The 55,068-nt window shown below is 70.0% G+C and carries 56 protein-coding genes (2 of these 56 only partly in view); 37 read left to right on the top strand and 19 right to left on the bottom strand.

The window, feature by feature from the left end; genetic code table 11:
- Positions 1-150: the 3' portion of a hypothetical protein gene (locus BrevBR_RS07785; protein WP_340000511.1), read on the top strand. Its footprint begins 354 nt before the window's first position; the window shows 150 of its 504 coding nt (coding positions 355-504); the start codon falls outside the window, past its left edge; the stop codon is at positions 148-150.
- A 10-nt stretch (positions 151-160) separates the two neighbouring features.
- Complete coding sequence (locus tag BrevBR_RS07780) at positions 161-916, top strand: dienelactone hydrolase family protein (RefSeq protein WP_340000510.1); 756 nt, start codon at positions 161-163, stop codon at positions 914-916.
- Here the strand turns inward: BrevBR_RS07780 and BrevBR_RS07775 are convergent.
- Positions 913-1,374, bottom strand: coding sequence for an OsmC family protein (locus tag BrevBR_RS07775; protein ID WP_340000509.1), 462 nt, complete (start codon positions 1,372-1,374; stop codon positions 913-915). The genes BrevBR_RS07780 and BrevBR_RS07775 overlap by 4 nt on opposite strands.
- A gap of 104 nt (positions 1,375-1,478) precedes the next feature.
- Here BrevBR_RS07775 and rpe point away from each other — a divergent pair, with 104 nt between their 5' ends.
- The 5 genes from rpe to BrevBR_RS07750 all read left to right on the top strand — a co-directional run bounded on the left by rpe (position 1,479) and on the right by BrevBR_RS07750 (position 5,829).
- A complete protein-coding gene (gene rpe / locus BrevBR_RS07770; protein WP_340000508.1) occupies positions 1,479-2,138 on the top strand; it encodes a ribulose-phosphate 3-epimerase in 660 nt (219 codons plus the stop codon).
- Entirely contained in the window at positions 2,135-3,943 is a 1,809-nt protein-coding gene (locus BrevBR_RS07765; RefSeq protein ID WP_340000507.1) for a heparinase II/III family protein, read from the top strand. The genes rpe and BrevBR_RS07765 overlap by 4 nt, the downstream gene beginning before the upstream one ends.
- Before the next feature lie 75 nt (positions 3,944-4,018).
- On the top strand, positions 4,019-4,915 hold the full coding sequence (gene trxA / locus BrevBR_RS07760; protein ID WP_340000506.1) for a thioredoxin: 897 nt from the start codon (positions 4,019-4,021) through the stop codon (positions 4,913-4,915).
- A gap of 10 nt (positions 4,916-4,925) precedes the next feature.
- The gene (locus tag BrevBR_RS07755) at positions 4,926-5,585 is read left to right on the top strand and encodes an LON peptidase substrate-binding domain-containing protein (protein ID WP_332640264.1); all 660 of its coding nucleotides are present in this window, start codon (positions 4,926-4,928) and stop codon (positions 5,583-5,585) included.
- 49 nt (positions 5,586-5,634) lie between these two features.
- Complete coding sequence (locus tag BrevBR_RS07750; RefSeq protein ID WP_332640263.1) at positions 5,635-5,829, top strand: Trm112 family protein; 195 nt, start codon at positions 5,635-5,637, stop codon at positions 5,827-5,829.
- On the opposite strand, the gene BrevBR_RS07745 is transcribed toward BrevBR_RS07750, so the two are convergent.
- Positions 5,826-7,079 carry a UbiH/UbiF/VisC/COQ6 family ubiquinone biosynthesis hydroxylase gene (locus BrevBR_RS07745; protein ID WP_340000505.1) on the bottom strand — a complete coding sequence of 418 codons (1,254 nt, stop codon included), beginning with the start codon at positions 7,077-7,079 and terminating at the stop codon, positions 5,826-5,828. The genes BrevBR_RS07750 and BrevBR_RS07745 overlap by 4 nt on opposite strands.
- Before the next feature lie 80 nt (positions 7,080-7,159).
- On the opposite strand from BrevBR_RS07745, the gene BrevBR_RS07740 reads away from it, so the two are divergent.
- The 4 genes from BrevBR_RS07740 (at position 7,160) to BrevBR_RS07725 (ending at position 12,686) form a co-directional block, all read left to right on the top strand.
- Positions 7,160-8,245, top strand: a complete 1,086-nt coding sequence (locus BrevBR_RS07740; protein WP_340000504.1) for an Acg family FMN-binding oxidoreductase — start codon at positions 7,160-7,162, stop codon at positions 8,243-8,245.
- Between the two features lie 92 nt (positions 8,246-8,337).
- Complete coding sequence (locus BrevBR_RS07735; protein ID WP_340000503.1) at positions 8,338-10,704, top strand: FtsK/SpoIIIE family DNA translocase; 2,367 nt, start codon at positions 8,338-8,340, stop codon at positions 10,702-10,704.
- A gap of 300 nt (positions 10,705-11,004) precedes the next feature.
- Positions 11,005-11,637, top strand: a complete 633-nt coding sequence (locus BrevBR_RS07730; protein ID WP_332640259.1) for a LolA family protein — start codon at positions 11,005-11,007, stop codon at positions 11,635-11,637.
- A 254-nt stretch (positions 11,638-11,891) separates the two neighbouring features.
- A complete protein-coding gene (locus BrevBR_RS07725) occupies positions 11,892-12,686 on the top strand; it encodes an exodeoxyribonuclease III (protein ID WP_340000502.1) in 795 nt (264 codons plus the stop codon).
- Here the strand turns inward: BrevBR_RS07725 and BrevBR_RS07720 are convergent.
- Complete coding sequence (locus tag BrevBR_RS07720; protein ID WP_340000500.1) at positions 12,683-14,092, bottom strand: SLC13 family permease; 1,410 nt, start codon at positions 14,090-14,092, stop codon at positions 12,683-12,685. The two genes, BrevBR_RS07725 and BrevBR_RS07720, sit on opposite strands and share 4 nt — an antisense overlap.
- Before the next feature lie 83 nt (positions 14,093-14,175).
- On the opposite strand from BrevBR_RS07720, the gene BrevBR_RS07715 reads away from it, so the two are divergent.
- Positions 14,176-15,003, top strand: coding sequence for a hypothetical protein (locus tag BrevBR_RS07715; protein ID WP_340000499.1), 828 nt, complete (start codon positions 14,176-14,178; stop codon positions 15,001-15,003).
- Here the strand turns inward: BrevBR_RS07715 and BrevBR_RS07710 are convergent.
- Complete coding sequence (locus BrevBR_RS07710) at positions 15,000-15,686, bottom strand: response regulator transcription factor (RefSeq protein ID WP_332640255.1); 687 nt, start codon at positions 15,684-15,686, stop codon at positions 15,000-15,002. The genes BrevBR_RS07715 and BrevBR_RS07710 overlap by 4 nt on opposite strands.
- Positions 15,687-15,748: 62 nt before the next feature.
- Positions 15,749-16,462 carry a YggS family pyridoxal phosphate-dependent enzyme gene (locus BrevBR_RS07705; protein WP_340000498.1) on the bottom strand — a complete coding sequence of 238 codons (714 nt, stop codon included), beginning with the start codon at positions 16,460-16,462 and terminating at the stop codon, positions 15,749-15,751.
- Here BrevBR_RS07705 and BrevBR_RS07700 point away from each other — a divergent pair.
- Positions 16,461-17,105, top strand: coding sequence for a thiamine phosphate synthase (locus BrevBR_RS07700; protein WP_332640253.1), 645 nt, complete (start codon positions 16,461-16,463; stop codon positions 17,103-17,105). The genes BrevBR_RS07705 and BrevBR_RS07700 overlap by 2 nt on opposite strands.
- A gap of 6 nt (positions 17,106-17,111) precedes the next feature.
- Here BrevBR_RS07700 and BrevBR_RS07695 read toward each other — a convergent pair whose 3' ends face one another.
- On the bottom strand, positions 17,112-17,504 hold the full coding sequence (locus BrevBR_RS07695) for an NtrZ family periplasmic regulatory protein (RefSeq protein ID WP_332640252.1): 393 nt from the start codon (positions 17,502-17,504) through the stop codon (positions 17,112-17,114).
- Positions 17,505-17,840: 336 nt separating this feature from the next.
- Here BrevBR_RS07695 and BrevBR_RS07690 point away from each other — a divergent pair, with 336 nt between their 5' ends.
- The 4 genes from BrevBR_RS07690 (at position 17,841) to holA (ending at position 22,488) form a co-directional block, all read left to right on the top strand.
- Positions 17,841-18,311: a DUF3576 domain-containing protein gene (locus tag BrevBR_RS07690; protein WP_332640251.1), complete on the top strand. Its 471-nt coding sequence runs from the start codon at positions 17,841-17,843 to the stop codon at positions 18,309-18,311.
- A 64-nt stretch (positions 18,312-18,375) separates the two neighbouring features.
- Entirely contained in the window at positions 18,376-20,934 is a 2,559-nt protein-coding gene (gene leuS, locus BrevBR_RS07685) for a leucine--tRNA ligase (RefSeq protein WP_340000497.1), read from the top strand.
- Entirely contained in the window at positions 20,934-21,425 is a 492-nt protein-coding gene (gene lptE, locus BrevBR_RS07680; RefSeq protein WP_332640249.1) for an LPS assembly lipoprotein LptE, read from the top strand. The genes leuS and lptE overlap by 1 nt, the downstream gene beginning before the upstream one ends.
- A gap of 10 nt (positions 21,426-21,435) precedes the next feature.
- On the top strand, positions 21,436-22,488 hold the full coding sequence (gene holA, locus BrevBR_RS07675) for a DNA polymerase III subunit delta (protein ID WP_340000496.1): 1,053 nt from the start codon (positions 21,436-21,438) through the stop codon (positions 22,486-22,488).
- A 99-nt stretch (positions 22,489-22,587) separates the two neighbouring features.
- On the opposite strand, the gene BrevBR_RS07670 is transcribed toward holA, so the two are convergent.
- The 11 genes from BrevBR_RS07670 to hemE form a co-directional block, all read right to left on the bottom strand.
- A complete protein-coding gene (locus BrevBR_RS07670; RefSeq protein ID WP_340000495.1) occupies positions 22,588-22,773 on the bottom strand; it encodes a hypothetical protein in 186 nt (61 codons plus the stop codon).
- Between the two features lie 25 nt (positions 22,774-22,798).
- Entirely contained in the window at positions 22,799-23,689 is an 891-nt protein-coding gene (locus BrevBR_RS07665; protein WP_340000494.1) for a ParB/RepB/Spo0J family partition protein, read from the bottom strand.
- A 28-nt stretch (positions 23,690-23,717) separates the two neighbouring features.
- A complete protein-coding gene (locus tag BrevBR_RS07660) occupies positions 23,718-24,530 on the bottom strand; it encodes a ParA family protein (RefSeq protein ID WP_340000493.1) in 813 nt (270 codons plus the stop codon).
- The gene (gene rsmG, locus BrevBR_RS07655) at positions 24,514-25,086 is read right to left on the bottom strand and encodes a 16S rRNA (guanine(527)-N(7))-methyltransferase RsmG (protein WP_340000774.1); all 573 of its coding nucleotides are present in this window, start codon (positions 25,084-25,086) and stop codon (positions 24,514-24,516) included. The genes BrevBR_RS07660 and rsmG overlap by 17 nt, the downstream gene beginning before the upstream one ends.
- Positions 25,087-25,139: 53 nt before the next feature.
- On the bottom strand, positions 25,140-26,996 hold the full coding sequence (gene mnmG, locus BrevBR_RS07650; RefSeq protein WP_340000492.1) for a tRNA uridine-5-carboxymethylaminomethyl(34) synthesis enzyme MnmG: 1,857 nt from the start codon (positions 26,994-26,996) through the stop codon (positions 25,140-25,142).
- Between the two features lie 69 nt (positions 26,997-27,065).
- Positions 27,066-28,376: a tRNA uridine-5-carboxymethylaminomethyl(34) synthesis GTPase MnmE gene (mnmE, locus tag BrevBR_RS07645; RefSeq protein ID WP_340000491.1), complete on the bottom strand. Its 1,311-nt coding sequence runs from the start codon at positions 28,374-28,376 to the stop codon at positions 27,066-27,068.
- Positions 28,377-28,509: 133 nt separating this feature from the next.
- The gene (locus BrevBR_RS07640) at positions 28,510-28,737 is read right to left on the bottom strand and encodes a DUF6489 family protein (protein ID WP_340000490.1); all 228 of its coding nucleotides are present in this window, start codon (positions 28,735-28,737) and stop codon (positions 28,510-28,512) included.
- Between the two features lie 40 nt (positions 28,738-28,777).
- On the bottom strand, positions 28,778-30,193 hold the full coding sequence (rho, locus tag BrevBR_RS07635) for a transcription termination factor Rho (RefSeq protein ID WP_332640241.1): 1,416 nt from the start codon (positions 30,191-30,193) through the stop codon (positions 28,778-28,780).
- A gap of 212 nt (positions 30,194-30,405) precedes the next feature.
- Positions 30,406-30,909, bottom strand: a complete 504-nt coding sequence (locus BrevBR_RS07630; protein ID WP_332640240.1) for a CopD family protein — start codon at positions 30,907-30,909, stop codon at positions 30,406-30,408.
- Complete coding sequence (gene hemH / locus BrevBR_RS07625) at positions 30,888-31,949, bottom strand: ferrochelatase (RefSeq protein ID WP_340000489.1); 1,062 nt, start codon at positions 31,947-31,949, stop codon at positions 30,888-30,890. Before hemH ends, BrevBR_RS07630 begins: the two co-directional genes overlap by 22 nt.
- Positions 31,946-32,992 carry a uroporphyrinogen decarboxylase gene (gene hemE, locus BrevBR_RS07620; RefSeq protein WP_340000488.1) on the bottom strand — a complete coding sequence of 349 codons (1,047 nt, stop codon included), beginning with the start codon at positions 32,990-32,992 and terminating at the stop codon, positions 31,946-31,948. Before hemE ends, hemH begins: the two co-directional genes overlap by 4 nt.
- 485 nt (positions 32,993-33,477) lie before the next feature.
- Between hemE and BrevBR_RS07615 the strand changes: the two genes are divergently transcribed.
- From BrevBR_RS07615 to dnaQ, 5 genes are read left to right on the top strand one after another with little or no spacing between them, the layout of a single operon-like run.
- Positions 33,478-34,362: a pyruvate, water dikinase regulatory protein gene (locus tag BrevBR_RS07615; protein ID WP_340000487.1), complete on the top strand. Its 885-nt coding sequence runs from the start codon at positions 33,478-33,480 to the stop codon at positions 34,360-34,362.
- A 2-nt stretch (positions 34,363-34,364) separates the two neighbouring features.
- Entirely contained in the window at positions 34,365-34,994 is a 630-nt protein-coding gene (locus BrevBR_RS07610; protein ID WP_340000773.1) for a Maf family protein, read from the top strand.
- Positions 34,991-35,788, top strand: a complete 798-nt coding sequence (locus tag BrevBR_RS07605) for a shikimate dehydrogenase family protein (protein WP_340000486.1) — start codon at positions 34,991-34,993, stop codon at positions 35,786-35,788. Before BrevBR_RS07610 ends, BrevBR_RS07605 begins: the two co-directional genes overlap by 4 nt.
- Positions 35,785-36,426, top strand: a complete 642-nt coding sequence (gene coaE, locus BrevBR_RS07600) for a dephospho-CoA kinase (RefSeq protein WP_340000485.1) — start codon at positions 35,785-35,787, stop codon at positions 36,424-36,426. Before BrevBR_RS07605 ends, coaE begins: the two co-directional genes overlap by 4 nt.
- 6 nt (positions 36,427-36,432) lie before the next feature.
- Entirely contained in the window at positions 36,433-37,158 is a 726-nt protein-coding gene (dnaQ, locus tag BrevBR_RS07595; protein WP_340000484.1) for a DNA polymerase III subunit epsilon, read from the top strand.
- A gap of 60 nt (positions 37,159-37,218) precedes the next feature.
- Here dnaQ and secB read toward each other — a convergent pair whose 3' ends face one another.
- A complete protein-coding gene (secB, locus tag BrevBR_RS07590; protein WP_340000483.1) occupies positions 37,219-37,740 on the bottom strand; it encodes a protein-export chaperone SecB in 522 nt (173 codons plus the stop codon).
- Between the two features lie 190 nt (positions 37,741-37,930).
- Between secB and timA the strand changes: the two genes are divergently transcribed.
- Positions 37,931-38,575 (top strand): TIM44-related membrane protein TimA, encoded by a 645-nt coding sequence (gene timA / locus BrevBR_RS07585; protein WP_332640231.1) that lies wholly within the window; start codon positions 37,931-37,933, stop codon positions 38,573-38,575.
- The gene (locus tag BrevBR_RS07580; protein ID WP_340000482.1) at positions 38,575-39,702 is read left to right on the top strand and encodes an MltA domain-containing protein; all 1,128 of its coding nucleotides are present in this window, start codon (positions 38,575-38,577) and stop codon (positions 39,700-39,702) included. Before timA ends, BrevBR_RS07580 begins: the two co-directional genes overlap by 1 nt.
- A 4-nt stretch (positions 39,703-39,706) precedes the next feature.
- On the opposite strand, the gene BrevBR_RS07575 is transcribed toward BrevBR_RS07580, so the two are convergent.
- Positions 39,707-41,284, bottom strand: coding sequence for a helicase HerA-like domain-containing protein (locus BrevBR_RS07575; RefSeq protein ID WP_340000481.1), 1,578 nt, complete (start codon positions 41,282-41,284; stop codon positions 39,707-39,709).
- Between the two features lie 101 nt (positions 41,285-41,385).
- On the opposite strand from BrevBR_RS07575, the gene BrevBR_RS07570 reads away from it, so the two are divergent.
- The 13 genes from BrevBR_RS07570 to lnt form a co-directional block, all read left to right on the top strand.
- Positions 41,386-42,516, top strand: coding sequence for an AI-2E family transporter (locus tag BrevBR_RS07570; RefSeq protein ID WP_332640228.1), 1,131 nt, complete (start codon positions 41,386-41,388; stop codon positions 42,514-42,516).
- A gap of 363 nt (positions 42,517-42,879) precedes the next feature.
- The gene (locus BrevBR_RS07565) at positions 42,880-47,745 is read left to right on the top strand and encodes an NAD-glutamate dehydrogenase (RefSeq protein WP_340000480.1); all 4,866 of its coding nucleotides are present in this window, start codon (positions 42,880-42,882) and stop codon (positions 47,743-47,745) included.
- 127 nt (positions 47,746-47,872) lie between these two features.
- On the top strand, positions 47,873-48,343 hold the full coding sequence (locus BrevBR_RS07560; RefSeq protein WP_332640226.1) for a universal stress protein: 471 nt from the start codon (positions 47,873-47,875) through the stop codon (positions 48,341-48,343).
- 152 nt (positions 48,344-48,495) lie between these two features.
- Complete coding sequence (locus tag BrevBR_RS07555; protein ID WP_332640225.1) at positions 48,496-49,050, top strand: NifU family protein; 555 nt, start codon at positions 48,496-48,498, stop codon at positions 49,048-49,050.
- Between the two features lie 102 nt (positions 49,051-49,152).
- The gene (locus BrevBR_RS07550) at positions 49,153-49,743 is read left to right on the top strand and encodes a helix-turn-helix domain-containing protein (RefSeq protein WP_340000479.1); all 591 of its coding nucleotides are present in this window, start codon (positions 49,153-49,155) and stop codon (positions 49,741-49,743) included.
- Between the two features lie 69 nt (positions 49,744-49,812).
- Entirely contained in the window at positions 49,813-50,202 is a 390-nt protein-coding gene (locus BrevBR_RS07545; RefSeq protein WP_332640223.1) for a helix-turn-helix domain-containing protein, read from the top strand.
- A gap of 22 nt (positions 50,203-50,224) precedes the next feature.
- Complete coding sequence (gene tsaB / locus BrevBR_RS07540; RefSeq protein ID WP_340000478.1) at positions 50,225-50,902, top strand: tRNA (adenosine(37)-N6)-threonylcarbamoyltransferase complex dimerization subunit type 1 TsaB; 678 nt, start codon at positions 50,225-50,227, stop codon at positions 50,900-50,902.
- Positions 50,899-51,312: a GNAT family N-acetyltransferase gene (locus BrevBR_RS07535; protein WP_340000477.1), complete on the top strand. Its 414-nt coding sequence runs from the start codon at positions 50,899-50,901 to the stop codon at positions 51,310-51,312. Before tsaB ends, BrevBR_RS07535 begins: the two co-directional genes overlap by 4 nt.
- Positions 51,313-51,352: 40 nt before the next feature.
- Complete coding sequence (locus BrevBR_RS07530) at positions 51,353-51,832, top strand: Fur family transcriptional regulator (RefSeq protein WP_332640220.1); 480 nt, start codon at positions 51,353-51,355, stop codon at positions 51,830-51,832.
- Between the two features lie 31 nt (positions 51,833-51,863).
- Positions 51,864-53,291: a tRNA (N6-isopentenyl adenosine(37)-C2)-methylthiotransferase MiaB gene (miaB, locus tag BrevBR_RS07525; RefSeq protein WP_340000476.1), complete on the top strand. Its 1,428-nt coding sequence runs from the start codon at positions 51,864-51,866 to the stop codon at positions 53,289-53,291.
- Positions 53,281-54,276 carry a PhoH family protein gene (locus tag BrevBR_RS07520; RefSeq protein WP_340000475.1) on the top strand — a complete coding sequence of 332 codons (996 nt, stop codon included), beginning with the start codon at positions 53,281-53,283 and terminating at the stop codon, positions 54,274-54,276. The genes miaB and BrevBR_RS07520 overlap by 11 nt, the downstream gene beginning before the upstream one ends.
- Positions 54,273-54,734: an rRNA maturation RNase YbeY gene (ybeY, locus tag BrevBR_RS07515; protein ID WP_332640217.1), complete on the top strand. Its 462-nt coding sequence runs from the start codon at positions 54,273-54,275 to the stop codon at positions 54,732-54,734. Before BrevBR_RS07520 ends, ybeY begins: the two co-directional genes overlap by 4 nt.
- Positions 54,709-55,068, top strand: the beginning of a protein-coding gene (lnt, locus tag BrevBR_RS07510; protein ID WP_340000474.1) for an apolipoprotein N-acyltransferase. Its footprint extends 1,275 nt past the window's final position; 360 of the gene's 1,635 nt are visible here — the first part of the coding sequence; it begins with the start codon at positions 54,709-54,711; its stop codon lies off the right edge, out of view. The genes ybeY and lnt overlap by 26 nt, the downstream gene beginning before the upstream one ends.

Below are 55,068 nucleotides of genomic sequence, written 5' to 3'. Positions count from 1 at the left end.
TTCAGGCGCCGCCGCGCCCGCTCCGAGGAAAAGAAGCGTCTGGTCGACGCCACGATCATGGCCGAGCTGGAACGCCGCTTCGGGCCGCAAGGGTCTGACGGACGATATCTGATCGATGTCTATCTCGGAAAAAGCGATCACAACGGCTAGGCTGTCCGGCATGGATACTCTCGCCGACCGCTGGGCTCGCCTGGAACCTCATGCCCTCGTGGTCGGCCCGGATGACGACCGGCCGCGTCCGACCGTGATCCTGTTCCACGGCTGCGGGGGTCTGCGCGACCACCTGCCGCGCTATGCCGCGGCGGCCGTCGCAGCTGGCTGGCGGGCGGTCATCGTCGATTCCTACAGGCCGCGCGGCTGGAGCCGCCAGTTCGCCATGGCCATGGTTTGCACCGGTGTCCTGCTGCACGGCTCGCAGCGGGCCGGCGACGTGCTGGCGGCGCTGTACGGCGTGTCCCAACGGCGTGACGTGGACGCCTCGAAGATCGTTCTGGCCGGCTGGAGCCACGGCGGCTGGGGCATCATGGAGGCGATGAGCTCGCCGCGCGGGCGGCGCATGCTCGGCGTCGAGGATCCCGGCGCGGTTTCTCTCGACGGCGTGATCGGCGCCTATCTGGCCTATCCCTACGTCGGCATCGGCGCAGTCAACCGGATGCGGCCGTGGACCCATTGCCCGAAGACCCTGGCCGTCATCTCGCGCACCGACCACCTGACCACGGTCCGCAACGCCGAACGGGTGCATGACATGGTCCGGCGCTGCGGAGCCGATGTCGAGACCTGGATCGCCGACGGCACCCATTCCTTCGACGAGCCCATGACCGCGCCGCCGATGCGCTACCACCCGGACCTTGCCGAGGAGGCGGTGCGGCGGTTCACGGCCCTTCTGAACGACGTCGCCGTGGCGCCGAAGGTCTAGCGCGGCTCGACCGTCACCTCGGCGCGGATCGAATTGGCGATGTAGCAGGCCTCATGCGCCCGGTGATGCAGCACCTCCAGCGCCGCCGCGTCTGGCCGGGTCTCGCCCGAGAAGACGACTGCGGGCCGCAGCGTCACCTCGGTGATCGAGATCTTGCCGCGCTCGTCCTTGCCCAGACGGCCCACGGCGTCGTCGCTGTAGCGGTCGACCACGAAGCCGGCCTTGCCCGCATAGGCGAGGAAAAACAACATGTGGCAGCTGGACACCGCCGCCACCAGCGCCTCTTCGGGGTCCACGGCCGCCGCGTCCGACATCGGCTCCGGCACGCTGGACGGAGCCGAGGAGCCCCGAACCACCGCCCCGCCGTCGAACCGCCAGTCGTGGGCGCGGGAATAGCGGTTGTCGCTGAAGGGCTGGCCGCCCCGGCTCCATTCCACGGTCGCGACATGTTCGCTCATCGGGGGTCTCCATCCTGGCCAATGACTGAACCGTGTAGCTCCCCAGGACCCCGAACCCAAGCCTGCGCCTTGCTCCCGCCCCCGACCCGCCTTATCCCGCTGACATGGCCGCGCCCCTGATCTGCCCCTCGATCCTCGCCAGCGACTTCGCCCGTCTGGGCGAGGAGGTCCGCGCCCTCGACGCCGCCGGCGCCGACTGGATCCACGTCGACGTCATGGACGGGCATTTCGTCCCCAACATCACCATCGGCCCCGATGTGGTGAAGGCCCTGCGGCCGCATACGGCCCTGCCGTTCGATGTCCACCTGATGGTCGCCCCGGTCGATCCCTGGCTGGAGGCCTACCGCGAGGCCGGCGCCGACATCCTGACCGTCCATCCCGAGAGCGGGCCGCACCTGCACCGCACCCTTGGCCGCATCCGCCAGCTGGGCGCGAAAGCCGGCGTGGTCCTGAACCCCGGCACCTCGCTGAGCGTGCTCGACGACGTGGTCGAGCTGGTCGATCTGGTCCTGCTGATGTCGGTCAATCCGGGCTTCGGCGGCCAGTCCTTCATCGACACCACCCTGCGCAAGATCGGAAAGGCCCGCGCCATCCTCGACGCCGCCGGCTCGAAGGCGCACCTGCAGGTCGACGGCGGAGTCACCGCCGCCAACGCCGGCGCCTGCGTCGCCGCCGGGGCCGACGCCCTGGTCGCCGGCACGGCCGTCTTCCGCGGCGGGCCTTCCGCCTATGCCGCCAACATCCAGGCCCTGAAGGCAGCGTGAGCCCTCCCGGACCCTTCGCCCGCCCCGAAGCCGACGGTCCCGCGCCCGGAGAAATCCCCGGTCTGCGCGGGGCCCCGATGCGGACTCCCGTCAAGACCACCGGCGTCTCCAGCGGCCCCGGCCTGTGGCCGGCCGTCATCGGCCGGCTGCTGACCCGCCAGCTGTGGATCGAGCTCTATGGCCTGCCGGGCTACAGCCTGACCCTCAAGGGGCGTCCGGCCCTGGGCTTCGCGGCCACCCCGCGCGACTTCCGCCCCGTCGATCCGGTTCAGGGCAAGACGGTTCTGGGCGGGAAATTCACCCTCGCCGGATCCAGCCTCGAGGCCGGCGCCCCCGAGGATCCGTGGAACCGGCCCAGCCCGACCCGCGCCTTCGCCGTCGAACTGCACAGCTTCGCCTGGCTGCCGTCCCTTATGCTTCAGGGCGAACGCGGCGCGCGCGAGGCCGTGCGCCTGACCCTGGCCTGGGCCGACGCCTTCTCGCGCTGGTCGCCCTTCGCCTGGGGCCCGGACATCCTCGCCCGCCGCGCCATTCATCTGTCCTGCGCCGCCCGCCGCATGGGGCAGGTCGCTACCGAGGCCGAGCGGGTCCGACTGGCCGACATTCTCGGCCGTCAGGGCCGCCAGCTGCTGCGCCCGCCGGGCGGCCTGGCCGGCAAGGCCGAGCGCCTCACCGCCGCCGCCATCGTCGGCTGCACCCTCGCCGGCGCGCCGGGCGTCGCCCTGCGCCGCTCGGCCCTGAACGGCCTGCCCGGCGCCCTCGACCGCACCGTCGGCCCCGACGGCGGCCACGCCACCCGCAGCCCGGAAGCCGGGCTGGAACTCCTGCTCGACCTGCTGACGCTCGACGACGCCCTGTCGCAGGTTTCAGACGCCGCGCCGGACGCCGTTCGCGCCGCCATCCAGCGCCTGACCCGCGCCCTGCGCCTGCAGACCCTGCCCGACGGCCGGCTGATCGCCATGCAGGGCGGCGGTCCCTCGACCGCAGCCCGCGTCGCCGCCGCCCGTGTCCATGACGAAACCCATCCGGACGCCGCGGGCGGAACCGTCGCCGGGATCACCCGCATCCGCAGCCCGCTTCTGACCATCGCCGCCGACGTCGCCGCCCCGGCCCGCGGCGCCTGGTCGGCCGCCGCCTGCGCCCAGCCGATGGCGCTGGAGATCGTCTGCGGCAAGGACCGGCTGGTCACCGGCTGCGGCTGGACCCCGCGCGCCGCCGACCGTCAGGGCCTGCGCCTCGCGCCCGGCCATTCGACCCTGACCCTTGGAGACGGCTCGACCGGAGAGCCCCTCGGCGGCTGGAAAGGGGATCTGCTGGACCACCGTCTGGTGGGCCGGCCGCTGCACGTCGTGGTCGATCAGCGCGACGGCGAGGGCGCGGTCTGGCTGGAGGTCGAGCACGACGGCTGGGTCCACGACTACGGCCTGCTGCACCAGCGCCGCCTGTATCTGGACCAGCGGCTCGACGAATTGCGCGCCGAGGAGCGGCTGCACCCCGCCCCGGGCCAGAAGGACGTCGTCCGCGCCATCGCCGCCCCCTATGCCGTGCGTTTCCAGCTCGAGCCCGGCGTCCAGGCCTCGCTGGCCCGCGACCGCCGCTCCATCCTGCTGCGCGGCCATTCGGGCCGCGGCTGGTGGTTCCGCACCGACGGACCCGACGTGGCCATCGAGCCCTCGGTGCACATCGACGAGGGCCTGACCCGGCGCTCGCTGCAGATCGTGGTGCGCGGCTCGGCCCGCACCGATTCCGAAACCAAGATCCGCTGGAAGTTGAGCCCCGCCGGGGCGGGCGGCGATCCCACCTGACCGCCCTTGAGGCGAAGGGTCGTCGCGACCATCTGTTTGCTGCCGCGTTACGCCTATCCGACCACAGGACAAACCATGAGCCTCGCCGACCCCACCGCCCTGCCTGACGACCTGATCAAGGACGGCTCGGACGCCGGCTTCATGACCGACGTCATCGAGGCGTCGAGGACCCAGCCGGTGCTGGTCGATTTCTGGGCCACATGGTGCGGACCCTGCCGGACCCTGACGCCGATGATCGAAAAGGCCGTCCGCGCCGCCGGCGGGGCGGTGAAACTGGTCAAGATCGATGTCGACAAGAACCCGGCCTATGCGGGCCAGCTGCGCGTCCAGTCGATCCCCACCGTCTACGCCTTCGTCAACGGCCAGCCGGTCGACGGCTTCCAGGGCGCCGTGCCGGACAGCCAGCTCAAGGCCTTCATTGACAAGCTGACGGGGGGCGAAAGCGGCAACTCCGACATCGAACAGCTGCTGTCGCTGGGCGAGGAATCGCTGTCGCTGAACGACCTCGGCGGCGCGGCCCAGGCCTTCGCCCAGTTGCTGACCATCGAGCCCGGCAACGAAAAGGCCATCGCCGGCATGGCCCGCGTCTATCTGGCCGATGGCGACGCCGACCAGGCCCGACAGACCATCGCCATGGCCCCGCAGGACTCGAAGGAGCCCACGGTCCAGAGCGTCCGCGCCCAGCTGGCCCTCGCCTCGGCCGCCCCGACCGGCGCGGCGTCCGAACTGGAAGCCAGGGTCGCCGCCAACCCCGCAGACCATCAGGCCCGCTACGACCTGTCGCTGGCCCAGGCCTCGGCCGGCGATCTGAAGGGCGCGGTCGACAGCCTGCTGGCCATCGTCGCCGCCGACCGCGAATGGAACGACCAGGCCGCCCGCAAACAGCTGCTGGTCGTCTTCGACGCCGCGGGCGGAGCCTCCGACATCGCACGGGATGGCCGCCGCCGCCTGTCCTCCATCCTGTTCGCATAGGAGGTCCCGGATGGCGCAGGGATATGTGAAGGCCGCCGACCTGCCGCAGGTGATCCCCGTCTTCCCGCTCCCGGGCGCCATCCTGCTGCCGCGCGGCCAGCTGCCGCTGAACATCTTCGAACCGCGCTATCTGAACATGGTCGATGACGCGATGGCCGGCGACCGCATCATCGGCATGCTCCAGCCCCAGGCCGGTCCGGCCCGCCTGCCCAATCTGTCGCCCGTCGGCTGCGCCGGGCGGATCACCAGTTTCGCCGAGACCTCGGACGGCCGCTATCTGATCACCCTCACCGGCTGCGCCCGCTTTCGTCTGGCCAGCGAACTGCCGGTCCAGACCCCCTACCGCCAGATCCGCGCCGACTTCGCCCCGTTCGAGGACGATCTGACCGCCCCGCCGGTCGACGACATCGGCCTGGACCGCGACGGTCTGCTGGACGCCCTGCGCGCCTATCTGGAGACGCGCGGCCTCGACATCGACTGGGACACCGCCGAAACCGCTCCGCCCGAGGCCCTGGTCAACAGCCTGTCCATGGCCCTGCCGTTCGAACCGTCCGAGAAACAGGCCCTGCTGGAAGCGCCCGGCCTGATCGACCGCTCGGGCGTGCTGACCGCCCTGCTGACCATCGACGCCGCCAGCGACGGCGAGGGCGACACCCCGCAGATGCAGTGATGGTCGCACCCGAGTAGCGCCGCCCGCGAGCGACCTCTAGAAAGCTTCCATGTCCGATACCTTCCACACCCCCGCCTCGGTCGATCCCCGCCTGCTGGAGGTGCTGGTCTGCCCGGTCACGCGCGGCAGGCTGACCTATGACCGCGAGCGGCAGGAGCTGGTCTCGAAAGGCGCGAAACTGGCCTATCCGATCCGCGACGGCGTGCCGATCATGCTGCCGGAAGAGGCGCGGACGCTGGATTAGACCGCTTCGCCCCTGAGCAGTTTCGGCAAATCTCCCGTCGCCCCGCCGGCCTCGTGCATGAAGGCCCGCCGCAACGGCGCAATCCGGTTGACCGCCGCTATGCCCAGACCGCGCGCCAGCCGCACCGGCGGCGCGTCGTTCGAGAACAGCCGCACGAAGCCGTCGAAACCCGCCGCCAGCGCGGTGTTGTCGAACCGCCGCCAGCGGGCGTAGCGGTCCAGCACCGTCTCCGAGCCGATGTCCTCGCCCAGCCTCATGGCCTCGACCAGCACCTCCGCCAGGGCGGCGGCGTCCTTCAGTCCCATGTTCAGCCCCTGTCCCGCCACCGGATGCACCGCGTGGGCGGCGTCGCCGATCAGGGCGGTGCGGGGTGCGGTCATCGCCTCGGCCAGCTGCAGCGACAGCGGATAGACGAAGCGTGGCCCGACCACCGTCACATCCTCCAGGAAGTCCCCGAACCGCCGCATCAGATGCGACTGGAAGGCGGCGTCCGACGCGGCCTTCAACGCTTCGGCGCGGCGCGTCGTCTCGGTCCACACCAGACTGGCCCGCTGTTCGGTCAGGGGCAGGATGGCGAACGGGCCCGCCGGAAGGAAATACTCATGCGCCACATTGCCGTGGTCCCGGCCCAGGGACACGGTCGCCACGACGCCGCTTTGGCCATAGCCCCAGCCGACCGTGTCGATCCCGGCGGCTTGTCTCACCCGTGAGCCGCGGCCCTCCGCCCCGACCACCAGCGGGGCCTCCAGCCGCGCGCCATCGGCGAGCGTCACCACGGTCCGCGCCGGTCCGGCCTCCACGGCCGCGACCGATGCGGGCGCCCGGACCTCGATCCCGGCGGCCATGACGGCCTCGGCCAGTGCGATCCGGATGCGCCGGTTCTCGACCATATAGCCGAGCGGCTCCCCGTCGGTGCGGTCGCCGATCTCGTCCGCGTCAAAGCGCAGGAAGGCCGAACCCGCCGGCCGCGAGGCCGCCCCCGGCCGCCGCCCGTCGGTGACCAGAATCCGGTCCATCCGGCAGGCGTGCGGACGCAGGGCCGCGCCCACGCCCAGCGCGTCCAGCATGCGGAAGGTCGAAAAGGCGATGGCCGTCGACCGGCCGTCGAACACCGGCGCCAGCTGCAGGGAGAAGGGCTGCGGATCAACCAGCACGACCTTCAGCCCGCCCTGGGCCGCCGCCAGTCCGAAGGTCGCCCCGACCAGCCCCGCGCCGGCGACGATAAGGTCATAGTGTTCTGTATCGGCCATCCTCCCTTGTCGCGCCGTGATTGAGCGAGGTCAAAGCCCCGTCGCGACTGCGGCGCTATGGCTCAGGCTGGAGGCTGGCGATGAAACGGCGGGACTTGCTCCTTGGGGGCGGCGCGATCGCTCTGGCGAGCGGCGCCGGACTCGTCGGTTGGCGCGCCGCGACGGGCTCAGCAGGCGACTACGACCGCTATTCGGACCGGCTGCGCGCGGCCCTGCCGCCCGATCCGGCGACAGCCGATCTGATCCGGTACGCGACCCTGGCCGCGAACGGCCACAACACCCAGCCCTGGCGGTTCCGGATCGAGGGCGGGACGATCGACATCCTGCCCGATCTTTCGCGGCGCACCCCCGTGGTCGACCCGGACGACCATCATCTGTTCGTCAGCCTCGGCTGCGCGGCGGAAAATCTGCGCATCGCCGCGATCGCGACGGGGCGGCCCGGAGCCCTGTCCTCGGACGGATCGGGCGCCCGATTTGTCATGGAGGCTGGGCCGGAGCGAGCCGACCCGTTGTTCGCCGCCATCCCCGCGCGCCGCTGCAGCCGGACGCTGTACGACGGCCGGCCCGTGGCGAATCGCGACCTCGAAACCCTGCGGCGGGCCGCGGACACGCCCGGCGTGCGGATGATCCTGCTGACTGACCGGCCGCGCATCGATCAGGCGCGGGATCTCGTCGTCGCCGGCAATGAGGCGCAGATGACCGATCCGGCCTTCATGGCCGAGCTGAAGCGGTGGCTCCGGTTCAATCCAGCCGACGCCATGCGGACCGGCGACGGCCTGTACTCGGCGTCGAGCGGCAATCCCATCCTGCCTGCCAGCTTGGGCGGAATCGCCTTCGACCGCTTCTTCGGCGCGGCGGCGGAGAACGAGCGCTACGCCCGACAGATCGGGTCCTCGTCCGGTCTGGCGGTGTTTCTGGCGGAGCGCGCGGATCCGGCGCACTGGATGACGGTCGGGCGCGCCTGCCAGCGATTCATGCTGGCCGCCACCGCCCTGGATCTCCGCTGCGCCTTCGTCAACCAGCCGGTCGAGGTGGCCGGGCTGAGGCCGGCGCTCGCGGCGCTTGTCGGGGAGGCCGGGCTGCGGCCTGATCTTGTGCTGCGCTTCGGTTGGGGCCCGGTTCTGCCGTTCTCTCCCCGCAGACCGGTTGCGTCCGTGATCGTGTGACCCCTTCGCAGAGCCCTCTGGTAAATGACCCCTTAACCCTGCCGGGGTGACAACAGCGGGTCTGTTCGACCGTCCGGAGTTTCGTCCCCGCCATGTCCGCCGCCCTCGCCATCGGCCAGCGCGCCTGGTTCGGCGCCCGCATCCTGTGGGGCGCGCCCATCGCGATCAAATTCCGCGGCGTGCTGCAGGCCCTGCTGGCGGCCCTGCTGCTGGCGGCGCTGATCTCGTGGAATCCGGCCGATCCCAGCCTGAACGCCGCCTCGGATCTGGCCCCGACCAACTGGCTGGGCCTGAACGGCGCCCTGTTCGCCGACCTGTTCATGCAGTCGCTGGGCATGGCCGCCTTCCCGGCCGCCCTGTTGCTGATCGCCTTCGGACTGGCCTCCGCCATAGGCGACGTCATCCAGCAAAGATTGAAGCCGACGCCCCTGAAGGCCCTCTCGGCAGCTGGCGGCGTCCTGGCCCTGTCCGCCGCCCTGTCGGCCCTGACCGCGCCGGCCGCATGGCCGCTGGCCGCCGGCCTCGGCGGCCTGTGGGGCGACGCCATCGTGGGACTGATCCGTATGGCGTGCACGGCGCTGCGCATTCCCGGCGCCCCGATCATCGCCGGCGTCATCTTCTTCCCCGTCGCCCTGTGGGCCATCGGCTACGCTATCGGCCTGAGGACGTCCGATCTCGGCGATGCCCTCGTCTGGGCCCGCAGCGGCCGCGCCATGGCCCCGGCCCCGGCGAAAGCCCGCCGCGCCGCCGCCGCCAAGGCCCCGCCCCGTCCGCGTCCGGCCCCCGAACCCGACGACTACGCCCCCTTGAGCCTCGCTCCGGAAGAAGAGTCCCCGCCGTGGGACGCCCCTGTCCCCGCCCGCGGCGCGCCCGAGCCCAAGGTCGCCGCCGCCAAGGCCCCGAAGGCCTCGAAACGCGAGCTCGACGACAACCAGGCCGCCTTCGACTTCGCCCGGCCTTCCGGCGGCTTCGACCTGCCGCCGCTGGGCATGCTGACCAAGCCCGCCAAACGCGTCGCCTCGGTCGACGAGGAGGCGCTGAAACAGAACGCCAAGATGCTGGAAGGCGTGCTGCAGGAGTTCGGCGTGCGCGGCGTCATCGACCAGATCCGCCCCGGCCCCGTCGTCACCCTGTACGAACTGGTCCCGGCGCCCGGCGTGAAGCACGGCCGCGTCGTGGCCCTGTCTGACGACATCGCCCGCTCCATGTCGGCCCGCGCCTGCCGCATCTCGGTCGTGCCGGGCCGCAACGCCATCGGCATCGAACTGCCCAACGCCCGGCGCGAGACCGTCTATCTGCGCGACCTGCTGGCCTCCACCGAATACGACAAGCCCGCCCACCTGCTGCCGCTGGCGCTGGGCGAAACCATCGGCGGCGAGCCCTATGTCGCCGACCTGGCGCGCATGCCCCACCTGCTGATCGCCGGGACCACGGGCTCGGGCAAGTCGGTCGGGGTCAACGCGATGATCCTGTCGATCCTCTACCGGCTGACCCCCGCCGAATGCCGCTTCATCATGATCGACCCCAAGATGCTGGAGCTGTCGGTCTATGACGGCATCCCGCACCTGCTGGCCCCGGTCGTCACCGATCCCAAGAAGGCCGTCGTCGCGCTGAAATGGACCGTGCGCGAGATGGAGGACCGCTATCGCCGCATGTCCAAGCTCGGCGTGCGCAACATCGCCTCCTACAACGAGCGCGCCCGCGAGGCCGTGGCCAAGGGCGAGCATTTCGAACGCACGGTCCAGACCGGCTTCGACGACCAGGGCCGCCCGGTCTACGAATCCGAGAAGATCCGCCCCGAACCCATGCCCTTCCTCGTCGTGGTCATGGACGAGATGGCCGACCTGATGCTGGTCGCCGGCAAGGACGTCGAGGGCGCCGTCCAGCGTCTGGCCCAGATGGCCCGCGCCGCCGGCATCCATCTGATCATGGCCACCCAGCGCCCGTCGGTGGACGTCATCACCGGCACCATCAAGGCCAACTTCCCGACCCGGATCAGCTTCCAGGTCACCTCCAAGATCGACAGCCGCACCATCCTCGGCGAACAGGGCGGCGAGCAGCTGCTGGGGCAGGGCGACATGCTCTACATGGCCGGCGGCGGCCGCATCACCCGCCTGCACGGCCCGTTCGTGACCGATCAGGAGGTCGACGAGGTCTGCAAACACCTGCGCTCCCAGGCCGAGCCCGACTATCTGGACCTGATCACCGACGATCCGGACGGCGACGGCGACAGCGCCTTCGACGACGAGGGCGGCGGGTCAGGAGACGACCTCTACGACCGCGCCGTGGCCGTGGTCACGCGCGACCGCAAGGCCTCGACCAGCTACATCCAGCGCCGCCTGCAAATCGGCTACAACCGCGCCGCCTCGCTGATCGAACGGATGGAGCAGGAAGGCGTCGTCAGCCAGGCCAACCACGCCGGCAAGCGCGACATCCTCGCCGGCCCGCCGCCAATGTAGCGATCGCCGCCAGGCGCCCTCCATGGACGCGATACGATGGCCCTCGCCGGTTGGCGGCGCCGGAGAAGCGATGAAACTGTCCGAATTGTCCGAAGTACCCACGAGTTTTCATCGGACATTTTCGTCGCTCGCCGCAACGGAGAGGCCCTGTCCGCGTTCGTCCGGACCGCCGTCCGCCTGTTGATCCTGAACAGGGCTTCATCGCAGCGCCGGAATATGGTCAGGCTCGGGTCATGCCCCCGCCTTTCGCAGTCCGTATGACGGCATGATCGAAAACCATCCCGAACGGGAGAAGACCCTATGACCGTCTCACGCCGCGCCTTCGCTTTCGGAACCGCCGCCATCACGGCCTTCGCCGCCCTGCCGGCCGCCGCCCAGGCCGGCCTGTCGGCGGAAGACCGCGCCGTCGTGGCCCAGGCGCAGGCGTATCTGCAGGGCCTGACCTCGGCCCAGGGCAATTTCGTCGAGACCTCGGGCGCGCAACGCCGCGAGGGCCGTTTCTGGATCCAGCGCCCCGGGAAGATGCGCTTCGAATACACCAACCCCGCCGGCCTGCTGGTCGTGTCGGACGGCTCGAACGTCAAACGCTACGATCCGCGCCTGAACGTCTTCCGTCAGGTGCCCCTGGGCTCCACGCCCCTGTCGACCTTCCTCGCCCGCACCGTGCGTCTCGACCAGGGCGTGCGCATCGACCGCGTGACCCGCATGGCCTCGGGCGCCTTCGCCATCACCGCCCGCGATAACCGCCGTCCCAACGACGGTTCTGTCATCCTGTCCTTCGCCGGTTCGCCCCTGCGGCTGCACGAGTGGACCATCACGGATGCGCAAGGCGGCCGCACCCGCACCCAGCTGACCTCGCTGCAGCCGGCCCCCGGCCTGGCGGCCAGCCTGTTCCGGCTCGACGATCCGACCCGCCGCCCGCGCCGCGGATAATTCCCGCTCCGGGCGAGTTGACTTTTTTCGTCCGCCGTGGCACTTTCGCAACAGGTCGGCGGGAGCCGACCCGACCGCTATGGATTTCATCCCCTTCCCGGCGGCGAGAGACGAACCTTCCAGCGCCCGATCCCCCCGATCGGGCGCTTTTTTATTGGGCGACAGAGTCGCCCTCGGGGCGCTACCGCTCGCCGCGCGGCGGCTCGCTGCTTGATCGCGGTGTGCAGGACGCTTCGGGCTGCTAGAGCCATCCCATGCTTCGCATCGCCACCTGGAACATCAACTCCGTCCGCCTGCGCATCGATCAGGTCGCCCGCTTCGTCGAGGAGAGCGGAACCGACGTCCTGTGCCTGCAGGAGATCAAATGCCTCGAGGACCAATTCCCGCGCGCCGCCTTCGAGGCCATGGGCATGCCCCATCTGAAGATCGGCGGCCAGAAGGGCTGGCACGGCGTCGCCATCGCCAGCCGCAAGCCAATCGCGGCGGCCCCTGCGCTGGACGTCTGCCGTGAGAAGCACGCCCGCTGCGTCGGGATCGTGGTCGACGACGTCGAGATCCAGAATTTCTACATCCCGGCCGGAGGCGACATCGCCGACCGGGCCGTGAACCCGAAATTCGATCACAAGATGGACTTCTACGAGCGGCTCACCGCCGAGATGGCGGGGCGCGACAGACAGCGCCCGCTGGTGCTGGCGGGCGATTTCAACATCGCGCCGGGCGAGAACGACGTCTGGAACCACCGCTACATGTCGAAGATCGTCAGCCACACCCCGCTGGAGGTGGAGACCCTGCGCCGCCTCCAGGCCGCCGGCGGTTTCGCCGATGTGGTGCGGGACCAGATTCCCGAGCCGCAGAAACTGGCCAGCTGGTGGAGCTATCGCGCCGCCGACTTCCGCAAGTCCAACCGCGGCCTTCGCCTCGACCACATCTGGACCTCGCCCGGCCTGACGCCTGCGGTGACGCCCGGCACGGCCCGGATCCACGACACGGTCCGCGAATGGACCCAGCCCAGCGACCATGCCCCGGTCACCGTGGATCTGGACCTCTAGAAGGGGAAGAAGATCGGGATGGCGACCATGGCCGCCGCCCAGGTGATCAGATTCAGCGGCACGCCCACCCGTACGAAATCCATGTAGCTGTAGGCGCCCATCTGGAAGACCAGCACATTGGTCTGGTACCCGAACGGGGTGGCGAAGGCGGCCGAGGCCGCCATCATCACGCAGACCAGGAAGGGACGGGGATCGACGCCGAGGCTCTCGGCCAGGGCTACGGCGATCGGGGTGATGAGCACCGCCACCGTGGCGTTGGACAGCAGCTCGGTGGCGAACAGGGTCACGCCATAGAGGATGATCAGCGCGACGAGCGGTCCGAACGGACGGATCACCCCGATCAGCATCTCGGCCCCGATGGCCGCCAGGCCAGTGACCTCGATGGCGACACCGACGACCACCATGCCGGCGATCAGCAACAGGATCTCGGGCCGCAGGCCGGCATAGGCCTCTTCCGGAGTGATAACCCTGAGCAGGATCAGGGCGACGGCGCCGGCGAAGGCCGCGGCGGCGATGGGGACCAGGCCGAGCCCGGCGGCGGCCACCACCCCCAGGAACACCCCGAGCGCGATCAGAGCGCGGCGCAGTTCGAACGCCCGGTCTGCGGCTCCGAACAGGGCGACGTCGCCGAGATGGGCGTCGCCGGAGCCGTCGTCGTTGGCGCGCGCCTCGCCGAGGCGCGGAAGGTTGAACGGCAGGATCCGCCGCCGCCGCGCCAGGACCGCCTCGGCCGCCTGGCGCCGCGCCTCTTCCATCTCCGCCAGTCGCGCCTGCTCCGCCTCGTCAGCCTCGACGCTGCGGCCCAGCTGGCGCGCGCCGACGAAATACAGCCACAGCCCGCCGACGACGGCGATGCTCAGGCCTACGGGCGTGATCTCGAACAGGCTGAACACGGGCTGTCCGGCGTTGCGGGCCATGTCGTTGACCAGCAGATTGGTGGAGGTGCCGATCAGCGTCATCAGCCCGCCCAGCACCGAAACGTGGCTGAGCGGCATCAGGAAGCGTTTGGGCGACAGTTTCAGCGATTGGGCGACGTCCCGGATCACCGGCGCCGCCAGCACCACCACCGGCGTGTTGTTGAGAAAGCCGCCGAGGACGCCGCACATGCCGATCACCGCCCAGACCCCGATCGACCCGACCCGCGACGCCAGCTTCGTCGCCTGCCGGATCATCAGGCCCAGCAGGCCGGACAGTTCGATGGCGTAGGCGATCACGAACAGGCCCGCCAGGGCGATGACAGCGGGGCTGGCGAACGCGCCCTGCACCTCGACAGGTCGCACCACGCCCAGCAGCAAAAGGGCCGCAGCCCCCGTCAAGGCCACCACGTCGGCCCTCACCCGGCCGTGCACCAGCACGCCCACCACCGCCGTCAGCACCACCAGGGCCGCGATCTGATCGAAGGTCATGGAACGGCGCGGGCCCCCGGCGGCTTTCTGAAAGGGCCCTGCAGCGCCCCCTGTCCAAGCGGACGATATGCTAGGGTTGTTCCATGGTTTTCGAGGCGATGGTCAACAGCACGCGGCGAACGGCGGCGGGGCTGGTCTTCATGGGATGCGTCGCCGCCGGCTGCGACCGGCCTCCCCGGCCGGCCGAAACGCCCGCGCCTGCGGCCCCCGTTCCGGCCTCTCCCACCCTGGACCGGGCCGCCCTTCTCTCCGCCATCGACGCCGCGGCCTCCGACGCCGCCGCGGGCGTCGCGCGCGCGGGGCCCGACCCGCTGGTCGGCCGCACCTTCACCCTGACGGTGGCGTTCGGCTGTTTCGGCCCGGAGCCGGCCCCGACGGACAAAGCTTCGGCGGGAGACGGCCTGCCGCATGCGACGGTCTCCGCGGACGGGCAGTCGATTCGTCTGAGTCTGTCTCCAGCCGACTGGACCGCGGGCGACGCCTCCGGCCCCGCCCCCGACGGGTTCGAGGGCTTGGCCGGCATCTGGATCAACCAGCCGTGGATGCGCTCGGATGCCTGCCCCGCCTCGCCCGTTCGCGCGCCCGGAGCTCCGGCGACGCCGCCCCCGGCGCGGTCGGCCGGCCTGGTGATGGTGCGCCCGACCGGAGCCTCCCGGTTGGGGCGGTCGGGCGACCGGGACCTGACGCATATGGTGCGCGACGACGACGAACAGCCCGTCGGGTTTCCGGCCCGGGGCTATCGCCTGGTGCTCGAGGGCCGCCTCGCCGGCTGGGCCGTGGGCCGGGTGATCCGCTGCCGGGTCGTCGCCCCGGACCGGCCGCCGGCCTGTATCGTCGGCGCGGCGGTGGACCGCATCGCCTTCGAGGACGGCGATACCGGCGCGGTGCTCAGTGAGTGGAGACCGGGTTAGGGCTGGAGCCGGTAGCCGCCCGCATCGGTCAGCAACAGGCGCGCCTGCCCGGGCTCGGGCTCGATCTTCTGGCGCAGGCGGTAGATGTGGGTTTCCAGCGTATGCGTCGTGACCCCGGCGTTGTAGCCCCAGACCTCGGTCAGCAGCTCCTCGCGCGACACGGCCTTGGCCCCGGCGCGATAGAGGTATTTGAGGATGCTGGTTTCCTTCTCGGTCAGCCGCACCTTGCGGCCCTTGTCGTCGACCAGGACCTTGGCGGCGGGCCGGAACTCATAGGGGCCGATGCGGAAGACGGCGTCCTCGGACTGTTCGTGGCTGCGCAGATGGGCCCGGATGCGGGCCAGCAGGACAGCGAAGCGGAAGGGCTTGGTCACGTAGTCGTTCGCCCCCGACTCCAGCCCCAGCACAGTGTCGGAATCCGACGACTGGCCGGTCAGCATGATGATCGGGGTCGAGACCCCGTCCTTGCGCAGCAGGCGGCAGGCCTCGCGTCCGTCCATGTCGGGCAGGTCGACGTCCAGCAGGATCAGGTCGGCCCGCACCTCGCGCCCCATGCGCACGCCCTCGGCGGCGGTCGAGGCCTGAACCGGCCGGAAGGCCTCATGCAGGGCCAGCTGTTCGGCCAGCGCCTCGCGCAGGTCGTCGTCGTCGTCGATGATCAGTATGGTCTTGGGCGTGGGCATGGGTACCAGAATGGCGAGCGTCGGCGGTTACGCCAAGGGTTTGACCGCAAGCGGAGCGGTTTTCAGTCCATAGAGGGCGTTTGAGGGGTGTTTCGTTCCCCGAACAACGCCGATCCGACCCGAACATGGGTCGCGCCGAGGCCGATCGCGGTCTCGTAATCGCCGCTCATCCCCATCGACAGCACCTTCAGCCCGTTGCGGCGGGCGATCTCGCCCAGCAGGGCGAAATGGCTGTCAGGCGCCGCGCCGGCGGGCGGAATGCACATCAGACCCTCGACCGTCAGCCCCAAAGACCGGGCGTGGACGATCAGGGCGTCGACGTCCTCGGGCAGGACGCCGGCCTTCTGCGGCTCGGCCCCGGTGTTGACCTGGACCAGCAACTGCAAGGGTTTGCCCGCCTTGGCGGCGGCGGCGGCCAGGGCGTCGGCCAGACGGGGCCGGTCCAGGGTCTCGATCACGTCGAACAGGGCGACCGCGTCGGCCGCCTTGTTGGTCTGCAGCGGTCCGATCAGGCGCAGCTCCAGACCGGGGATCGCGCAGCGGCCTTTCCAGCGGCCTTGCGCCTCCTGGACCCGGTTCTCGCCGAACACCCGCTGGCCCGCGGCCAGTATGGCGTCGATCGCCTCGGGCGGCTGGGTCTTGGTCACGGCGGTCAGGACGACCTCGTCCGGGGCCCGTCCGGCGGCGCGGCAGGCCCGGGCGATCCGCGCCCGCACCATCTCGAGGCGGCCCGCGAGGCTGGACGCATTGGCTTGATCGGGGGATGAGGAGGCCATGAACCGCTCGGACGCCGAAACCCTGTGGGAGGTCGCCCGTGTCCTCGCACGCGACGCCGCCAAAGTCAGCGGGGCGCCGACGTCTCCCGTGGCCCTGCCGCCCCTGTTGTTCTTCACCGACCCCGTCCGCACGCCCCGCCCGTGGGAAACGGCGGCCCGCCTGCCGGCCGGGGCGGCCGTGGTGTTCCGTCATTTCGGCCGGCTCAACGCCCGCGAAACCGCCCTGCGCCTGCGCGAGATCACGGCGGCGGGCGGCGTCCGGCTGCTGATCGGCCTCGACGCCGATCTGGCCGAAGCCGTCGGCGCGGATGGAGTGCATCTGCCGGAGCGCGCGCTGGATCAGGCCCGGGCCCTGTCGGAGGCGTATCCGCAGTGGCTGATCACCGGCGCGGCCCACCAGGGCTTTGCACTCGACGCGACCGGCCTGCACGCCCGGGTACTGTCACCGGTCTTCCCGGCGGGCGGCCCGTCCCGGACCACGCCGCCGCTGGGTCTGGGAGCGTTCGGAGCCCTGTCCGCGTCAGCCTCCTGCCCCGTCTACGCCCTGGGCGGCGTAGATGCGAAAAACGCCCGCAGCCTCATTGGCTCGGGCGCTTGCGGGATTGCGGGCGTGTCGGCGGTCCAGGCGGCGTTCGGCGCCTGACCGGCGTCAGAAGCGGAAGATCGATTCCAGCCGGAACCGGGCGGCCTGACGGCGCTCGGTCTGCGGCCCGGTCGCAGGATCGGTGTCGGCCTCGGCCAGACCGGCGGCGGCGCCGACGCGCAGGCGCGGATTGACGCGGTAATAGGCCCCGGCCTCGACGTCGCCGACATTGCTGTCGCGGGCCTCGGGCTGGCTCAGGTTCAGGTCCAGGCCCCAGCGGCCGCGCTCTGTGAAACGCAGGCGCGACGTGCCGGTCGCGGCGCGCGCGGACTGGGCCTCGCTCAGGGATACGGCGGGCGCGCGGGCGCGGGCGGCGGTCTGGGCCGACGCGGCGTCGGCCAATGCGAGGAGCGTAAGCCCCGCGGCCAGTCCAGCTATGACGGCGCTTTTGCTGCGCATGTCCTGCCCTTCACGCCACGACGGGGATCCCGCCGCGATCTCTTGCCAGCAATTAGACACCGCTGGTCAGCCCGGTCAACGAAACGGCGTAGCTGGACCGGAGTTCCGCGCGACTCTGGGGACTCCTGTGGCGCGAGCGTCACGGCTTGCCGGTTCCCGTGCCGCGCGAATGCCCCAATGCGGGACAGATCCTTGCGCCCCCGACACGTCTTCGCCTTGTCATCGCCCCTTTTCGCCGTGTTATAGAGCCTCGCTTCGGCTACGACCCACGTTCGGGCAGGCCAGCGCGTGGGTGGAACCGGTCCGCCGCACGTTTCGACCGAATGGAGTCTCTCTATGGTGCTGGTTCGCGGTGCGACGTTCGCCCTCCTCGCCTCGGGCGTTCTGCTGAGCGGCTGCTCGTCGGACCGTCCGTTCGGGCCCACTGTGGGCGACGTCTTCGGCATGGACAGCGCGACGCGGGCCGCGGCTTCGGCCCAGACCGGCATCGGCGTCAACGCCTTCCTGTGGCGCGCCACGCTCGACACCATGGCCTTCATGCCCCTGGCCAACGCCGATCCCTGGGGCGGCGTCATCAACTACGACTGGTACACCGACCCGGCGAACCCCAACGAGCGGTTCAAGGCCACGGTCTTCATCCTCGACACCCGCCTTCGCGCCGATGCGCTGAACGTGACGGTGACCAAGGAAGTCCGCGACGCCACGGGCGCCTGGGTCGGGGCCCGCGTCGCCGCCCAGACCGAGACCGACCTGGAAAACGCCATCCTGACCAAGGCGCGCCAGCTCAACCTCCAGAACGCCGGCTAACCCTCCCCCGATACCCCACGCCTCCTACTGGCCCCGCCTTCAGGAGCGACCCTGAAGGATTCCCGTGGCCCGATACGAGCCCAAAACCGCCGAACCCCGCCAGCAGGCCCGCTGGGCGGCCGCCGACGCCTTCCGCACCCCCACCGAGGGGACGGGCAAGCCCAAATACTATGTGCTGGAGATGTTCCCCTATCCGTCGGGGGCCATCCACATGGGCCACGCCCGCAACTATGTCATGGGCGACGTGGTGGCGCGCTCCAAACGGGCCCAGGGCTTCGATGTCCTGCATCCCATGGGCTGGGACGCCTTCGGGCTGCCGGCCGAGAATGCGGCCATCGAGCGTGGCGTCCATCCGGGCGACTGGACCTGGTCCAACATCGCCGCCATGCGCGACCAGCTGAAACTGCTGGGCCTGTCACTGGACTGGTCCCGCGAGTTCGCCACCTGCGACCCGGCCTATTACGGCAAGCAGCAGGCGTGGTTCCTGGAGCTGTTCCGGCGGGGCCTCGTCTATCGCAAGGACTCGGTCGTCAACTGGGACCCGGTCGACAACACCGTTCTGGCCAATGAGCAGGTCGTCGACGGTCGCGGCTGGCGTTCCGGCGCGGTGGTCGAGAAGCGCAAGCTGAACCAGTGGTTCCTGCGCATCACCGACTATGCCGACGACCTGATCGAGGGGTTGAAGGAGCTGGAAGGCCGCTGGCCCGACAAGGTCCGCCTGATGCAGGAGAACTGGATCGGCCGGTCGAAGGGCCTGCAGATGACGTGGAAATGGGCCGGAGACCCGCCCGCCGCCGCGCCCGACGGTCTGGAGATCTACACCACCCGCCCCGACACCCTGTTCGGCGCCAGCTTCATGGGCGTGGCCCCCGACCATCCGATCGCCCGCGCCATTGCCGAGACCAACCCCGACGCCGCCGCCTTCGTCGCCGAATGCCGCAAGGGCGGTTCTACCCAGGCGGAGATCGAACAGGCCGAGAAGATCGGGTTCGACACCGGCCTGAAGGTGGTCCATCCGTTCGACGGTCGCGAGGTCAGCGTCTGGATCGCCAACTTCATCCTGTCGGAATACGGCACCGGCGCCATCTTCGGCTGCCCGGCTCACGATCAGCGCGACCTGGACTTCGCCCGCAAATACGGCCTGCCCGTGATCCCGGTCGTGAGACCTGACGGCGCCGGTGACGATTTCGATGTCGATACAGAGGCTTACGTCGGACCTGGCCGCCTGTTCCAGTCCGGCTTCATGGACGGAATGGAGATAGAGCCGGCCAAGGCCGCGGCCATCGCCCGTATCGAGGCGGCCGGCCAGGGCCAGGGCGCGACCATCTATCGCCTGCGCGACTGGGGCGTCAGCCGTCAGCGGTACTGGGGCTGTCCCATCCCCGTGATCCACTGCGCCAAATGCGGCCCGGTGGGGGTCCCAGCCGATCAGCTGCCCGTCGAACTGCCCCGGGACGTGACCTTCGACACGCCCGGCAATCCGCTGGACCGCCACCCGACATGGAAGCACGTCGCCTGCCCGACCTGCGGCGGCGAGGCGGTGCGCGAGACCGACACCCTGGACACCTTCGTGGACTCCAGCTGGTATTTCGCCCGCTTCACCGACCCGACGGCCGCCGAGCCGATCTCGAAGGCCGCCGCCGACAAATGGCTGCCGGTCGATCAGTATATCGGCGGGGTCGAGCACGCCGTGCTGCACCTGCTCTACGCCCGCTTCATCAGCCGCGCCCTGAGCGACGCCGGCCTGATGTCGGTCAAGGAGCCGTTCGCCGGCCTGTTCACCCAAGGGATGGTGGTCCACGAGACCTACCGCCGCGCCGACGGCGCCTGGGTCGAGCCCACCGATGTCGAACTGACCAACGAGGCCGGCAAACGCTCGGCCCGCCAACTGTCGACCGGCGAGGTCCTGACCATCGGCGACATCGAGAAGATGTCGAAGTCGAAGAAGAACGTCGTCGCCCCTCAGGAGATCGTCGAGGGCTATGGCGTCGACGCCGGCCGCCTGTTCGTCCTGTCCGACAGTCCACCCGAGCGCGACGTGCAATGGACCCCCGGCGGGGTCGAGGGCGCAGGCCGGTTCGTCCAGCGCGTCTGGGCCGAGGTCGACGCCTTTGATCCGGACGCAGCGGGCGAACCTGAGGCGGACGCCTTCCTGATCCGCGAGACCCACAAGGCCATCAAGGCGGTATCCGAGGGCGTCAGCGCCTTCCGGTTCAACTCGGCCATCGCCAAGCTGTACGGCTTCATCGCCACCGTGCGCGATACGCAGAAGGCCGGCGGCGCGGCGCGGCGCGAGGCCCTGTCGGCCCTGACCCGGCTGATCGCCCCCTTCACCCCCCACCTGGCGGAGGAGTGCTGGACGCGCCTCGGCGAACAGGGGATGGTGCTGGACGCGCCCTGGCCGGTCTTCGATCCGGCTCTGGCGGCTGACGACGAAGTAGTCCTGCCGATTCAGGTCAACGGCAAGCGCCGCGGCGAGATCCGCGTCGCACGGGGTCTGGAACCGGCCGAGGTCGAAGCGATCGTCATGGCCGACGCCGACGTCCAGGCGCGGCTGGAGGGTCAGACGGTGAGGAAGATCGTGGTGGTCAAGGATCGCATCGTCAATCTGGTGGTCGGCTGATGCGCCGGACCCGCCCGACTCTCGCGCTCGCGCTTGTCTCTCTGGTGGGACTGTCCGCCTGCGGTTTCACGCCCCTGTACGGCGACGCGGGCGTCGGCGGGTCGCTGTCGCGCATCGCGGTGACCACCCAGGACGACCGTCTCGGTTATCGGGTGCGTGAACAGCTGGAAGACGCCCTCGGCCGGGACGGATCGCAGGCGCCGCTGTGGCGGCTGCAGACCGATCTGAACCAGTCGCGACGGTCCTTGGGTCGCCGGATCGACGACACCGCCACCCGCTATGAGCTGACCGTGCGCGGGGCTTGGACCCTGACGCCGACGGGCGGCGGCGAACCGCTCGGCGGAGTCGAGACCGTGACGACCACCTACGCCGCCGCCGACCAGCCCTACGCCGCCATCGCCGCCCAGCAGGACGGCGAGGAACGCGCCGCCGCCGAACTGGCGCGCCTGATCCGGCTGGACATCATGCGGGCGCTATCGGCGCAGCCTTGAGGGTCGTCCGGTGATCCTGACCAAACGGCCCGAGGTCGACCGCTTCCTGTCCTCGCCCGATCGCGGCGTCCGCGCCGCCGTCATCCATGGCAAGGACCGTTCGGGCGTCGGCGAGCGCGCCGAAATCCTGTGCAAGGCGATCACCCCCGATCTCAACGACCCCTTCAACGTCACCGTCCTGACCGACAGCGACATCGACGGCGACGAGGCCCGTCTCGAGGAGGCCCTGACCGCCCTGAGCATGATCGGCGGCCGCCGTCTGGTGCGCGTGCGGCTGGGCTCCGAGAAGGCCGCGATCGACAGGATGCTGGCCGCGGCGGTGAAGAACCACGCCGAGGGCGCCTACAATCCCGACGCCATGCTGGTCATCGAGGCCGGCGCTCTTGGCCGCGACTCCGCCCTGCGCAAGGCCGCCGAGGGGGCGAAGGAGGCCGTCGGCATCGCCTGCTATGAAGATGAGGTCGGGGATGTCGCCCGGATGACGCGCGAGGCCCTGGCCGCCGACAAGGTCGGGCTGACCGGCGACGCGCTCGACCGGTTCGTCAGCCGCCTGCCCCGCGAACGCGGCCTGATGCGGCAGGAGATCGAGCGGCTGGCCCTCTATATCGGGCCCGGTTCGGGCAAGACCATCGATGTCGCCGAGCTGGAGCAGCATCTGGGGGTCGAGGCCGACGCCTCGCTGCAGGACGCCGCGCTTCAGGCCTTCGGCGGCCGCCCCGCCCCGGCCCAGTCCGGCCTGCGCCGCGCCTTCGCCGAGGGCGAATCGCCCGTCATGGCGGTGCGGCAGGCCTCGATCCATCTGGGCCGGCTGCGCCGCATCAACGTGCTTCAGGCCAATGGCTCGGGGGCCAAGGAGGCGGCCAAGGCGGCCGGGGTGTTCTGGAAACAGGAGGCCGAAATGCTGCGGCAGGCGCGCAGCTGGCGGCTGGAGGACCTCGACCGGGTGCTGGACAGCGTCAACGCCGCCGACATCGCCACCAAGACCACGGGTTCCCCCGACCAGCTGATCGCAGAACGGCTGCTGCTGGAGATTTCGGCGCGGGCGAGGCGGCTGGGGCTCTAGGTTCGTATCGCAGACGGCGGCCAATCTTCATCAAGTTTCAGTCCCGCGCTGCTGAAGGCGTCGGAATAGTCTCGAAAGACTGGTCGAAATCACCACGAACTAGCCGCGCTTGGACGCCTTGCGGAAGGCGGGCTTGGCCAGGGCGGCGCTGCGCGCCTGCTGGGCCTTTTCCTCGGCCCGGGCCGCGCCCTGGAGGCCCGTATATCCGGGCCCGCCCCCGGCCTTCTTGGCGGCGAGTGCGCGCTTCATGGCTTCGGCGGTCGGATTGCTGGGCTTGTCGGTCATGACGTCAGCCTAGCACAGGTTCCGGTCAGCCCCGCATCAGGCGGCGGCACAGATCGTCCAGCTGCTCCAGCGAGCCGTAGCGGATGGTGATCTCGCCCTTTCCGCCCCTGTCGGCCAGCTGGACCTTCAGGCCCAGGGCGTCGGCCAGATCCTGCTCCAGCGCCGCGACATCGGCCGCGCCCTCGCCCGACGTCGGTGCGTTCGCCCGCGCCGTGCCGGGCTTGGGCCCGTCAGCGGCGCGGCGCGCCAGCGCCTCGGCCTGACGGACGTTCAGCCCCTCGTCGACGATCTTCTGGGCCAGGGCGGCCGGGTTCGGCGCGGTGATCAGCGCCCGGGCGTGGCCGGCGCTCATCTTGTCATTGCGGACGAACCACAGGACCTCTTCGGGCAGCTGCAGCAGGCGCAGGGTGTTGGCGACATGGCTGCGGCTCTTGCCGACCACGCCGGCGACCGCGTCCTGGGTGCGGCCGAAGCGCTCCATCAGCATGCGGTACGCGTCGGCCTCTTCGAGCGGATTGAGGTCGGCGCGCTGGACGTTCTCGATGATCGCCACCTCGAACACCTCGACGTCGTCCATCTCGCGGACCACGATCGGCACCTCGGCCAGACGGGCCAGCTGGGCGGCGCGCCAGCGGCGCTCGCCGGCGACGATCTGCCAGACGCCGTCCTGCCCCGGCTGCGACCGCACCAGGATCGGCTGCAGCACGCCCTTGTCGCGGATCGAGGCCGACAGTTCGGCCAGATCATCGTTGTTGAAGATCTTGCGGGGCTGTTCCGGGTTGGGCTTCAGGCTCTCGATCGGAGCCATGCGAACACCGGCGGGCGCCGGGGCGCCGTCGACCGGGGCGCTCTCCGCCACCTGTTCTCCAAGAAGGGCGGAGAGGCCCCGTCCAAGACCGCGTTGACGTTCGCTCAAGACACTGATTCCGTTCTTTTATTCATCATCACGCGGCCTGAAGCCGGCGGGATTTCTCGCGCGCCACCACCTCGCGGGCGAGACGCAGATAGGCCTGGCTGCCGGCGCATTTGAGGTCGTAGATCAGGGCCGGCTTGCCGAACGACGGCGCCTCGGCCACCCGGACGTTCCGCGGAATGACCGACTCATAGACCTTGTCGCCGAAGTGATTTCGGACATCGTTGGCCACCTGCCCCGAGAGGGCGCTGCGCCGGTCGTACATGGTCAGGACCAGACCCTGGATCTCCAGCGTGGGGTTCAGGCTCTGACGCACCATCTCGATCGTCTTCATCAGCTGGGTCAGGCCCTCCAGCGCGAAGAATTCGCATTGCAGAGGGACCAGCACGGCGTCGGCCGCGGCCATGGCGTTCAGGGTCAGAAGGTTCAGCGACGGCGGGCAGTCGATGAGCACATAGTCGTACCGGGTCTGACCTTCCGCCCCCTGCCCGGCCAGCGCGTCGCGCAGGCGGAAGGAGCGGCGGTCGGCCTGGCTCAGTTCGATCTCGACGCCGGACATATCCGCGTCGGCGGGGATGATGTGCAGACCGGGCACGGAAGTCTGGACGGCGGAATCATCCACGGAGCGGCCGTCGACGATAACATCATAGATGGTGACCCGCCGTGTTTCACGTGGAACACCCAGACCCGTGGAGGCATTGCCTTGCGGATCCATGTCGACGATCAGCACCTTCTCGCCGATCGCCGCCAGGGCGGTGCCGAGATTGATCGCCGTCGTGGTCTTGCCCACGCCGCCTTTCTGGTTCGATACGGCGAGGACGCGGGTCTTACCGGTTGGGGACACGTCGGAGGCTCCGGACGGAAACGATACGGCCGCGCGGATCGCTGCGCGAGACGGAGAGGTCGCTATCGAACTGCCAGACCTTGCGGGCTTCGATCAACTCAGCCTCGGCCTTTTCCCCCTTGAGAAACAGCCCCTGTGCGCCGCGCTGTAGATAAGGCTGTGCATAGGCCAGAAGCTTCTCCATCGGAGCGACGGCGCGGGCAGTGACGACGTCGACCTTGACCCTCTGCTCCTCGGCCCGGCCGTTGATCACGGTGGCGCGAAGGGACAGGGCGCCGACCACCTCCTGCAGGAAGCGGCAGCGTTTTCCGAGACTGTCGATCAGCCAGACGTGGCTGTCCGGGCGGTCTTTCAGCAGGATGGCGAGGACGACACCGGGAAAGCCGGCGCCGGCGCCGAGATCCGCCCAGGTCTTCGCGTTTGGCCGCATCTCCAGCAGCTGGGCGGAATCCCATATGTGCCGGTTCCAGACGTCGGGCAGGCTGTCCGGGCCGACGAGGTTCATCACGGCGTTCGCCTCGGTCAGGCGGGCGATGAACGATTCGAGATCGGCCATCTGCGCGGGCGTCGCGCCGGTGCGGGCCTGAAACGCGGCCGCGTCGGCGAGGCTCACGCGGCCACCCGTGTCCGTTTGACGTGGGACAGAAGCGCCGTCAGCGCGCCCGGGGTCATACCCTCGATCCGGCCGGCCTGACCCAGGGTGCGCGGTTGCACCAGGGAGAGCTTCTCGCGGACCTCGTTGGACAGACTGCCGATTGCCGCATAGTCGAGGTCAACCGGGAGGGCCAGAGCCTCCTCGCGCCGCAGGGCCTCGGCGTCGGAAGCCTGACGGTCCAGATAGCCGGCGTAGCCCGCGTCGATCTCGATCTGCTGGCGGACCTGATCCGACCAGTCAGCGATCGCTGGCCGGGTCGGGATGAAGGTTTCGAGAGTCACACCGGGGAAGGCCAGAAGATCGCGGATGGAACGGCGCTGGCCGTCGGCGTTGACGTGGATTCCCAAGGCCGCCGCTTCCTTGGGCGTGAACACCGTTTCACGTGAAACAGCCGCCGCCTCGGCAAGCTGGGCGGCCTTCGCCCGGAACGCCCCGGCACGGCGGGGCGAGACGATGCCCGCGTCCATGGCCAGGGGGGTCAGCCTCTGATCGGCATTGTCGGCCCGCAAGGTCAGCCGGTATTCGGCTCGGCTGGTGAACATCCGGTAGGGCTCGGTCACGCCGCGCGTGACCAGATCGTCGATCATGACGCCGATATAGGCCTGGTCCCGGCCGAGAACGATCGGATCCGAGCCGGCGACGGCGCGAGCCGCGTTCAGGCCGGCGATCAGGCCTTGGGCCCCCGCCTCTTCATAGCCCGTGGTGCCGTTGATCTGGCCGGCCAGATACAGGCCTGGCCGCTTCTTGACCTCCAGCGCCGGGGTCAGCTCGCGCGGATCCACATAGTCATACTCGATGGCGTAGCCGAAGCGGAACACCTCGACCGCCTCCAGCCCCGGGATGGTGCGCAGGAAGGCGGACTGGGTCGCGTCGGACACCGAGGTCGAGATGCCGTTGGGATAGACGGTCGGGTCGTCCAGACCCTCGGGCTCGAGGAAGATCTGGTGCGATGTCTTGTCGGCGAAACGGACCACCTTGTCCTCGATCGAGGGGCAGTAGCGCGGGCCGCGGCCCGACAGGTGGCCGCCGTAGACGGCGCTTTCGCCCAGGTTTTCCGCGATGATCCGGTGCGTTTCGGTCGTCGTATGGGTCACGCCGCACGCGATCTGGGGGACGTCGATCCGGGCTGTCAGGAAGCTGAACGGCACGGGCTCGGCGTCAGCCTGCTGCATTTCCAGCCGGTCCCAGGCGATGGTGCGGCCGTCGAGTCGGGCGGGCGTGCCTGTCTTGAGCCGGCCCATCTGCAGGCCGGCGCCGTAGAGGTCAGCGGCCAGACCGGTCGAGGGCGCCTCGCCATGACGGCCGGCGGGGATCCGCTGATCGCCCTTGTGGATCACGCCATTCAGGAAGGTGCCCGTGGTCAGGACCACGGCGCCGGCGCGAACCTCGGCCCCCGCACCCGTGATCACGCCGGCGACTCGGCCGCCGTCAAGGATCAGGCTCTCGGCCGTGCCGGCCATCAGGGTCAGGTTCGGGGTGGCCCCCAGTTCCGCCTGCATGGCCTCGCGGTAGAGGCGGCGGTCGATCTGGCTGCGGGGGCCCTGCACCGCCGCGCCCTTGGAGCGGTTGAGCAGGCGGAATTGGATGCCGGAAACATCGCCCAGCCGGCCCATGACGCCGTCCATGGCGTCGATCTCGCGCACCAGATGACCCTTGCCCAGACCGCCGATAGCCGGGTTGCAGGACATCTCGCCGATGGTCTCGAGCTTCTGGGTCAGAAGCACCGTCCTGGCCCCCGCGCGCGCGGACGCGGCCGCGGCTTCGCAGCCGGCGTGCCCGCCGCCGATGACGATGACGTCGAAGGATTTCATGGCCGGGGACATAGGGGAAAAGCGTCTGAAACGCCACCGGTGACGTGGCGATGTTTCACGTGAAACAGATCACTTGCCGATGCAGAAGGTCGAGAAGACCTCGCCGAGAACGTCTTCGACGCCGATGGCGCCGGTGACCCGGCCAAGGGTCTCGGCGGCGCGGCGCAGATCGTCTCCGGCCATCTCCGGTGTATGGTGGAGCGCCCGGCGGGCGGCCTCGACATCGGTCAGGGCCTCGACGAGGCGGCGGCGGTGACGTTCTCGCGTGACGGCCGGGAAGTCGGCGCCCGACAGATCGCGGCCAAGGCGGGCGGCGATCCAGTCGTGCAGCTCCGCCAGCCCTTCGCCGGTCGCCGTGCTGACCACGAGATTGTCCAGGCCGTCCACGGGATCGGTATGGCCAAGGTCTGACTTGTTGCGGATCAGCAGATCGCCGGGCTGGACGTAGTCAGCGGCGACGCCTGGCGGATCACCCGGGCCACGAACCCAGAGCCGCAGTTCGGCCGCCTCGGCCCTCGCCCGGGCCCGGCGCACGCCCTCGGCCTCGACGACATCCTCGGCCGCCCGCAGGCCTGCCGTATCCGACAGCGTGACGGCGTAGCCGCCGATGATCAGGTCGGCGTCGAGCACGTCGCGGGTCGTCCCGGCGATGGGGGTGACGATGGCGGCTTCGCGCGCGACGAGGGCGTTGAACAGCGACGACTTGCCGGCGTTTGTCTCGCCGATCAGGACGATGCGGTAGCCTTCGCGCACCCGCTCGCCGCGCCGGGCGTCGGCCAGGGCCGCGCGCAGATCGGCGATCAGCCGGTCCAGAACCGGACCGGCGGTGCGAGCCAGATTGTCGGGGATTTCCTCGTCGGGAAAGTCGATCTCGGCCTCGACCAGGGCCATGGCCTTGAGCAGGTCGCGGCGGAAGCCGGCGTAGGTCCGCGACAGGGCGCCGTCCAGCTGGCCCAGCGCCTGCGACGCCTGGGCCGTGGTTTCGGCGTCGATCAGATCGGCGACGGCCTCGGCCTGGGCCAGATCCATGCGGCCGTTCTCGAAGGCGCGGCGGGTGAACTCTCCGGGCTCGGCCGGGCGCAGCCCGAGCGCGATCAGGGCCTGACTGGCGGCCTCGACCACCGCGCGGCCGCCGTGGAGATGAAGCTCGGCGCAGTCCTCGCCCGTGTAGCTGTTCGGAGCGGGGAAGCGCAGGACGAGAGCCTGGTCAATCGGGCGGCCATCGTGGGTCAGATCACGCAGAGAGGCGAGGCGCGGCTTCAGGCCGCCGGCGCCGAGCGCGGCCAGGGCCGCTTCCGTGGCCGGACCGGAAAGGCGGAGGATGGCGATGGCGCCCCGGCCGGGCGGAGTAGCGAGGGCGAAAATGGTGTCGGGATTCATCGTCTCCTCCCCTTCAGGGGGAGGAGGACCATCCGAAGGATGGTGGAGGGGGCGGCCCCCGAACGGCGGCGTATGGGGTCAGCCCCCTCCACCGCTTCGCGGTCCCCCTCCCCCCAAGGGGGAGGAGACACCGTCACGGTTTGACCGCGGCTCCCATCAGCTTGCGGAACTGGTCCTGGGCCTGGAGGCCGAAGCTGGTCCAGGTCTTCATCAGTTCGTCGGGCTGCATGGCGGTGATGTTCTCGTCCATCCGCCGCTTCATCTCGGCGACCAGATGATCGTTCAGCGGCGCGACATCGGGTAGCCCAAGGAAGGCGCGCGCCTCCTCGGGTGTGCAGTCGATCTCGACATTGACCTTCATGCCGCCGCTCCATGTTTCACGTGAAACAGCTGGCGCTGCATCAGGTGTTCATCGACTGGAAGAAGTCCGCATTGTTCTTGGACTGGCGCAGCTTGTCGATCAGGAATTCGATCGCGTCCTGCGGGCCCATCGGGTTCAGGATACGGCGCAGCACATAGGTCTTGGCCAGCTGGTCCTTGGGCGTGGTCAGCTCTTCCTTGCGGGTGCCGGACTTCAGCACGTCGATGGCGGGGAAGATGCGCTTGTCGGCGACCTTGCGGTCCAGGACGATCTCGGAGTTGCCGGTGCCCTTGAACTCTTCGAAGATCACCTCGTCCATCCGCGAGCCGGTGTCGATCAGGGCGGTGGCGATGATGGTCAGCGAGCCCCCCTGCTCCACGTTCCGCGCGGCGCCGAAGAAGCGCTTCGGCCGCTGCAGGGCGTTGGCGTCGACGCCGCCGGTCAGGACCTTGCCCGACGACGGGACGGTGGCGTTGTAGGCGCGCCCCAGGCGGGTGATGGAGTCGAGCAGGATGACGACGTCCTTCTTGTGCTCGACGAGGCGTTTGGCCTTTTCGATCACCATTTCGGCGACGGCGACGTGGCGGGTGGCGGGCTCGTCGAAGGTCGAGGCGATGACCTCGCCCTTCACCGTGCGCTGCATGTCTGTGACTTCCTCGGGCCGCTCGTCGATCAGCAGGACCATCAGGGTCACTTCGGGGTGGTTGCGCTCGATCGACTTGGCGATGTTCTGCAGCATCACCGTCTTGCCGACCCGCGGCGGAGCGACGATCAGGCATCGCTGACCCTTGCCGAGCGGTGCGACGATGTCGATCACCCGGCCCGAGCGGTCCTTCAGAGTCGGGTCCTGGATCTCCATATGCAGCCGCTCTTCGGGATAAAGCGGAGTCAGGTTGTCGAACAGGACCTTGGTCTTGACCGTTTCCGGGTCCTCGAAATTGATCGTGTCGACCTTGAGCAGGGCGAAATAGCGTTCGCCCTCGCGCGGGCCGCGCACGGCGCCGTGGACGGTGTCGCCCGAGCGCAGGCCGAAGCGGCGGATCTGGGAGGGAGACACGTAAACATCGTCCGGACCCGGAAGATAATTGACGTCCGGGCTGCGCAGGAAGCCGAAGCCGTCGGGCAGGATTTCCAGCGTGCCCGAGGCGATGATCTCGACCTCTTCATCGGCCAGGGTCTTCAGGATGGCGAACAGCAGATCCTGTTTGCGCAGGTTGCCGGCGTTCTCGATCTCGAGGCTCTCGGCGAAGGCGACCAGCTCTTCCGGCGTCTTGTCGTTGAGCTCCTGCAGGGTGATGCGGCCGTTGGGGACGATCGGCTCGCCGTCGTCCTCGTCGTCGCTCTGCTCCTGGTCGACCATGGGCAGGTCGGCTGCGGCGATCTCCGTCGACGGCTGTTCGCCCTCGAGGTTCTCGGCTTCGGGAGCGGTGGGATCGGTGTCGCGGACGTCGGTCATGGGAAGCTTCTTGAACATGCGCGGCCGGGCGCTCGCGAAACAGCGAGACCGGGCGGGCTGACGATGTCTGGCCTTGCGGGCCGGCAGGGAGAACGACGGGCTCCGACGGGAGAAATCCGATCGGCGTCGCTGAGAGAGAGGGACCGCCCGGCGCTGCCAGGAACGGTTCGGGATGAGGGGAACCACGCGGGGGCCGTCAGGTCAAGCGGGACCTAGCCGAAGGTCCATTGGGTCGTGACCGAGAGCACCGCCACGATGGCGATCACGAAGGGGATTTCGTTGGTCATCCGCCAGAAGCGGCCCGTGCGGGTCGAGGTGCCGGCTGCGATGCGCTTCAGCTCTTTCGACAGAAAGCCATGCCAGCCGCTGAGGGCCACGACGGCCAGCAGCTTGGTCGCCATCCAGGGCTGGGCCAGAAAGCCCCAGCCCGCGCCGAAGCCATAGACGTGGATCAGGATCATCCAGACCCCGAACACCCAGGCCAGGCTCATCGAGGGATTGATGATGATCTTCAGCAGCCGCCGCTGCCAGATCCGGAGCAGCGATTGCATCTCTGATCGCAGAGGTTCGGCCTTGTCCGCCTGTTCGGCGTCATAGGCATAAAGACGCGGCAGGAAGAGCATGCCGGCCATCCAGGCGATGACGGCCAGAATATGCAGACCCCGGACGATTTCGAATGTCGTGCCATCCAGCATCAGGCCGCCTTCCGTGCGCATTGGGCCGGGCAGGCCTTCCACGCGGCCCGGCAACCGGGACCGTACGGCGCGACGCCCTCGCGCGGCAAGGCCTCAACGACGGCGTCGGACAGGGTCCGGATAAAGGGCGCGGCCACGCCGACAGCCGGGGTCCGCAGATACGGGGCGACCCCCAGTCCGTGCGCCAGTTCGGCGTATTCGATGTCCAGCTCGACGAGGGTCTCGATGTGTTCGGAGACGAAGGCGACGGGGGTCACGACCACGCCCACGCCCTCACTGGCCGCCCGCTGGATCGCTTCGGGCGTCGACGGGCCCAGCCATTTCATTGGTCCGACCCGGCTCTGGTAGCAGATGGTCCAGTCGGCCCCGCGCTCGCCCAGCCCGGCCGCGGCCGCGATGGCGGCGCAGGTCGCCTCGACCTGCTCCTGATAGGGGTCGCCCTTCCTCGCGATCAGGCTTTCCGGGATGCCGTGAGCGGAGAACAGGACTCGCACGGGACGGTGGCCGGCCTCGGCGAGCCTTGCCCGAACCGCCTCGGTCTGGGCGGCGATCCACCCCCGCGCCTGGGGATAGCAGCAGACGGTGCGGCTGACGCCCGGCCCCGCATAGGCCTCGCGCCAGGCCTTGAGCGAGGACTCGGTCGTGGTGGTCGAGAACTGCGGATAGAGGGGCAGCAATACGATCTCGTCCGGCGCGAAGGCCGCGACGTCGGCGGCGGCCTGTTCGGTCAGGGGCGACCAGTAGCGCATGGCGATGAAGGCGCGGACGGTGTCGCCCGGCAGCCGGGACCCCAGCGCCTGCTCCAGCGCCGCCGCCTGTTGGCGGGTCTCGGCCAGCAGGGGCGAGCCGCCGCCCATCAGAGCGTAGTTGGCCTGGGCGCCGGTCTCGCGCCGGCTGGAGATCAGTCCGGCCAGCCAGGTTCGAAACGGATCAGGCAGGCCGATGATGGCCGGATCGCGGAACAGGTTGAACAGGAAGGGCCGCACGCTGGCCTGATCGTCGGGACCGCCGAGATTGAACAGCACCACGGCGATCCGCCGTCCCGCGAGCGCACCCGTCATTGGGCGCCGATCCGCTTCAGCACCTGTTCGACATGGGCGATCGGCACGTCGGGCAGGATGCCGTGGCCGAGGTTGAAGATCCACGGGCCCCGCCCCCAGGCCTCGAGCAGCTGGTCGACGCGGCGATCCAGCATCGGCCCGCCGGCGCGCAGCAGCAGGGGATCCAGCGCGCCCTGGATGGGCTTGATCGCCTGGACGCGGCGGCCGATCTCCAGCGGGCATGCCGTATCCAGCGCCACAGCCTGAACATCGACCTCCGCGGCATACCGTTCCGCCAGCGCCGCCGAGCCTCGCGGGAAGCCGATCAGGGGCGCGGTGACGCCGAGTTCGCGCGTGCGGCGCACCAGCTGCTGATGCGGGCGCAGGACGAGGGTTTCAAACAGGTCTTCCGGCAGGCCCTCGGCCCAGCTCTCGAAGATCTTCAGCACCTGGGCGCCGGCGTCGGCCTGCATCTTCAGATAATGGGCCGTGGCCTCGACCAGCACCTCCAGCAGGGCTGCGACCTTTTCAGGCTCAGCGTAGGCGTAGGTCCGGGCCTGGGCGCGTTCGCCCTTGCCGATCGTCCGCGCCTCGCCGTCCAGCATATAGGTGGCCACCGTCCACGGCGCGCCGGCGAAACCGATAAGCGCGCGTTCGGGCTCAAGCTGGCCCCGAACGATCGACAGGGTCTGGCCGACCTGTTTCAGCGCCTCGCCGGCGCCCGACGTCAGCTCCCGCATGGCCTCGACCGGCGGCAAAGCGCCGAGCCGGGGTCCCTCGCCGGCCTCGAACCAGACCTCCTGGCCCAGGGCCCGGGGGATCAGCAGGATGTCGGCGAAGACGATGGCGGCGTCGAAGCCGAAGCGCCGCATCGGCTGCAGGGTCGCCTCGGCCGCCTTTTCTGGATCAAGGCAGAAGGAGATGAAGTCCGGCGTCGTCGCCCTGAGGGCGCGGTACTCCGGCAGGTAGCGTCCGGCCTGACGCATGAACCAGACCGGCGGACGCGACGGCATCTCTCCGGCGAGAACCTTCAGGAGCAATGGGGTGTGGGGCAAGGCGGTCATCTGACCCCGGTCCTACCGGCGGCCCGGTTCAGGCTCAACCCCGGCCCGTGTCGCACCCCTCCAATCCTTCTCAGGAAAAGATTCGAAGAATGGGAGGTAGAAGGCAGGGCGGGGGATGGCGGGGATAAGCCGTGTCTTTCGGACGCGGACGGACGGGTTTTCCGCAATCGGTCACAGACGGCGCACCGCCGCGCACCGGGCTGGTGAAAGCGGGGATAAATTCCGGAAAGGCCTTGAGGGCGAGCTTTCCGGCCCGGCGGGCGCCGTTGACGCTGGGCGCCGTTAACGTCTCATTAAGGATCTCCACAGGCGAACGCGAGCCGGACGTCGGGACGGGGATGAACACGACCGGCAGTCCCTGCGCCGTCCACCTCTGTCCCCGCTCGCCGCCCCCGTCCGGCCCGGCTATAGGAAAAGTCCGACAGCCGACGGTCAACGGCGCCCCGCCCGGTCCACAGGAGTCTCGCACATATGGACAGCCGCCGATGACGCCGGGCGCAGCAGGCGCAGGACGCGCGACGGGTCCGTCGCGGCTGGCGACCTATTTTCACGTCCATCTGGTGTCGGATTCCACGGGCGAGACGCTGAACGCCATGGCCAAGGCCGTGGTCGCCCGGTTCGACGGGGTCATTCCGATCGAGCACATCTACGCCCTGGTGCGGAATGACAAACAGATGGAACGGGTGCTGGAGGAGATTGCCTCCTCGCCGGGCGTGGTCTTGCACACCCTGGTCGATCGCGAACTTCGCGAACAGCTGGAGGCGGGCTGCCGCAAGCTGGACATGCCCCAGATCGCGGCCCTGGACCCGCTGGTCGGCGCCCTTTCGCGCTATCTGGGCGCGGCCCTGTCGACCCGGGTCGGGGCCCAGCACGCGCTGGACACCGACTACTTCAACAGGATCGCGGCGCTGGACTTCGCCATGGCCCATGACGACGGCCAGGGCACGACAGCCCAGCTGGAAAGCGCCGATGTGGTGCTGTGCGGGGTAAGCCGGACGTCCAAGACGCCGACCTGCATCTATCTGGCCCACCGCGGCATCCGTGCGGCGAATGTGCCGCTGGTGCCGGGCCAGGAGGACGGGGAGCGGCTGGTCGGCCTGAAAAATCCGTTGATCATCGGCCTGACCGTGTCGCCCGACCGGCTGGTTCAGATCCGCAAGAACCGTCTGGACGGGCTGAACGCGACACGGGCCTCGTCCTATGTCGATCACGATGCGGTGCGCGAGGAGACGGTCAAGGCGAGACGCGCCTTCGAGCGGCGCGGCTGGCCGGTCATCGATGTGACGCGGCGGTCGGTCGAGGAGACGGCGGCGGCGATCATCAATGTGCTGAACGAGCGCCGCACACGGCGGCTGGGGGCTGCGTGGTGAGCATGCCCGGCGCACGATCGCCCTTCGGGCTGAAAGAGGGGGGCGAGCGCCTGATCCTCGCCTCGAAAAGCAGCGCCCGGCGGGCCATGCTGGAGGAGGCCGGCGTGCCGTTCGTGGTGCAGGTCGCCGATGTCGACGAGGACGCGGTCAAGGCGAGCCACGATCCGGCCGATGCGGCGGGGCTGGCGATCGAGCTGGCGCGGGTCAAGGCGCTGGCGGTGTCGCGCCATGACGCGGACGCCTGGGTGCTGGGCGCGGACCAGACCCTGGCCTTCGATGACGGTCTGGTGTCCAAGGCCGGTTCGCTGGAGGCGGCGCGGGAGCGGCTGAAGGCGATGCGCGGCAAGGCGCATCAGCTGCATTCGGGGGCGGCCCTGGCGCGGAACGGACAAGTCGTCTGGTCGGGCCTCGACACCGCCACCATGCGGGTCAGGAATTTCTCTGACGCCTTTCTTGACGCCTATCTGAAGGCCGAGGGCGAGGGACTGCTGGCCTGTGTCGGCTCCTACCGGCTGGAAGGCATGGGCTCGCAGCTGTTCGAGGCGGTGGAGGGCGACTATTTCACCGTCCTGGGCCTGCCGCTGTGGCCGGTGCTGGAAGAGCTGCGGCGCGCCGGGGTGCTGCGGTCATGACGGTGATAGCCGGCGTCGTCGGGCAGCCGATCGCCCATTCGCTGAGCCCTGTCATCCACGGCGCCTGGATCGCGGCTGCGGGACTGGACGCCGTCTATCGGCGCTTCGGTCCCGCGGACGCCGACGGCTTCGCGGAACTGGTCGATCAGGGGCGGCGCGGGGCCCTGCGCGGACTGAATGTGACAGCGCCGTTCAAGGAACAGGCGTTGGCTTTGGCGGATGAGGCGACCGGGACGGCCCGGGCCTGCGGCGCGGCCAATCTGCTGGTGTTCGAGAACGGCCGGGTCCGGGCCGACAGCACCGACGGCCTGGGCCTGATAGCCGCCCTGGCCGGGCAGGCCCCGGCTCTGAATGTCGCGGGCCGGCCGGTGGTGGTGCTGGGCGCGGGCGGCGCGGCGCGGGCTGCGGCGGCGGCCCTGAAGGCGGCGGGGGCCGAGGTCGGGGTGCTGAACCGGACGGTGGAGCGGGCCCGGGCGCTGGCGGACGATCTCGGGGTGGCGGTGGTCGACGCCGCCGCATTGGGCGAGGCGGCGCTGGTGGTCAATGCGCTGAGCGTCCCGCCGGCGATCGATCTGGCCGCCCTGCGGTCGGACGCGGTGCTGATGGACATGACCTACAGGCCGCTCGCTACGCCGTTTCTGGCGGACGGCCGGGCGCGGGGACTGACGACGGTGGACGGCCTGGCCATGTTGATCGGCCAGGCGGAGCCGTCGTTCCGGGCGTTGTTCGGGATCGCGCCGCGGGATGTGGACGTGCGGGCCGTGGCGCTGAAGGCGCTGGGAGAGGCGGCATGATCGTCCTGGGTCTGACCGGTTCCATCGGCATGGGCAAGTCGACCACGGCGGCGATGTTCGCCGAGGCCGGTGCCCTGGTCTGGAATGCGGACGAGGCCGTGCACCAGCTGTACGCCAGGGGCGGGGCCGCGGTTGAGCCGGTGGGCGAGGCCTTTCCGGGCGTTGTGGTGGACGGGGCCGTTGACCGGACGAAACTGGCCGAGGCGCTGGGGCGGGACGATCAGGCCTTCCGCCGGCTGGAGACCATCGTCCATCCGCTGGTGATGGCGCACCGGCTGGAGGATCTGGCGGCGGCCGAGGCGCGGGGCGTCAGGCTGGCGGTGCTGGATATTCCGCTGCTGTTCGAGACGGGAGGCGACGCCGCGGTCGATGCGGTGGTGGTGGCGACAGCCCCGGCCGAGGTGCAGGCGGCGCGGGTTCTGGCCCGGCCCGGCATGACGCGCGAACGGTTCGAGGCCATCCTGACGCGGCAGACGCCGGACGCCGAGAAGCGCCGCCGGGCGGACTTCGTTGTCGACACCGGCGAGGGGCTGGAGGCGGCGCGGGCCCGGGTGAACGAAATCGTGGGGATGGTTCTGGCCGAGGGATGGTCTCCGCCCCGGCGCAGTCTTCCGGAACGGGCCGAACCGCCCCATTAAGGGGGCATGTCCCGCGAAATCGTTCTCGACACCGAAACCACCGGCTTCGACCCCCGCACGGGTGATCGGATGATCGAAGTCGGCTGTATCGAGATCGAGGACCTGCTGCCCACGGGGCGGACGTTTCACCGGCTGATCCATCCCGAGCGGACGATCCCGCCGGACGCGATCCGGGTGCACGGCATCACCGACGATCATGTGAGGGACGCGCCCAAATTCGCCGAGATCGTCATCGACCTGTGCGACTTCATCGGCGACGCGCCGATCATCGCCCATAACGCCCAGTTCGACCGCAGCTTCATCGATCATGAGTTCGGGCGCTGCGGCCGGGCCCTGTTCCCCGAGGACCGCTGGATCGACACGCTGAAGCTGGCCCAGACCCGGTTTCCGGGCATGGCCAATTCGCTGGACGCCCTGTGCAAGCGCTACAAGATCAGCCTGGTCGAGCGCAGCCTGCACGGGGCCCTGATCGACGCCCGCCTGCTGGCCGAGGTCTATCTGGAGCTGAAGGGCGGCAAGGAGCGGCGGCTGGACCTGTCCGCCTCGCGCACCGTCGCGACGGCGGCGGCGGCCCATGCGGCGGCGGGCTATCCGCCCCGCCTCCGTCCGCTGGAACCGCGCGGCAGCGAGGCCGAGCATGCCGCTCACGAGGTCTTCCTGAAATCAGCCCTCAAGGACCTGTCCCTTTGGAAGGGCTATGGCCTGGACGTGGAAAAGGCGCCCGCCGCCTGACGGACGCCCCTTCATTCTTGTTGACCTGTCGCCTGCCGCGCGGCGGCAGGCTGCTTGAGGCTAGGCCTTGCCGGCTTCGGCCGGGCTGCGGGCGATGGATTGCTGGCGGGCGACGTAGATGCCGGCGAAGTCGATCGGGTCCAGCATGAAGGGCGGATAGAAGCCGCCGTCCGAGGTGGCGCGGGCGATGATCTCGCGGGCGAACGGGAAGAGGTAGCGCGGGCATTCGATCAGCAGCAGCGGTTCGATGTCCTGCTCGGGCACGCCCTGCAGGGCGAACAGGCCACCGTACAGCAGTTCCACGTTGAAGACCGTCATGGCCTCCGTAGTCGCCTTGATGGTCAGGCGCAGGTCGACCTCGAACAGGCCGTCGGGGCGGCCCTGGGCGTTCATCTCGACGCCCATGTCGATGGCGGGCTTGCCGTCGACGCGCAGGCTGTCGGGGGCCTTGGGGTTCTCGAAGGACAGGTCCTTGACGTACTGGGCGACGATGCGGAAACCGGGGCCCTGCGGCGCGCCCTGCGGGGCGTTGTCGGCGGGCGCGGCCGTATTGGCGTCGGCGGGAGGGGCGGCGTCGGTCATCGGTCGGGTCTGTCTGAATAGGGTGAACGGCGTCCATTCAGACGCCCCGGAAGGGGCGGCGACTAGCACGCGGCCGGGGGTGCGGCAACGACGCTCGCCCGGCGTGGGCGGCGGTTCATGTTGCGCGGCCCTATATGAGCCCCTAATCGTCAGTCGTCGCGCCCGCCGTTTCGCGGCCGCCAGTCAAGGATTGCCAGTGCCGCCGGTCCAGATTCAGATCGTCATCTTCGCCGTGATCGCCGCTATCGTTCTGTTCCAGCTGTATAATGTGCTGGGCAAGAAGATCGGGCGTCAGCCCGAGGACGATGCGCGCGCCAAGCCGGCCGCCATCCCCGCCGGCGCCAAGGCCGAGCCGGCCGCCGGCCGTCCGGGCGTTCTGGACGCCGTGACCGCGGCCTCGATCGCCGGGCTGAAGGCCCGCGACCCAAATTTCGACCCCGTCCGCTTCCTCGAGGGCGCCCGGCAGGCGCATGAGACCATCGTGCGGGCCTATGCCGCCGGGGACCGCGAGACGCTGAAGCCGCTGCTGACCCCGGCCGTCATGGCCTCGTTCGAGGCCGGCATCGCCGCCCGCGAAGTCCGGGGCGAGACCGAGGCCGCCGAATTCCTGCACCCGGCCCGCGCCGATCTGGAACTGGCCTCGGCCGAGGAGAACCGGGCCACCGCCAAGGTCCGCTTCCTGGCCGAGCTGCGCAATACGGTGACGTCCGCCGACGCCGCCGCCGAGCCGCAGATCGAGGAACGCCGGGTCGCCGAACTGTGGACCTTCGAACGGACCCTGGGCGCCAGCGATCCGAACTGGGTTCTGGCCCGCACAGAACCCGCCGCCGCCTGATGCGGGGCGCAAGGGCCGGGGCGGTCGCGCTGGCGCTGATGCTGCTGGCGGGTTGCGCGACGACGCCCGCCGCCGCGCCGCCGGGGCCGACGCCCCCTTCCCCTGTTCCCGTTTCGCCCCGGCCGGTTCCTCCGCGCCCGGCGCCGACCGCCCCGGCCGGCCTGAACCCTGCGTCCCTGCCCGGCTGGACCGGCGAGGACCATCTGGCGGCCTTCGAGGCTTATGCCGTCGGCTGTACGGCGGCCCGGGACGACGCGGCCCGCGTCCAGTGCGCCCGGGCCATGCAGATCAAACAGACGTCGAAGCCGGTGACGCAGGCGGCGGCGCGGGCGTTTTTCGAAACCGGCTTCACCGTCGTGGAGGCCGGGACGGCCGACGGCCGGCCCGGCCTGCTGACCTCCTATTTCGCGCCGGAATATTCCGCCCGCACCACGCCCGACGCCGAATTCGACGCGCCCGTGCTGGCCCGCCCCGCCGGCTGGACGCGGGGCCAGACCCTGCCCGTCCGGGCGGAGATCGAGGTCGATCCGCAGGCCGTATCCGGCGCGCCGCCGCTGGCCTGGATGCGGGCCGAGGACCTGTTCTTTATGCAGATCCAGGGGTCGGGCTATCTGACGCTGGAGGACGGATCGCGGGTCCGCGCCGCCTATGCCGCCGATAACGGCCACCCGTTCACCGGCATCGCCCGCCCGATGGCGGACCGGGGACTGCTGCCGAGGGACGGGACGTCGGGCGAGGCTATCCGCGCCTGGCTGGCGGCGCATCGCGGGCCGGAGGCGCGCGAGGTCATGGCGCTGAATCCGCGATATATCTTCTTCCAGCTGGACCCCGACGACGGCGGCGATCCGGCCGGGGCGGCGGGGATTCCCCTGCCGGCGCGGCGCGCCATCGCGGTCGATCCGGCCAGTTGGCGCTATGGCGATCTGGTGTGGATCTCGGCCGACGGCGGCAATCTGGCCGGGGCGCGGGGCGGCTATCAGGGTCTGGTCGTGGCGCTGGACACCGGCTCGGCTATCCGCGGCCCTGTCCGCGCCGACCTCTATATGGGCCGGGGCGAGGCCGCCGGCGCCGAGGCGGGGACCGTGCGGCATCCGCTCAGGATGTGGCGGCTGGTTCCGCGCGGGTAGAAATCTACCGCCGCTTCAACCCCCCCAACAGGCCGCGCAGCAGCTCCCGCGTCAGCGTGGAGCCCGCCGTCCTGAGCACCGACTTGGTCGCGGCCTCGATGGGTGTTTCCCGGGTCGAGCGGCGCGGCGCGGCGCGAGGACGGGCCGCTTCCCGGTCGTAGCGGGCCTGTTCGCGGGCCTGCTCCTTCTCGCGGGCGGCGGCCGCCTTTTCGGCGTCTTTCGCGGCGGCGGCTTCGGCCCTGGCGCGGGCTTCGGCCAGTTTCGCGTCGGCGGCGGCCTGATCCTGTTCGCCACGGCGGGCGGCGAGGATTTCCTCGGCGGAGTCGCGGTCGACCACCGTGTCGTACAGACCGCGTACGGGGCTGGCGGCCATGACGGCGGCGCGTTCAGGGTCGGTGGCGGGGCCGAGGCGGCTGTCGGGCGGGCGGATGGCGGTGCGGGCGACGAGGCGGGGGGCGCCCTTTTCGTCCAGGGTCGAGACCAGGGCCTCGCCGACGCCCAAGCCCTGGATGGCCTCGGCGGTGTCGAAGGCGGGGTTGGCGCGGAAGCTTTCCGAGGCCGCCTTCAGGCCGCGCTGTTCGGCCGGGGTGTAGGCGCGCAGGGCATGCTGAATGCGGTTGCCCAGCTGGGCCAGGACGCTGTCCGGGATGTCGGCCGGATTCTGGGTGACGAAATAGACGCCGACGCCCTTGGAGCGGATCAGCCGCACGACCTGTTCGACCTTTTCGCGCAGGGCGTCGGGCGTGTCGTTGAACAGCAGATGGGCCTCGTCGAAAAAGAAGACGAGGCGCGGCTTTTCGGGATCGCCGACCTCGGGCAGCTGTTCGAACAGTTCCGAGAGCAGCCAGAGCAGGAAGGCGGCGTACAGGCGCGGGCTGGCCATCAGTTTGGTGGCGTCCAGCACATTGACCTGTCCCCGGCCGTCCAGACCGGTGCGCATCATGTCCTCCAGCCGCAGGGCCGGCTCGCCGAAGAAGGCCTTGCCCCCCTGCTGCTCGAGCTGAAGGATGGCGCGCTGGATCGAGGCGATGGAGGCGGGGGCGACATTGCCGACCTCGCGCCCGATGCGGTCGGCGTTCTCGCCGACATAGACCAGCATGGCGCGCAGGTCGTCGAGGTCGAGCAGCAGCAGCTTCTCGGTGTCGGCGACGTGGAAGAGGACGGACAGGACGCCTTCCTGCACCTCGTTCAGGTTCAGCATCCGGGCCAGAAGCACCGGGCCGATCTCGCTGACCGTGGTGCGGATCGGATGGCCCTTGAGGCCGTACAGGTCCCAGAAGACCACGGGCGCGGCCTTCGGCTGGAGCGTCAGATTCATGGAGGCGGCGCGGGCCAGCAGTTTTTCATTGGGCGAGCCGGGGACGCAGACGCCCGACAGGTCGCCCTTCACATCGGCGCAGAAGACCGGCACGCCGGCGTCGGAAAAGCCCTGGGCCATGATCTGCAGGGTGACCGTCTTGCCCGTGCCGGTCGCGCCGGCGACGACGCCGTGGCGGTTGGCGCGGTTGAGCAGCAGGGTTTCCGGCAGGCCGCCTCCACCGTCCAGAGATTGGCCGAGGAAGATGCCGGGGGCTTCAGTCATGGAACACTCCTGTGGGCCTCACCCTGTCGCGGCGGGCGGCGGGCTTCAAGCATCTTGTCGAGATCATTGACCGAACCCCCGACGCCGCAGACGATGCCGGCATGAAAGCGCCCATCGCCCTGCCGACCTCCACTGTCGCGCGCAACGCGCTCGTGCTCATCGCCGTGGTGGCGGGGGGAGCGGCCGTCTACTGGCTGCGCGGCATACTGACCCCGCTGGCCATGGCCATCTTCCTGATGATCATGATCGACGGCGTGAAACGGTCGGTCGAGGCCCGTACGCCGATCCCGAGCCGCTGGGCCGGCGCGGCGGCGTTGCTGGTGGTGGTGCTGGGCTTCCTCGCCTCCATCGCCATCATCGTGAACGGCGCGACGGGATTCTTCGACCAGGCCGAGGGCATCACCGGCCGGATCGGCCCGCGGATCGACCAGATCCTGATGGACGGAGGCCGGATGTTCGGCATCCACACAGCTCCGACGGCGGCCGAGCTGCTGAGGGGGCTGGACGTGCGCGGCTATCTGACGGCCGCGGCCATGCAGGCCCAGGGGATTCTGTCGGGCGCCTTCTTCGTCATGGTCTATCTGGCCTTCCTGCTGGCCTCGCAGTCCGGATTCCGGCGCAAGCTGGTGGGCCTGTTCCCCAATCGCGACAACCGGGCCGAGGCGCTGGCGGTCTTCGAAAGGGTCAGGGGCGGGGTCGAGGGCTATCTGTGGGTCCAGACGGTGACCGGGGCCATGATCTGCGCCGCCGCCTGGCTGCTGATGCGGGCCGTGGGGCTGCAGAACGCCGAGTTCTGGACCTTCGTCATCTTCGTGGTCGGCTTCATTCCGGTGCTGGGCGGGGCGGTCGCGGGCCTGGCGCCGCCGCTGTTCGCCCTGGTGCAGTTCGAAAGCTACTGGCCGGCGGTGGTCCTGCTGGTCGGGCTGCAGGCCATATTGTTCATCAGCGGCAACATGATCCAGCCGCGCATGCAGGGCGACAACCAGAACATCGACCCGGTCGTGGTGCTGCTGTCGCTGGCGCTGTGGGGCCAGCTGTGGGGCGTGGTCGGCATGTTCCTGTCCACACCCCTGGCGGTCATGGCCATGGCCGTGCTGGCCGAGTTCAGGGGATCGCGCTGGATGGCCATCCTGCTGTCCGGCGACGGCGAACCCTATGCCGAGGACGAGGAGCCGAAGCCCAAACGGGGTGCGCCGGGCCGCGTCAACCCGCCGCAGTCCGCGGCCGACTGAGGGGCCCCCGCCGCCCTTGATTGGTCACAACCGGCGCCTATCTCCTCCCTGTCGCCGCGGCCCCTCCCCTCCCCCAAGCCGCGGTTGAACAGATCGGCGCCGACCCTCCCCCCTCCCCGGGCGCCGATCCGAAGCAGGCCGCCGAACGCAAGTTCGGCGGCCTTGTCGTATCCGGACCCGGTCTCGCCCGGCGAGCCTCCGTAAAGCGACCCGGGCCATCGTTTTTGGGGGTTCCCCGAACGGTCCGGCTGGCCTAGTCAGGCGGCCATCGGACACCGCCCTTGCCCCTGTGGCGAAGCGGCCTAGTCTGGCCCCCAAATCCGGCGGCTGATGCAAAAGGCCGCGCCTGCAAGAGACCTGCCCATGCCCGGCGAACCGGCTCCGAAGCTTCCTCAGGCGATCACGCTGGAGGCGCTGGAGAAGCGGTTCCGAAAGGCCCTGTCAGGCAAGCCCGACGTCCGCGCCCTGGACTTCCTCGCCCAGGCCTTCGCGGATTATGCCGCGGACGAAGCCCCCGAGCTGGGCGGCGAGGACCTGGCCGTGCTGCTGGCCGGCGTATGGAAGGCGGCCGAGGGCCGGGCTCACGGCGAACCGGCGCGGATCACGGTCTCGCCCGTGACCGGCGCCGACGGGCGGGCGGCGGGCTATGACGTCCTGACCGTCATCCAGGACGACCGGCCCTTCCTGGTCGACAGCGTCATGGGCGAACTGGCCGAGGCCGGGGTGACCGTGCGCTCGCTGTACCACCCCGTCAGCGACGAGGACGGCGGGCGGGAATCGATCATCGTGGTGGTCATCGATCCCCTGCCGCAGGAGCGCCGCGACGCGCTCGGGGAGCAGATGTCCGCGACCCTGGCGGATGTCGCCATGGCGGTGAACGACCACGCGGCGATGGCGGGCCTGATGGCGCGCTCGATCGAACATCTGGAGAGCGGTCCCAAGGGGGTCGCGCCGGAGGTGCTGGCCGAGAACCTGGAATTCCTGCGCTGGCTGCAGCACGACCATTTCGTCTTCCTGGGCGCGCGCGACTACGACTATCCGCGCAACAAGGATGGCGGCTACGAGGCCGAGGCGCCGCTGTCCCTGTCAGGCGCGGGCCTGGGCCTGCTGGCCGATCCGAACCGCACCGTGCTGCGCCGGGCCAACGAGCCGGCGGTCCTGACCCGGTCGATGAAGAAACAGCTGGACCTGTCCGAACCGGTCACCGTGGCCAAGGCCAACGTCCGCTCGCGAGTCCATCGCCGGGCCTATATGGACTATGTCGGGGTCAAGCGGTTCGGCGCCGACGGACGGCCGTCGGGCGAGACGCGGTTCGTCGGCCTGTTCACCGCCGAGGCGTATGACAAGGCCGCCGCCGAGGTGCCGCTGATCCGGCGCAAGGTCCTGGGCGCCCTGGCGCGTGGCGGCAAGATCGAGGGCAGCCACAGCTACAAGCGGCTGAAGAACATCCTAGAAAACTATCCGCGCGACGAACTCTTCCAGATCGGCGAGGACGAACTGCTGGAGATCGCGCTGGGCATCCTGCACCTGCACGACCGGCCGCGGATCAAGATCTTCACGCGCAAGGACCCGTTCGACCGCTTCGTTTCGGTACTGGCCTTCATCCCGCGCGAGCGGTTCGACGCCTCGGTCCGTGAACGGATCGGCAAAATCCTGGCCAAGGCCTGGGGCGGGCGCCTGTCGGCCTGGTATCCGCAGCTGTCGGACCAGCCGCTGGTGCGCATCCACTATATCATCGGCGTCACGCCCGGCGATCATCCGTGCCCGGATCAGGTCGGGCTCGAGGCCGAGGTGGCCGAGGCCGGCCGCAGCTGGATCGACCGGTTCGAGGGCGCCCTGCGCGCCGCCGATGTGGACGACGTCGCCGTCGGTCCGCTCAGCGCGCGCTGGGCCGAGGCCTTCGGCGCCGGCTACCGCGACCGCTACGACGCCGACGAGGCCGTACGCGACCTGATGGCCGTCGACGGCCTGAACGGCAGCGGTCAGAACGACGGCGGCGACCCTGTCTCGGTCCGGGCCTTCCGCACGGAGGCGGACGGGCCGCTGAATTTCCGCTTCAAACTGTATCGTCGGGGCGCGGCCGTGCCGCTGTCGGACGTTCTTCCGGTCCTGGCGGACATGGGGCTGAAGACGCTGGAGGAATGGGGCCACGCCCTGCGTCCCGCCGGCGATCCGGAAATCCACGTCCACGAATTCCTGCTCGAGGACCCGCGCGGCGGCGATCTGAGGTTCGAGGACGTGAAGGGACCGTTCGAGGAAGCCTTCTCGGCCGTCTGGACCGGCCTGACCGAGAGCGACGGCTTCAACCGTCTGGTGCTGGAACTGGGCGTCGACTGGCGCGAGGCGGCGCTGGTGCGGACCCTCGCCCGCTATCGTCAGCAGACCGGTCTCGATCCGTCGCAGGCCGTGCAGGAAGAGGCGCTGCGCGACTATCCGGCCGTGGCGCGCGCCATCCTCGAGCTGTTCGAGACCAAATTCGATCCGGCCCGGGGCGGCGACGGCGCCAGCCGCGAGGCCGCGGTCGAGAAACAGGTCGCCGGGATCAACGCCCTGCTGCAGGACGTGAAGAGTCTGGACCACGACCGGGCGCTGCGCCGGATGGCCCTGCTGGTGCAGGCGATCAAGCGGACCAACTACTACCAGACCGGGGCGGACGGCCGACCCAGGCCGCACATCTCGATCAAGATCGCCTCGCGCGAACTGGCCGACCTCCCCCTGCCCAAACCATTCCGCGAGATCTTCGTCTGGGCTCCGCATATCGAGGGCGTCCACCTGCGCTTCGGCCCCGTGGCGCGGGGTGGCCTGCGCTGGTCCGACCGCCGCGACGATTTCCGCACCGAGGTGCTGGGGCTGGTCAAGGCGCAGCAGGTGAAGAACGCGGTCATCGTGCCGGTCGGCTCCAAGGGCGGCTTCTTCCCCAAACATCTGGCCGCCATCGTGCGCGCCGGCGGGGACCGCGACGCGCAGCAGGCCGAGGCCATCCGCGCCTACAGGACCTTCCTGTCCGGCCTGCTGGACATCACCGACAACATCGACGCGAAGGGCAAGGTCGTTCCACCCCGGAATGTCATCCGCTTCGAGGGCGACGACCCCTATCTGGTCGTGGCCGCCGACAAGGGGACGGCGACCTTCTCCGACATCGCCAATGGCGTGTCGCGCGACTACGGCTTCTGGCTGGACGACGCCTTCGCGTCCGGGGGCTCGGTCGGCTACGACCACAAGGTCATGGGCATTACGGCCCGCGGCGCCTGGGAGGCGGTCAAGCGCCACTTCCGCGAGATGGGCAAGGACATCCAGTCCGAGCCCTTCACCGTCGTCGGCGTCGGCGACATGAGCGGCGACGTGTTCGGCAACGGCATGCTGCTGTCGAAACAGATCCGTCTGGTCGCGGCCTTCGACCATCGCGACATCTTCATTGATCCGAACCCGGATCCGGCGGCGAGCTGGGTCGAGCGCGACCGGATGTTCAAGCTGCCGCGCTCGTCGTGGCAGGACTACGACAAGTCGAAGATCTCGAAGGGCGGCGGCGTCTTCCCGCGCTCGGCCAAGTCGATCGAGCTGAGCCCCGAGATCAAGGCGGCGCTGGATATCCAGGACGACGTTCTGGACCCGGCCGCCCTGATGAAGGCCATCCTCAAGGCGCCCGCCGAACTGCTCTATTTCGGCGGCATCGGCACCTATGTGAAGGCGCCGACCGAGACCGACGCCCAAGTCGGCGACAAGGCCAATGACGCCATCCGCATCGACGGCGGCGAGGTGCGGGCCAGGGTGATCGGCGAGGGCGCAAACCTGGGTCTGACCCAGGCGGGCCGCATCGCCTTTGCGAGAAGCGGCGGCCGGATCAACACCGACGCCATCGACAATTCGGCGGGCGTGGATTCATCCGACCATGAGGTCAACATCAAGATCCTGACCGGGACGGCCATCGCCGCGGGGTCGCTGAAGGCGGACAAGCGGGACGCCCTGCTGGCCTCCATGACCGACGAGGTCGGTCTGAAGGTGCTGGCCCATAACTACGACCAGACGCTGGCGATTTCGCTGCAGGAGGCCGAGGGGCCCGGCGCCCTGGATTCCCAGCAGCGCTTCATGCAGTGGCTCGGCTCGAAAGGTAAGCTGGACCGCAAGGTCGAGGGCCTGCCCGACGATCTCAAACTGGCCGAGATGAAGACGGCGGGACAGGCGCTGACCCGGCCCGAACTGGCCGTGCTGACCGCCTACTCCAAACTGGAGCTGTTCGACGATATCGTCGGCTCGGCGGCGCCCGACGACGCCTTCTTCAAACAGGCCCTGGTCCGCTATTTCCCGGCCCCGCTGGCGAAATACGAGGCCGATATGCAGCGGCACCGGCTGCGGCGCGAAATCGTCTCGACCATCCTGTCGAACGAGATCGTCAACATGGCCGGCCCGACCTTCCCCGAGCGGCTGCGCCAGTCGGCGCGGTGCGACACCGGGGCCATGGTCATCGCCTTCGAGGCCGCGCGTCAGGTCTTCCGCCTCGACGAGGCGTGGGACGCGGTGTCGGCGCTTGACCTGAAGATCCCGGCCGAGGCCCAGACGGCCCTCTATCGCGAGATCGCCACCGTGCTGCGCCGTCAGACCTTCTGGCTGGCCCGCCGGGCGATGCGCAAGGGCTGCACGGTGGACCAGCTGATCGCGGCCTACCGTCCGGCGGCCGACGCCCTGCGCGCCGCCGGCGGGGCCGTGCTGTCGCGGTTCGAACAGGCGCGGCTGGAGGATCGGGTCCAGACCTTCATCGGCCTGGGCGCGTCCGCGGCGATGGCGCGCGACTTCGCCATGCTGAGGCCGCTGGTCGCCACATCGGACATCGGCGACCTGGCCCGCGAGGCGAAATGGCCCGAACCGGCCATGGCCATGTTGTACCACCAGGTCGGCGCGGCCTTCGACTTCGACCGCCTGCGCGCCGCGGCCGGCAATGTGCCGTCGGCGGATCATTTCGACCGGCTGGCGGTGCGCCGTCTGATCGAGGATCTGATGGCCGAACAGATGCTGCTGACCCGGGCCGTGGCCAAGGCCTCCAGGGCGGCGGTCGGGGCCAGCGAGGCGGCCGCCGAGGCGGCGGTCGACGCCTGGATCGGATCGCGTCAGGCGACGGTCGAGGGCGTGCGCGCCTCGGTCGACGAGATCGAGGCCTCGGGCTCGGGCTGGACCTTCGCCAAACTGACCATCGCCAACAGCGCCATTCGTGAGATAGCTTCGTCAGCAGGCTGATACTTTGTTGGGGCGCTAGCGCTCGCCGCGCGGCGGCTCACTGCCTGAGCGCGGTTTTTTGGGCGCTGGCGCTCGCGACGCGGTTGCTCGCTGCCTGAGCGCGGTCGGTGGTGCGGGAGAGGGACTGATGCCGCGCAAATTTCTGGTCGTCGTCGACGACAGTCCGGAGTTCGAGTCCGCCCTGCGCTATGCGGCGCGGCGGGCGCGGTCGACCGGAGGACGGGTGGCCATGCTGCGGGTGATCCCGGCGGCGGCGTCCGACGCCCACTGGGCCGGCGTGCGCGAGGAGATCGAACGCCAGACGCGGCTTGAGGCCGAGACCCTGCTGAACAAATGGGCCGACGAGGCGGCGGAGCGTTCGGGCGCGACGCCGCTGCTGCTGATCGAACGGGGCGAGCCGCAGGACGCCATCCGCAAGGTCGTGGGCGAGGACGCCGAGATCAAGATTCTGGTTCTGGCCGCGGGTCATGGCGGTCGAGGCCCTGGACCGCTGGTGTCGGCGGTCGTCAAACAGGGCGGCGCCTTCACCGGCCGCAAACTGCCGGTGACGATCGTGCCCGGCGAGCTGACCGAGAAGGATATCGAGGATCTGGCCTGATCCTTTCGGGGCGCTATCGCTCGCGACGCGGTCGCTCGCTGCCTGAGCGCCGGTGGCCTCTATCGCACGCGGCGCAGCGGCTCGCGGCTTGAGCGAGGGGGTGCGACCGCGGGGGACTTGAACCGGGGGCGGCCACGGCGCACTTACCCGCCATGTTCATCCAGACCGAACCGACCCCCAATCCGAACGTCCTGAAATTCCTGCCGGGGCGGGACGTTTCGGACTCGCCGACCGATTTCGTCAATGCGGAAGAGGCCGCCGCCTCGCCGCTGGCCGAGGCGCTGTTCGCGCTGGACGGCGTGACCGGCGTCTTCTTCGGCTATGACTATGTCTCGGTGACGCGCGAGGCCCAGGGACCGGAATGGACGACGATGAAGGCCCCCATACTGGCGGCCGTCATGGATCATTTCGTCTCGGGCGCGCCATTGATACGCGGCGCCGCCGCGGCCGCACAGTCCTCCGCCGAGGACACCGAGATCGTGGCCGAGATCAAACAGCTGCTGGACAGCCGCATCCGCCCCGCCGTGGCCCAGGACGGGGGCGACATCCTGTTCGACGCCTTCGACGAGGCGACCGGCGTCCTGACCCTGCGCATGCGCGGCGCCTGCGCCGGCTGTCCGTCGTCCTCGGCGACCCTGAAGGCCGGAGTCGAGCAGATGATGAAACACTATGTTCCGGAAGTGACCCGCGTGGAGCAGGTGCTCTGATTTGAGGGCGCTACCGCTCGCGACGCGGTCGCTCGCTGCTTGAGCGCGGCCTGAAACGAATCCGTCCTCGCTTCCGCGCGCGGACGGCGCCATCATGGATCCATGCCCCGGTTTGAAAGCGATGAGGACGCCCGGCGTCTCGGCGAGGCCCTGGCGGCCCTGCGCCGCGAGGCGGGGCTGAGCCAGGCCGAGGCCGGCCAGCGCGCCGGCATGACCAGCCAGGGCTGGGGCCTGTATGAATCCGGCAAACGCTCGGGTCTGTTCCGCCCCGATGTGCAACGAAGGCTGACGGGCGCGATCGGCGCCACGGTCGAGGCTCTGGCGCTGGTCCGGGGTCCGGCCGGAGAGACGTCTCACCCGGCCGGCGACAAGGCCGGCCTGGCCAGCGCGGGCCGGGGTTTCGCCGCCGCGCCGCCGGGTCCGGTGCGGCGGGTGCAACTGTCCAATGACGATCTGGCGCCCTGGGCCGCCTCGGGCGTGATGCTGGAATATGAGCCCGGCCGCTGGCCGCGGCGGGATCAGGGTTGCGTCATCGAGATGGCCGACGGCGAGACGCGGGTGCGGCTCTACGACCGGGCCGATGCGGACATGCTGGTGGTGCGCGGCGGACCGGGCGGGCTGGCGGCCGAGGAGCGGATCGCGCGCGCCGACACCCGGTCGGTGTCCGCCGTGACGGCGCGGCTGGAACGGTGATGAAACTATTTCATTGCAACGTTTTCGTTTCCATGAAACTCTGGGGAGTGGAAGAGGAGACGAACCGCCATGGCCAGAATCGGCGCTCGCGACGACGTGGATGCCTATGTGGGGGCGCGGATCGGTTTGCGGCGCTCGGCGCTTGGCCTGTCGCAGAGCGCCCTGGCCCAGCAGCTGGGGATCAGCTTCCAGCAGGTGCAGAAATACGAAACGGGTCAGAACCGCATCTCGGCCTCGCGGCTGCATCGCGCGGCGACGGTGCTGGGGACCTCGGTCGAGAGCTTCTTTCCGCCGGTCGAGACGGCGGGCGCGCCGGCCGGCGACGGCTGGGCGGGGCTGCGCTTCATCACCGCCACCACGGACGGCCGGACCGTGGCGACCGGCTTTCCGATGATCGCGGACCGCGAGGTGCGCAAGGCTGTGGCGCGCATCGTTCAGGCCCTGGCGCGGGACGTCTGAACCCGCCCTCCGGAGCGCGGACATGAGGGTGCTGGTCGTCGATACGGCGCTGGGCCTGTGCACCGCGGGGGTGTTCGAGGTCGAGGAGGCTGTCGTGCGCCGGCTGGGCCTGAAGTCCGAGCCGATGGCCAAGGGGCATTCGGAACGTCTGGCCGGGTTTGCGCGGGACGCCATGGCCGAGGCCGGGCTGGCATTCGAGGCGATCGACCGGATCGGGGTGACGGCGGGGCCCGGGTCCTTCACCGGCCTGCGCGTCGGCCTGGCCTTCGCCCAGGGGTTGGGAGCCGCGCTGGACAGGCCCGTGGTCGGGGTGTCCAGCCTCGACGCCCTGGCGGCGTCCGGCGGGGGCGGGGCGGCGGCGGCCCTGATCGACGCCCGGCGGGGCCAAGTCTATGCGCGGTTCTGGACGAACGGTCTGGCCCGGGGCGCCGCCGAGGCCCTGTCGCTGGAGGCGGCGTCGGCGCGGATCGCGGACCTGCCGCCGGGCGCCATGCTGATCGGATCGGGCGCGGCCCTGTTCGCCGAAGCCTTTCCGGGGCTGACGCAGGCCCCCCTGGCGGGACCGGCGCCCGAGGCGCTGGCCCGGCTGGCCGCGGCGGCCGATCCCGCGACGTCCCCGCCGCGGCCTCTGTATCTGCGCGCGCCCGACGCCGCGCCGCCGACCCGCCTGCCGGGTCAGGCCCGGCCGGCGCGGCCGTGAGCGAGGCAGCCGCCCGGCTGGCCGCCCTGCACGCCGAGGCGTTTGACGCGCCCTGGGACGCGGCCGCCTTCGACAGCCTGCTGGGTCAGGTCGGCGTCCATCTGGCCGAGAGTCCCGACGGCTTCATCCTGATGCGGACCGCAGCCGACGAGGCGGAGATCCTGACCCTGGCGGTGCGGCCCGGCGCGCGGCGACGGGGTCTTGGCGCGGAACTGGTCGCCCGGGGCGCGGCCGAGGCGGTGGCGCGCGGGGCCACGCGGCTGTTTCTGGAGGTGGCCGACGACAACGCGGCGGCGCGCGCCCTCTACGCCCGGGCCGGCTTTGCGGAGGCCGGCCGGCGGCCCCGCTATTACGCCCGCCCCGACGGGTCGCGGCGGGACGCCCTGCTGCTGGCTCTCAACCTGGCCTGACGGCTTCCATAACGCTGGCGGCCCGCCTATCCTGCGCCGCATGGACCGGATCGAAAAACTTTGCGCCGAACGCGGCATGCGGATGACCGAACAGCGCCGCGTGATCGCGCGCGTGCTGTCCAGCGCCGAGGATCATCCGGACGTCGAGGAGCTGTACCGCCGCGCCTCGGCCATCGATCCGCATATCTCGATCGCCACCGTCTACCGGACCGTGCGCCTGTTCGAGGAGGCCGGGGTCGTCGAGAAACATGACTTCGGCGATGGACGCAGCCGCTATGAAGAGGCAGGCGACGACCATCACGACCATCTGATCGACACCCGCTCGGGCGAGGTGATCGAATTCTTCGACGCCGAGATCGAACGGCTGAAGACCGAGATCGCCGAACGGCTGGGCTTCGAGCTGATCGGCCACAAGCTGGAACTTTACGGCAAGCCGATCGAGGGGGCCGAGCCGTCCAGCCGCGAAGGCCTGATCTTCAAACGCCACGCCGCGCGGGTCGATCCGGCCGACGCGGGCTGACGCCGGGCCCGCCGGGCGCTAGAAGTCCAGCATGACCGAGACCCTAGTCCCGCCGGCGATGTCGGATGGACAGGCCGCGCCGAAGCGCCTGTTCATCAAGACCTACGGCTGCCAGATGAATGTCTATGACTCCGAGCGCATGGCCGATGTGCTGCGGCCGCTCGGCTATGCGACGACGGATGCGGCTGAAAGCGCGGACTTCGTCATCCTGAACACCTGCCATATCCGCGAGAAGGCGGCGGAGAAGGTCTATTCCGAGCTGGGCAAGCTGCGCGAGTTGCGGGACCTGCGTCTGGCCGCCGGCAAGCCGCGCATGACCATCGCCGTGGCCGGCTGCGTCGCCCAGGCCGAGGGCGAGGAGATCATGCGCCGCCAGCCCGCCGTCGATATCGTGGTCGGACCGCAGGCCTATCATCAGCTGCCCGAACTGCTGACCCGCACGGCGCGGGCGCGCGGCGAGCGGATCGGGGCCGATTTCGCGCCGGTCGACAAGTTCGACGCCCTGCCGCAGGTCAGGGGCGTCGACGGGCCGACGGCCTTTCTGACCGTGCAGGAGGGGTGCGACAAATTCTGCACCTTCTGCGTCGTGCCCTATACGCGCGGCGCCGAATGGTCGCGGCCGGTCGCCGCGGTGCTGGCCGAGGCGCGGCAGCTGGCGGACCGGGGCGTGCGCGAGGTCACCCTGCTGGGCCAGAACGTCAACGCCTATGACGGCGAAGGGACGGACGGCAAGCCGTCGACCCTGGCGCGGCTGGCGTATGCGCTGGCGGACATCCCGGGGATCGACCGCATCCGCTATACGACCAGCCACCCCAACGACATGTCCGACGCTCTGATCGCCGCGCATGGCGAACTGGACGCTCTCATGCCGTGGCTGCATCTGCCCGTGCAGGCGGGCTCGGACCGGGTGCTGCGGCTGATGAACCGCAAGCACGGACGGGCGAAATATCTCGATCTGGTCGAGCGCATCCGCGAAAGCCGGCCCGACATCGCCATGGCCGGGGACTTCATCGTCGGCTTCCCGGGCGAGACGGACCGCGACTTCGGGGAGACGATGGATCTCGTTCGTCAGGTCCGCTACGCCTCGGCCTTCGCCTTCATGTATTCGCCGCGTCCCGGCACGCCGGCGGCGACCATGCCGGGGCAGGTTCCGGCCGAGGTTTCCCGCGAGCGGCTGCACGCGCTGCAGGCCCTGCTGGCCGAGCAGCAACTGGCGTTCAATCAGGACAAGGCGGGCCGGACCTTCGACGTCCTGTTCGCGAAGAAGGGCCGCCACGGGGCCCAGGCCGTTGGACGGTCGCCCTGGCTGCAATCGGTTCACGTCGACGACGCGGATCATCTGATCGGCCGGATCGTTCCGGTGACGATCGAATACGGCCAGCAGAATTCCCTGAAGGGCCGGCTCTTCAACGACGGGGCGACGCTCCGCAAACAGCGAGACCGACAGATTGGCGCGTGAGAGTGAGTTTCTGGCCCTGGGCGACGAAGCCCTTCGCGCCGTCATCGGTCCCGGCAGCCGGCACCTGGCCCTGATCGAGGACCGGTTCAAGGTTCTGGTCGAGACGCCCGGCGGAGGCGTGTCGATCAACGGCTCGTCAAAGGACCGGTCGCAGGCCAGACGCGTGATCGAAACCCTGGCCAACCGCTCGGAGACGGGCGCCGAGATCACCGAGGCCGACGTACGCACGGCGCTGGGCGCCGCGGCGGCCCAGCCGAGGGCAGGGCAGGGGAGTGTGGCCCCCGACGCCATCGCCCTGCCCGTCGGGCGGCGCGGGGCCATCGCGCCCAAGACGGCGGCGCAGGCCAACTATCTGTCGCTGCTGTCGCACTGCGAACTGACCTTCGGCGTCGGCCCGGCGGGCACGGGCAAGACGTTTCTGGCCGCGGCCTACGGCGCCTCCCTGCTGCGGCGGGGCCAGGTCGACCGGCTGGTCATCACCCGGCCCGCGGTCGAGGCGGGCGAGAAGCTGGGCTTCCTGCCCGGGGATCTGAACGAGAAGGTCGATCCCTATCTGGCCCCCATCTGGGAGGCGTTGAACGACATCCTGGGGCCGGACGATGTGCGGCGCCGGCGCGACAAGGGCGAGATCGAGGCGGCGCCGATCGCCTTCATGCGGGGCCGGACCCTGGCCCACGCCTTCATCATCGTGGACGAGGCCCAGAACACCTCGCGGCTGCAGATGAAGATGGTGCTCACCCGCCTTGGCGAGGGGGCGCGCATGGTGGTGACGGGCGACCCGTCGCAGGTCGACCTGCTGAATCCGCGCGATTCCGGACTCAAGCACGCCCTGCGCATCCTCGAGGAGGTGAAGGGGGTGGGCGTGCAGCGCTTCCAGGCCCAGGACGTGGTCCGCCACGCCATGGTCGAGCGGATCGTGCGCGCCTATGACGCGGACGCGGCGGCGCGCCGTCCGGCCGCGGACCTCGAAGATCCCGACGCATGATCGAGGTCGAGATCGAGGACGCGGCCTGGACCGCCGCCCTGCCCGACGCCGAAGCGGTGGCCGCTCGCGCGGCGACGGCGGCGCTGGGCGGGGTTCAGGGCGACGTGGTCGTCCTGCTGACCGACGACGAGGGCGTGCGCGACCTCAACGCCCGTTTTCGCGACCGGGACCGGCCGACCAATGTGCTGTCGTTTCCGGCGGCGGAGAGCGCGGCGCCGCATCTGGGCGATCTGGTGCTGGCCTATGGCGTCTGCGCGGCGGAGGCCGGGGCGCAGGGCAAGACCCTCGCCGACCATCTCAGCCATCTGACGGTCCACGGCGTGCTGCACCTGCTGGGGCGCGATCATGAAGCCGAGGACGAGGCCGAGGCGATGGAGGGCGAGGAGCGATCCATTCTTGCCAGCCTGGGCGTCGCCGACCCATACAGGCGCGATGACCCATCCCACGGCGACGCTTGACGACAACGGCCCCGCTGACGGCCGCCGCTCCCGGCTGATCCTGCGTTTGGGCCGCATCGGCCTGGCGCTGGCGGCGGGGGCGGCCGCGGCCCTGGCCCATCCGCCGTTCGGCGTCCTGCCCGGCCTGCTGGGCTACGCCCTGCTGATGTTCCTCTCCGAGCGGTCTGCCGGCGCGCGCGGGGCCTTCTGGATGGGATGGCTGGCCGGCTTCGCCTATTTCTTCATCAGCTGCTGGTGGGTGGCCGAGGCGTTTCTGGTCAATCCCGCGCAGGCGTGGATGGCGCCCTTCGCGGCCAGTCTGCTGCCGATCGGCTTGGGCCTGTTCTGGGGGACG

Origin of the sequence: Brevundimonas sp. BR2-1, from assembly GCF_037626195.1 — a bacterium.
Taxonomy (GTDB): Bacteria; Pseudomonadota; Alphaproteobacteria; order Caulobacterales; family Caulobacteraceae; genus Brevundimonas.
This window is presented reverse-complemented; position numbering and strand designations above follow the sequence as displayed.

Coding starts and splice junctions, on each gene's coding strand:
- hemE (WP_340000488.1), bottom strand. CDS start 32,992: ATGACCGCCTTGCCCCACACCCCATTGCTCCTGAAGGTTCTCGCCGGA.
- rsmG (WP_340000774.1), bottom strand. CDS start 25,086: ATGGCCGATCTCGAATCGTTCATCGCCCGCCTGACCGAGGCGAACGCC.
- BrevBR_RS07545 (WP_332640223.1), top strand. CDS start 49,813: ATGGCCAGAATCGGCGCTCGCGACGACGTGGATGCCTATGTGGGGGCG.
- BrevBR_RS07630 (WP_332640240.1), bottom strand. CDS start 30,909: ATGCGCACGGAAGGCGGCCTGATGCTGGATGGCACGACATTCGAAATC.
- BrevBR_RS07560 (WP_332640226.1), top strand. CDS start 47,873: ATGCCGCGCAAATTTCTGGTCGTCGTCGACGACAGTCCGGAGTTCGAG.
- rho (WP_332640241.1), bottom strand. CDS start 30,193: ATGACCGACGTCCGCGACACCGATCCCACCGCTCCCGAAGCCGAGAAC.
- BrevBR_RS07715 (WP_340000499.1), top strand. CDS start 14,176: ATGGTTTTCGAGGCGATGGTCAACAGCACGCGGCGAACGGCGGCGGGG.
- BrevBR_RS07565 (WP_340000480.1), top strand. CDS start 42,880: ATGCCCGGCGAACCGGCTCCGAAGCTTCCTCAGGCGATCACGCTGGAG.
- BrevBR_RS07570 (WP_332640228.1), top strand. CDS start 41,386: ATGAAAGCGCCCATCGCCCTGCCGACCTCCACTGTCGCGCGCAACGCG.
- dnaQ (WP_340000484.1), top strand. CDS start 36,433: ATGTCCCGCGAAATCGTTCTCGACACCGAAACCACCGGCTTCGACCCC.
- BrevBR_RS07725 (WP_340000502.1), top strand. CDS start 11,892: ATGCTTCGCATCGCCACCTGGAACATCAACTCCGTCCGCCTGCGCATC.
- tsaB (WP_340000478.1), top strand. CDS start 50,225: ATGAGGGTGCTGGTCGTCGATACGGCGCTGGGCCTGTGCACCGCGGGG.
- BrevBR_RS07730 (WP_332640259.1), top strand. CDS start 11,005: ATGACCGTCTCACGCCGCGCCTTCGCTTTCGGAACCGCCGCCATCACG.
- BrevBR_RS07690 (WP_332640251.1), top strand. CDS start 17,841: ATGGTGCTGGTTCGCGGTGCGACGTTCGCCCTCCTCGCCTCGGGCGTT.
- BrevBR_RS07710 (WP_332640255.1), bottom strand. CDS start 15,686: ATGCCCACGCCCAAGACCATACTGATCATCGACGACGACGACGACCTG.
- BrevBR_RS07705 (WP_340000498.1), bottom strand. CDS start 16,462: ATGGCCTCCTCATCCCCCGATCAAGCCAATGCGTCCAGCCTCGCGGGC.
- BrevBR_RS07615 (WP_340000487.1), top strand. CDS start 33,478: ATGACGCCGGGCGCAGCAGGCGCAGGACGCGCGACGGGTCCGTCGCGG.
- BrevBR_RS07775 (WP_340000509.1), bottom strand. CDS start 1,374: ATGAGCGAACATGTCGCGACCGTGGAATGGAGCCGGGGCGGCCAGCCC.
- trxA (WP_340000506.1), top strand. CDS start 4,019: ATGAGCCTCGCCGACCCCACCGCCCTGCCTGACGACCTGATCAAGGAC.
- BrevBR_RS07605 (WP_340000486.1), top strand. CDS start 34,991: ATGACGGTGATAGCCGGCGTCGTCGGGCAGCCGATCGCCCATTCGCTG.
- lptE (WP_332640249.1), top strand. CDS start 20,934: ATGCGCCGGACCCGCCCGACTCTCGCGCTCGCGCTTGTCTCTCTGGTG.
- BrevBR_RS07530 (WP_332640220.1), top strand. CDS start 51,353: ATGGACCGGATCGAAAAACTTTGCGCCGAACGCGGCATGCGGATGACC.
- BrevBR_RS07740 (WP_340000504.1), top strand. CDS start 7,160: ATGAAACGGCGGGACTTGCTCCTTGGGGGCGGCGCGATCGCTCTGGCG.
- mnmE (WP_340000491.1), bottom strand. CDS start 28,376: ATGAATCCCGACACCATTTTCGCCCTCGCTACTCCGCCCGGCCGGGGC.
- BrevBR_RS07555 (WP_332640225.1), top strand. CDS start 48,496: ATGTTCATCCAGACCGAACCGACCCCCAATCCGAACGTCCTGAAATTC.
- hemH (WP_340000489.1), bottom strand. CDS start 31,949: ATGACGGGTGCGCTCGCGGGACGGCGGATCGCCGTGGTGCTGTTCAAT.
- BrevBR_RS07720 (WP_340000500.1), bottom strand. CDS start 14,092: ATGACCTTCGATCAGATCGCGGCCCTGGTGGTGCTGACGGCGGTGGTG.
- BrevBR_RS07575 (WP_340000481.1), bottom strand. CDS start 41,284: ATGACTGAAGCCCCCGGCATCTTCCTCGGCCAATCTCTGGACGGTGGA.
- BrevBR_RS07580 (WP_340000482.1), top strand. CDS start 38,575: ATGCGGGGCGCAAGGGCCGGGGCGGTCGCGCTGGCGCTGATGCTGCTG.
- secB (WP_340000483.1), bottom strand. CDS start 37,740: ATGACCGACGCCGCCCCTCCCGCCGACGCCAATACGGCCGCGCCCGCC.
- BrevBR_RS07750 (WP_332640263.1), top strand. CDS start 5,635: ATGTCCGATACCTTCCACACCCCCGCCTCGGTCGATCCCCGCCTGCTG.
- BrevBR_RS07745 (WP_340000505.1), bottom strand. CDS start 7,079: ATGGCCGATACAGAACACTATGACCTTATCGTCGCCGGCGCGGGGCTG.
- BrevBR_RS07780 (WP_340000510.1), top strand. CDS start 161: ATGGATACTCTCGCCGACCGCTGGGCTCGCCTGGAACCTCATGCCCTC.
- BrevBR_RS07700 (WP_332640253.1), top strand. CDS start 16,461: ATGAACCGCTCGGACGCCGAAACCCTGTGGGAGGTCGCCCGTGTCCTC.
- ybeY (WP_332640217.1), top strand. CDS start 54,273: ATGATCGAGGTCGAGATCGAGGACGCGGCCTGGACCGCCGCCCTGCCC.
- mnmG (WP_340000492.1), bottom strand. CDS start 26,996: ATGAAATCCTTCGACGTCATCGTCATCGGCGGCGGGCACGCCGGCTGC.
- rpe (WP_340000508.1), top strand. CDS start 1,479: ATGGCCGCGCCCCTGATCTGCCCCTCGATCCTCGCCAGCGACTTCGCC.
- miaB (WP_340000476.1), top strand. CDS start 51,864: ATGACCGAGACCCTAGTCCCGCCGGCGATGTCGGATGGACAGGCCGCG.
- BrevBR_RS07670 (WP_340000495.1), bottom strand. CDS start 22,773: ATGACCGACAAGCCCAGCAATCCGACCGCCGAAGCCATGAAGCGCGCA.
- BrevBR_RS07695 (WP_332640252.1), bottom strand. CDS start 17,504: ATGCGCAGCAAAAGCGCCGTCATAGCTGGACTGGCCGCGGGGCTTACG.
- BrevBR_RS07640 (WP_340000490.1), bottom strand. CDS start 28,737: ATGAAGGTCAATGTCGAGATCGACTGCACACCCGAGGAGGCGCGCGCC.
- BrevBR_RS07610 (WP_340000773.1), top strand. CDS start 34,365: ATGCCCGGCGCACGATCGCCCTTCGGGCTGAAAGAGGGGGGCGAGCGC.
- BrevBR_RS07755 (WP_332640264.1), top strand. CDS start 4,926: ATGGCGCAGGGATATGTGAAGGCCGCCGACCTGCCGCAGGTGATCCCC.
- BrevBR_RS07550 (WP_340000479.1), top strand. CDS start 49,153: ATGCCCCGGTTTGAAAGCGATGAGGACGCCCGGCGTCTCGGCGAGGCC.
- BrevBR_RS07735 (WP_340000503.1), top strand. CDS start 8,338: ATGTCCGCCGCCCTCGCCATCGGCCAGCGCGCCTGGTTCGGCGCCCGC.
- coaE (WP_340000485.1), top strand. CDS start 35,785: ATGATCGTCCTGGGTCTGACCGGTTCCATCGGCATGGGCAAGTCGACC.